A 57671-nucleotide genomic window follows, 5' to 3' on the forward strand; every position below is an offset into this window, starting at 1 on the left:
TACGCTGTGCTTCCATCGCCTTCTCAAAGCCTTCTTCATCGATAGTAAAGTCGCGTTCACGAGCTACATCGTTAGTAAGGTCAGCTGGGAAGCCGTATGTGTCGTAAAGTTTGAAGACTGTTTCACCGTCAAGCTCTTTGCCTTCAAGTGCGTCTAATGCGTCGTTAAGGATAACCATGCCACGCTCTAGCGTACGACCAAAGTTCTCTTCTTCGATGCGAAGTACTTTTTCAACAAGCTCTTGCTGTTTCTTAAGCTCTTCAGCCGCAGAGCCCATCACTTCAGCCAGTACACCCACAAGTTTGTGGAAGAACACGCCTTGTGCACCAATCTTGTTACCGTGACGAACTGCACGACGAATAATACGGCGTAGAACGTAGCCACGACCTTCGTTTGAAGGCATTACGCCATCAGCGATTAGGAATGAACAAGAACGGATGTGGTCAGCAATAACGCGCAGAGATTGGTTAGATAGGTCGTCGTGACCCACCACTTCTGCTGTCGCTTTGATTAGCTTTTGGAATACATCAATTTCGTAGTTAGAGTGAACGCCCTGCATGATTGCAGAGATACGCTCAATACCCATACCAGTATCTACAGCTGGCTTAGGTAGCGGTTCCATAGTGCCGTCAGCGTGACGGTTGAACTGCATGAATACGTTGTTCCAAATCTCGATGAAACGGTCACCATCTTCTTCAGGTGTACCAGGACGACCGCCCCAGATATGCTCACCGTGATCGTAGAAGATTTCAGTACATGGACCACAAGGACCTGTGTCACCCATTGTCCAGAAGTTATCAGATTCAAACTTCTTGCCGCCTTCTTTGTCGCCGATGCGAACAATCTTGTCAGCTGGGATGCCCACTTTCTTGTTCCAGATATCGAATGCTTCGTCATCTGTCTCGTAAACCGTTACTAACAGACGATCTTTTGGCAGACCGAGTGTTTCAGTCAGGAATTCCCAAGCAAACCCAATCGCTTCTTCTTTGAAGTAATCACCAAAGCTGAAGTTACCTAGCATTTCGAAGAATGTATGGTGACGAGCCGTGAAACCTACGTTTTCAAGGTCATTGTGTTTACCACCCGCACGTACACAACGCTGAGCCGTAGTTGCTCGAGTGTAGGCACGTTTTTCGGCGCCTAAGAAGCAATCTTTGAATTGGTTCATACCTGCGTTAGTAAATAGCAGGGTTGGATCGTTATGTGGAACTAACGATGAACTGTCTACGATTTGGTGTTCTTTGCTCTCAAAGAACTTAAGGAACGCGTTGCGAACCTCATCAGTGCTCATGTACATGCAGCTCTTCCTGAAAATAGTCGAGTTAGAATTTTGCCGTATTGTAGATCATGGTTAAGGCTTCGACTAGTTTTCTTGTAGAAAAGACACCCTTGGGCAGGATTTTAGTTGGAATTCGATAAAATGAAGAATATTCCACTAGCTCAGGCAGAGAACATACAAAGAAAATGGATGAGACAGGAAGAGAGTTGTTCTTAAAGACTAAGGTACACGGAGGGTAAATAACTGCAATTAACGCTTGGTACAAATGTGATTGAACTCTTCACTATTGCTGGATGAATACAAGTAAAGAAAATCACCGTCCAGCTCAATGTCATATTGGATAGTAAACCCTTTATACAAAGACTGATTACGATTAATCATGTCATCAGGGTGTTTATGTCTGAAGTTCACTTCATTGAAAACCATCTCTAGGTGGTTATCATTCAGCGTATATTTCCCCACAAATACAACTTCCGCAGTTTCAACTGCGCCCTGTTGATTCAGGGTTTGAATTCTATCGCTGACAAAAAAATCTTCATCAGAGCTAAATGAATACAGCATAAATTCATTCAATTCAGAGTATTGCGCATACGATGGTGTGACAAATCCCATTTGCTTGAAATTACATGCCCACTGACTCCCTCGCAAAGCGAGTGGAGGCGTGAGCAACACGATGGCGAGAATAATCGCCCCTATCGTTGAAACCGTAACAAAAATGGCTAACTTTACTTTTATCAAGGAAGAACACCGATATCTAATTCAACAATCTAGTTCAATAATCCAATTCACTCGTTGGGCATTGTTCTACAAATAACTGAATTATAAGCGTAGACCGAATTGAGCTTGGGTTCTTAAAAACGAAATCAACTTGTTATCGTTGTGCGTAAAATAATGAAACCTTGGTGCCCAAAATTCACCAAGGTTTCAAATCATCATTAAGCCTTTAAAGCTTCAATGATAGCGCTGTAGTTTGGCTCTTCAGTCACTTCAGCAACCAATTCACTGTGTACAACAACATTGTTTGTATCCAGCAAAATAATTGCGCGAGCTGACAAACCAGACAGAGCATGCTCTTCAAATTGAGTACCAAATGCTTTTAATAGCTCTGGGTTCTTGAATACTGATAGCTGCTCAACGCCTGTCACTGCTTCTTTCTCCTGGAAGCGAGCAAGTGCGAATGGCAGGTCTGTTGAAACTGTGTAGATATCTACAGAATCTGATTTCAGTTCCGACAACTCAGAGATCGCCTTAGTGCTGCTTGAGCATACTGGCGTATCAACACTTGGGAACAAGTAAATCAGTTTAAACTCAGCCGTTTTGTCTGAGATAGTTAACGGAGCTAGCGATACTGTTGTCATCGAAGGTGTTGTCAGTACTTCGCCCTTTAGTGGGAAATCACCCGCTAGTGCAATCTTGTCGCCTAAAAATGTAACTGTATTCATTATTTCTTCCTTTCAATGTAATTATAATATTGCCGACCTAGCTGACTGTGTTGCCTTTATCTAAAGACATTCAAATCAAACATGAACATCTTTAATTTATATTTCACTTAGAGATTGAACCTCAAGTGTCAGCGTAAGTGCCTGACAATCTTAAAATTCAAATCCAACGCTTAGACAATCTCAATTACTTTTCTAATTGAAGTTAGGATAGGAACGGCATCATCAAAACCAACAGAAAGTGAAAAATCGATCTCTTCATCGATATATTGTTGTGCAACCTTTACTAAGGTCACCTTATCGCCTTGCTCAAGGCTTTTATCAGTGTCGGTAAAAATCTTTATTAAAGACTTAACGACATCCAATTGAAAAGACTCAACGGAGGTCACTTCTTTATACTCTTCCAACAGGGTCTTCACTGATTCCGAGTTTTTCTGTTTAATTTCGGGCATCCTATTTACCTATAAAACAACGATTAGTAATCGAGCTATCATCAAAACTCGTGGCGGCATAACGTTAGCAACCACCTTTGGCTTTCGCTACAAACCATTGCCAAACAAAAATATAACCAGATAACTAAATGTAATTTTTATATAACCAATGACGTTTTACAGTTACAGACTGGCCTCCTATGCTTAAAGTACCGCCCGCAAAATCCAACATGAAAACGTCATACAAGCCCATGAATCACAAAAGCAATATCACTGACCAAATCGTTATCAATAATAAAATGAGGACGATCACACAGACGCTATCTGATACCACGATCAGCATGCGCCCATTGCCGTTTAAGGTGCTTGTATATCTGTTAGAGCACCAAGGTCAGTGCATATCTCGAGAGGAATTATTTGAAGAGTGTTGGCAGGGTGTATTAGTAACCGACCAGTCCCTGACCAACACCATTAGTTACATTAGAAAGGTCATCAAAAATTTAAACACTGATGAGTTAAAGCTCAAAACAATAAGCAAGAAAGGGTACTCACTTTCAGTCACCCAAAATAAGCAACCTCAAGCATCAAGTACCCCGCAAACTAAAAACCGAGATGTGTTAGAAGCAATGCCTGAGAACGATATTTTAGGTGATGCATTAGGAGTTGGGGGTAAAGTAGATGTAGAAGCAGAAGCAGAAGCAGAAGCAGAAGCAGAAGCAGAAGCAGAGAGAAACACCTATCACCTACAACAGCCAATTAACGAAGAACAAGTTAACCCAAGATTCCCTCATCAATTTGCGATAAGTTTATGCGCTCTATGGTTTGGCATCATTCTGGTCGCCTATTACTTTATCCACTACAACAATGAACAAGCGCCATTCCTCAATAAAGAGAACTACCAACCCTATCAATTCGGCAGTGCGACGCTTTATCTCAGTGACGATTCACAGAAGGTATCTTCAACAGAAATGAAGGCCTATATAAATGGATTGGAACTGGCACAATGCAATGTGAAAAGTATCTACATTCGAGTGAGTAATTCAGCATACAGAGACAACATTGCTTCGATGTATGCCTTTGTCTTTACCAACAATAGAAAAAGCCAAAACATATTTAAGCAGAAGCTAGATAACATCAATATCTATCACTCCATCATTACACCGTTACTGAACTCTTTTTACTGTAAGGGTAAGCCTCAAAAGTGATTAGGGTTTAGGGTTTAGGGTTTAGGGTTTAGGGTTTAGGGGATGGAGAAGTGAAATCGCACGATACAACTCAAGGCTAAATCAGCCCCAACAAAAAAGCCCCACATAAAATATGCGAGGCTTTCTACTCTTTCAAAACGAATGTTTCTTTAAAACACCCGTTCTATAAACGTTAGCTTATAGCTCTTCGTTTTCTTCTTCTTTCTCTGCGCCTTTCTCTTCAAGAACAGCAGGAGTCAGTAGCAATTCACGAAGCTTAGTGTCAAGTTCCAGAGCGATCTCTGGGTTTTCACGTAGGTGCTTACAAGAGTTCGATTTACCTTGGCCGATCTTATCGCCTTTGTAGCTGTACCAAGCGCCCGCTTTCTCTACTAGCTTATTCTTAACACCTAAATCGATAAGCTCACCTTCGCGGTTGAAGCCTTTTCCGTAAAGGATTTGAGTTTCAGCTTGTTTGAATGGTGCAGCAATCTTGTTCTTAACAACCTTGATACGAGTCTCGTTACCAACAACTTCATCACCATCTTTGATTGCACCAGTACGGCGAATATCAAGACGAACAGATGCGTAGAACTTAAGTGCATTACCACCTGTTGTTGTTTCTGGGTTACCGAACATTACACCAATTTTCATACGAATTTGGTTAATGAAGATAGCCATACAGTTAGACTGCTTAAGGTTACCTGTTAGCTTACGCATTGCTTGAGAAAGCATACGTGCTTGAAGACCCATGTGGCTATCGCCCATTTCGCCTTCGATCTCAGCTTTAGGTGTTAGTGCAGCAACCGAGTCAATAACAAGAACATCGATAGCACCTGAACGAGCCAGTGCATCACAGATTTCTAGAGCTTGTTCACCGGTATCTGGTTGAGACACAAGCAAAGCGTCGATATCAACACCAAGCTTTTGAGCGTAGATAGGGTCAAGTGCGTGTTCCGCATCAACGAATGCACACGTTTTGCCCACTTTTTGCGCCGCTGCAATAAGCTCAAGCGTTAGCGTTGTTTTACCTGATGATTCTGGACCGTAAACTTCCACGATACGCCCCATCGGTAGGCCACCAGCACCTAGTGCGATATCTAGAGATAGAGAGCCTGTAGAAATAGTTTCTACGTCCATTGTACGGTTATCACCAAGACGCATGATCGAACCTTTACCAAATTGCTTTTCAATCTGACCAAGGGCTGCGGCTAACGCTTTTTGTTTATTCTCGTCCATTTCTATCTCCACATAATCGGTTGTCTCAACAAGCGACTTAGAATCTATTTCTAACCCACAAAGGGGTGACTAATTGGCTTTTATTATACTGTTGATTCATACAGTGTCTATACCTGTATGAAAATAATTTGTACAAATGTTACTTGTCTTCCATTGATAGGTAATCATAAATAACTTGCAGGGCATGGTGCGTGGCTTGTTGGCGTACTTGTGATCTATCGCCTGTAAATACATGCGTTCCTACTTTGTTCCATCCATTTGTAGCCTTCCAAGCAAAACACACGGTCCCTACCGGCTTATCTTCCGTACCACCACCTGGGCCAGCAATGCCGCTGATCGATACAGAAATCGTGCCGTTTGAATGTTGCAGCGCCCCGTGAGCCATTTCTATAACCACCGGCTCACTCACGGCACCAAATTCAACTAAGGTTTCAAGCTGAACACCAATCATCTCTTGTTTTGCTTCATTACTGTAGGTCACGAAAGCACGGTCAAACCAAGCCGAGCTACCAGCAATATCGGTTACCGCGCTAGCAACGCCACCGCCAGTGCAAGATTCAGCCGTCACTAATACATGTTTATGTTTCGCAAGTAAGTGTCCGAGTTTTTCACTAAGAGCTTGAGTCGTCTGCATCTTTGGCTTCCCTTATCTAGATGTATATCATTTGGATTTGCATCTTTTCGCATGTGTCGCTTTTCGCACGAAACGCTTTCACGTATCCTAAGCCGCAATAGAAATAAACGAAAGAAGTTAACTGTGAAAGCCGATCAAAAACATACTCCTATGATGCAGCAGTACCTAAAACTAAAAGCAGAAAATCCAGAAATTTTGCTGTTCTATCGCATGGGAGATTTCTACGAGCTTTTCTACGATGATGCTAAAAAAGCCTCTCAACTCCTCGATATTTCGCTAACCAAGCGTGGCTCTTCAAACGGTGAGCCTATTCCTATGGCTGGTGTTCCATACCACGCCGTTGAAGGTTACCTTGCGAAGTTAGTGCAGTTGGGCGAGTCCGTAGCGATTTGTGAGCAGATTGGTAATCCAGCAACTTCAAAGGGCCCGGTTGATCGCGCTGTCGTAAGAATTGTGACTCCGGGAACCGTAACCGACGAAGCATTGCTTTCTGAGCGTGTTGATAACCTGATTGCCTCCATTTATCACCACAATGGTAAATTCGGCTACGCGACGCTTGATATTACTTCTGGCCGATTCCAGCTATGTGAGCCGGAAACCGAAGAAGCGATGGCGGCAGAGCTACAAAGAACGTCACCACGTGAGCTGCTATTCCCTGAAGATTTCGAACCCGTAAATTTGATGGCAAGTCGTAATGGCAATCGCCGTCGTCCAGTATGGGAATTTGAATTAGATACAGCGAAGCAACAACTCAATCAACAATTTGGTACTCGTGACCTAGTTGGCTTTGGCGTTGAAAGTGCAAAACTAGGTTTATGCGCTGCGGGCTGTTTGATTCAATATGTAAAAGACACTCAACGTACTGCTCTTCCACACATCCGTTCACTCACAATGGATAAGCAAGATCACTCAGTGATCCTTGATGCGGCTACTCGCCGTAATTTGGAGATCACCCAAAATCTTAGTGGCGGTACAGACAACACCCTAGCCGAAGTACTCGATCATACTGCGACGGCTATGGGTAGTCGTATGCTTAAGCGTTGGTTACATCAACCCATGCGTAATATTTCAGCTCTTGATCAACGCCTAGATGCGATTGGTGAGATGAAAGAGCTGGCTCTGTTTACTGAGTTACAACCAACGCTGAAACAGATTGGTGATATCGAGCGTATTCTTGCTCGATTGGCACTTCGTTCTGCTCGTCCACGTGATATGGCACGACTTCGCCAAGCAATGGAATACTTACCAGAGCTTGCAGAAACGCTGACGCAACTTAAGCACCCATACCTGACTCAGCTTGCTCAGTATGCATCTCCTGTCGATGAAGTATCAGAGCTGCTTGAGCGTGCGATAAAAGAGAACCCACCGGTGGTGATCCGCGATGGGGGCGTGATAGCTGAAGGCTACAACGCAGAACTTGATGAATGGCGCGACCTTGCTGCGGGTGCAACCGAGTTTCTGGATAAGCTTGAGCAAGAAGAGCGTGAACGTCACGGTATCGACACACTTAAAGTTGGCTACAACAACGTACACGGTTTCTTCATTCAAGTTAGCCGCGGACAAAGCCATCTTGTGCCACCACACTATGTTCGCCGCCAAACCCTGAAAAATGCAGAACGCTACATTATTCCTGAGCTGAAAGAGCACGAAGACAAAGTTCTCAGCTCTAAATCGAAAGCCCTAGCGATCGAGAAGAAGTTGTGGGATGAGTTGTTTGATTTGTTACTGCCTTATCTAGAGCGACTACAAAACATTGCTTCTTCAGTGTCTCAACTGGATGTTCTACAAAACTTAGCTGAGCGTGCAGACACCCTTGATTACTGTCGTCCAACCATGACAGAGTCTGCTGGTGTACAAATTCAGGCGGGTCGTCACCCCGTTGTTGAACAAGTAATGGACGAACCCTTTATTGCTAACCCTATCGACCTCAATGATCAACGTAAGATGCTGATCATCACAGGTCCAAACATGGGTGGTAAGTCGACCTACATGCGTCAGACCGCACTCATTGCGCTGATGGCTCATATTGGTTGTTATGTTCCAGCAGAAAGCGCGACGATTGGTTCTATCGACCGTATCTTTACTCGTATTGGCGCATCCGATGATTTGGCTTCGGGTCGTTCAACCTTCATGGTTGAGATGACAGAGACCGCGAACATTCTGCACAACGCGACACCAAATAGCCTTGTGTTAATGGATGAAATCGGTCGTGGTACCAGTACTTACGATGGCCTGTCTTTGGCTTGGGCAAGTGCGGAATGGCTAGCCAATCAAATCAATGCGATGACACTATTTGCAACGCACTACTTTGAGCTAACTGAGCTACCAAACCAAATACCAACCTTAGCGAACGTACACTTAGATGCGGTTGAACATGGCGACAGCATTGCCTTTATGCACGCAGTTCAAGAAGGTGCAGCAAGTAAATCTTACGGCCTTGCGGTTGCTGGATTGGCTGGCGTACCTAAAGCGGTGATCAAAAACGCACGTGCGAAACTGACTCAGCTAGAAGCATTGAGTATCGACTCTCCGACATCAAAGCCAAGTGGCGTTGATATCGCGAACCAACTTAGCCTGATACCTGAACCAAGTGAAGTAGAACAAGCACTTGCGAATGTTGATCCAGATGATCTGACACCTCGCCAAGCATTAGAAGAACTCTACCGTTTGAAGAAGTTGCTTTAGTCTCTTTCCAAGTAGGTTGTTATTGTCGTTTTGTACTGTCGCTTGAGCCGGCAGCATGAAATACAAAAGCCACAAACAAAAAAACGCTGACTTAAAAAGTCAGCGTTTTTATTTGTCTTCTATTCAAAGAAACATCATCAGTTCATTTAGTCGTTTTCTACGTTGAACAGGTTTTCCATATTCAAGCCTTGCTTGATTAGAATCTCACGTAAACGACGAAGACCTTCAACTTGGATTTGGCGAACACGTTCACGAGTTAGGCTAATTTCACGGCCTACTTCTTCTAGTGTTGATGGTTCATAGCCAAGTAATCCAAAGCGACGCGCAAGCACCTCTTTCTGCTTAGGATTCAGCTCATCAAGCCAGAAAATCAACGAGTTTTTAATATCGCTATCTTGAGTTGAAACCTCAGGATCTGAGTTATTGATGTCCGGAATAATATCCAGTAGCGCTTTCTCACCATCACCACCGATAGGCGTATCAACGGAGCTCACTCTTTCGTTTAGACGAAGCATCTTACTCACATCACCGACTGGCTTATCTAGCTTAGAAGCAATTTCTTCTGCCGTTGGTTCGTGGTCAAGTTTTTGTGATAACTCTCGTGCCGTACGCAGGTAGATATTCAGCTCTTTCACAACATGAATTGGCAAACGGATAGTACGAGTCTGATTCATTAGCGCACGTTCAATGGTTTGACGAATCCACCATGTCGCGTAAGTTGAGAAACGGAAGCCGCGCTCTGGATCAAACTTCTCTACGGCGCGAATCAAGCCTAGGTTGCCTTCTTCAATAAGATCGAGAAGTGCAAGACCACGGTTGCTATAACGACGAGAAATTTTTACCACCAAACGCAGGTTACTTTCGATCATGCGTTTACGTGCTGCTTCATCACCGCGCAGAGCTCGACGTGCATAAAGCACTTCTTCTTCAGCGGTTAATAGTGGTGAGAAACCGATTTCGCCTAAGTAGAGTTGAGTAGCATCTAAACTCTTAGATGTAACTTCAGTCTCTTCTTTCGTTTCGGCTTTCTTTTTGACTGTTCGTTTTGCTTTTCCAAGAGCTTCCGGTTCCGTGGTTGCTTGGTTAAGATCGAACTCTTCTTTGGTTACTGCATTGCTTATACTCATAACGCCTCCCCCTGGCGAAATTAGCATGACATTACAACTTCATATGTCGCTAAATGACTGTGTCACTCCATACAATACGTAATTTTGCATACTGTATTTAAGGTAAATATCGTTTTGGATTAACAGACTTACCTTGGTAACGAATCTCAAAGTGCAGCCTAACACTGCTGGCTCCAGAGCTTCCCATTGTTGCAATCTTCTGCCCTGGTTTCACACTTTGCCCTTCAGATACTAATAGTCGGTCGTTGTGCGCGTATGCACTTAAGTAATTATCATTGTGCTTCACAATCACTAGATTGCCGTAGCCTCGTAGTGCATTACCCGAATAAACAACCGTTCCCCCTGCAGTAGATACTATTGGCTGACCTCGCTGTCCTGCTATGTCTATGCCTTTATTTCCTTGTTCGCCTACAGAGAAATTCTTGATTACTCTCCCTTTAGTTGGCCATAACCATTTGGATACTTTATCACTTGTTGGTTTGGTGGACGGTGTAACATTCTGTTTACCTTTAGACCCAACATACTCCTTTGATTTGGATTGTTCAACCTTCTTTGGTGGATCTTTTTTCACCGGTTTGGCGGAAGTTTGCGCCGGCTTAGAATTAGAGTTTTTACTCTTTACTGGCGTGCTTTTAGGCTTAGTGCTCGCAGACGCTGTCGTGGCCGTGGCTGCAGGAGCAACCACAGCTACCGCAACGACAGTTGATTTACCATACGCTGGCGCGCTATAGCTAGGACGCCATAACTTAAGCTTCTGTCCGGGATGAATAGTGTAAGGTGCTGCGAGGTTGTTATAACTCACAAGGTCTTTGACGTCTTTATTGGTAACATAAGCAATGAAATAAAGGGTATCGCCTTTTTTGACTTCATAGTAACTGCCACGATAACTACCACGATCGATCGATGAGTAATTTTTATTTAGGCTAGAAACTGGCGCAGGCGAGTTAGCCGCACACCCAACAAGTGCACAGCTAAGTAACAAAGTACTTCCTTTAAAAACCTTCGAACGCATCGACTATCTATCCACCTACACCATTAGTCTTGTTATTAAGCTAGCTCACCAGGAACAAGAGGTACAAACCTTACCATTTCAATCACGCTGGATAAGAACTCATCACCATGACGAACAATTTTCAGCAACTGTTGCTCATCATCACCAACAGGAATCAACAAGCGACCACCATCTTTTAACTGCTGCAGGAGTGCTTGAGGGATCGACTCCGCTGCTGCTGTTACAATAATGGCATCAAAAGGCGCCTTTGCTGCCCAGCCTTGCCAACCATCACCATGCTTGGTTGATATGTTGTAGAAATCGAGCTGTTTGAGACGACGTTTAGCATCCCATTGCAATGATTTAATTCTTTCAACCGAATAAACATGATCAACCAGTTGAGCCAAGACCGCTGTTTGATAGCCAGAACCCGTGCCGATTTCTAAAACACGGCTATTTTGCTGTAATTCTAGCAACTCTGTCATCTTAGCGACAATGTACGGCTGAGAAATCGTCTGGCCCTGTCCGATAGGAAGCGCATTATTATCATAGGCTTGATGATACATCGCCTGTGATAAAAAGCTCTCTCTAGGCAGTTGATAAATAGCATCAAGAACCTTTTGATCCTGAATACCATTTTCAATCAGAAAAGTAACTAAGCGCTCTGCTTGAGGATTACTCACTTACTTCCCCCCTAACCATGTTGTCATCGCACCTAACGACTCATGCGCTGTCAGGTCAACTTGTAACGGTGTTACTGACACAAAGCCATGTTCGATAGCGTAAAAGTCGGTGCCTTCACCTGCATCTTGTTCTTTACCTGGAGGACCAAGCCAATAAATATCATGACCACGTGGATCTTTTTGCTTAATCATATCTTCAGCATGATGACGAGCACCTAGGCGAGTCACCTGAGTGCCAGACAACTGTTCTAAAGCTAAATCAGGGATATTGACGTTTAACAGGCGATTGGTTGGGATTGGGTTTGCTAAATGTTGTTCGACGATACGACGAGCAATGGCCGCCGCTGTCTTAAAATGTTTTTTACCCACCAGAGAAAACGCCACCGATTGAACGCCTAAAAAGTGCCCTTCCATGGCTGCTGCCACCGTGCCTGAATAAAGCACATCATCACCCAGATTAGCACCGTGATTAATACCCGTTAATACCAGATCGGGCATATCATTCTTTAGCAGTTCATTTAACGCAAAGTGTACACAGTCGGTCGGTGTTCCTTGTACCGAATATGTATCTTCGGTAATTTCTTGAACACGTAGAGGCTGTTCTAAAGTTAATGAATTTGAAGCACCCGAGCGATTACGGTCAGGTGCCACAATGATAATTTCAGCAAGATCACGTAATTCATTGGCTAGCTCATGAATACCTTGAGCATGCACACCATCATCGTTGCTGAGTAAAATCTTCATCTTGTATCCTTTCTTTTGTTCCAAAGCCAAGTCACTTAATTTCCGATATCAAGTGACTTCGCTCCAAGCAGAATCGTTATTGCTCGTAGCTTCTCTCTACGTGAACTTCTTCAACCAATTCACGAACAATAGCGGTTGCGAAACAACCAGCATCGAGAGAGAACTTAAGAATGACATTATCTTCGTTCACTTCCCAAGTTAAACCCATCGGCTTCAACGAAGCTTCACGGCGATCATGGCGCATACGGTTACCACAAATAAGCGCCATTAGATCCGGTTCAGCATCCAGGTGTTTCTGCTCTAGAGCTTGAGACGCATCAGTCGTCGGTAACGCATTATCTCCAGCCAAAGCAACGGTAATAAACGCAGAACCGTTCGCGATATCTTGATTTACCGTTTCGATATTGTCTGCCGTCACAGCTAATTGAGCGCCGTCTTTAACGACGATATCGCCAACCAATGCCGACGCAAACGCATCTTGCTCAATACGGTCAGAAAGGATTAAGTTGTAGATCCAAGAACGAGCAGCAGAGAGGTACAAGCTGCGCTTATTTTGATTACGCGTGCGAACGTTTTCACGACCCCAACGACGAGCTTCAGATAAGTTGTTACCTTCATTACCGAAGCGCTGAGCACCGAAGTAATTTGGCACGCCTACCTGAGCAACTTTTTCTAAACGCTTTACCACATCATCGCAGTCCGTTACTTCAGACAAAGTCAGCTCAAATTGGTTGCCAATTAAATCGCCTGGACGTAACTTTTTGTTGTGACGCGCTGTCGCCAAGATCTCAATGCTTGGGTATTGTGCGAGAAAAGCAGAAAAGTCAGGTTCACCTTTTGGTAAATGCACACTCAACCACTGTTCTGTCACAGCATGACGGTCTTTCAAACCAGCCCAGCTCACGTCTTTCGACTTAACACCACACGCTTTAGCCAGCTCGTTTGCTACGAAGCTCGTGTTCTCACCAGTTTTACGAATACGCACCATTAGGTGCTCGCCTTCACCAGTAAACTCAAAACCCAAGTCTTCATTAACGACAAAGTGTTCGGCTTTTGCTTTTAGTTTTGCTTTCGCAGTTGGTTTACCGTTTAGGTAAGCCAATGAAGATAAAATATCTGACATGCTGTTCTTTTCGTGTTGGTGCTTACGCACTTTTAGTAATTAGGACCACCGCTTCACATGCGATGCCCTCTTTGCGACCTGTAAAACCTAAACGCTCAGTAGTCGTGGCTTTTACATTCACATTGCTAATGCTTGTTTCTAAATCTTGAGCAATGACTTGGCACATAGAGTCTATATGAGGAGCCATCTTTGGAGCTTGCGCCATGATAGTAATATCAGCATTACCAATCACATAACCTTGCTCTTTTACTCGACGGTAAACATCTTTCAGTAATTCGCGGCTATCTGCGCCTTTCCATTCATCATCCGTATCAGGGAAATGACGACCAATATCACCCGCTGCAATTGAACCCAGTAAAGCATCGCATAATGCGTGCAGGGCAACATCACCGTCTGAGTGTGCGATAAGACCCTGTTCATAAGGGACGCTCACGCCACCAATAATTACCGGGCCTTCACCACCAAATTTGTGTACATCAAAGCCATGGCCAATACGAATCATCATTATTCCTTATTCTGACTTAAATAAAACTCAGCCAAAGCCAGATCTTCAGGCTGAGTAATCTTAAAATTATCTGAACGCCCAGCAATCAGTGCTGGTGATAAACCTTTCCACTCAAACGCAGACGCTTCATCGGTAATTGAAACACCTTGTTGCAAGGCTTCACTCAAGACTTTCCGTAAAGGCTTAGATCGGAACATCTGAGGGGTAAGCGCATGCCAGAGATCGACGCGATCGACCGTGTGTTCAATTTGTCCTTGAGCACCGCGTTTCATTGTATCGCGAACAGGCGCAGCTAAAATCGCGCCAACATCATGGGTCATAGCACCAGAGATCAGTTTGTCGATATCGCTCAATTGGATACAAGGCCTAGCGGCATCATGCACCATCACCCAATCACTGAGTTGCTGTTGAGCAATATAGTCCAGGGCAGAAAGCACCGAGTCGGCTCTTTCCGTCCCGCCGGACACTCTGATCACCTGTGGATTAAGGTTAAGCGGTAATTCAGGGTAATAAGGATCATCGTCGCTGACCGCTACCACAATTTTAGACACCTGAGGGTGAGACAACAGTTTCTCAACGGTGTGCTCTAAAATCGTTTTACCGTGAATTTGAAGATATTGCTTGGGACGGTCGGCCTTCATTCGGCTGCCGACGCCCGCAGCGGGGACCACTGCAATAACGCTTTGAAGTTGGTTCGACATTAATGAGATTCCTCACCAATAATACGATAAAACGTTTCGCCTTCTTTCACCATTCCAAGCTCATGACGTGCGCGCTCTTCTATCGCGTCTAAGCCTTGGCGTAGATCGTCGATTTCCGCAAACATCTCAGCATTACGAAGATGAAGCTTTTCATTTACTTGCTGCTGAACTTGGATTTCGTTGTTCACACCGTAGTAATCAGAAATACCATTTTTACCGAGCCACAGTGTGTGTTGTAGCCAGCCAAACACTATGAGCAGTACTAAAGCAAAAATTCGCATAACACCTTTCGCCGGTTGAAAAAGAAGGAACTAGAATAAGGCACATATATACCATAATGAGCTTATTGGTGCGAGATATGTGGTGTCAGGGAATCAATAAGTAGGGGAATTATTGGACAGAATAGTGAGTGGTAACAATGAAGTTCCCTACTCCTTTCTTCGTTAATCTAGGGAATGACGAATTTTAGGCAAAAAAATGCCCCGCATAAGCGAGGCATTTAAAAAGCTTAGATTAATAATTCGCTAGGAATTATTGACCTTTAACTTCTTTAAGACCGTTGAAAGGAGCTTTAGAACCTAGAGCTTCTTCGATACGGATAAGTTGGTTGTACTTAGCAACACGGTCAGAACGGCTCATAGAACCAGTTTTGATTTGACCTGCAGCTGTACCTACCGCTAGATCAGCGATAGTTGCATCTTCAGTTTCGCCAGAACGGTGAGAGATTACTGCAGTGTAGCCAGCGTCTTTAGCCATCTTGATAGCAGCTAGAGTCTCAGTTAGAGAACCGATTTGGTTGAACTTGATAAGGATAGAGTTAGCTACGCCTTTCTCGATACCTTCAGCAAGAATCTTAGTGTTTGTAACGAAAAGATCGTCACCAACGATTTGAAGCTTGTCGCCTAGAAGTTCAGTTTGGTGCTTGAAGCCATCCCAATCTGACTCGTCAAGACCGTCTTCGATAGAAACGATTGGGAAGTTGTTCGCTAGTTCAGCTAGGTAGTGGTTGAACTCTTCAGAAGTGAAAGTTTTACCTTCGCCCTTCATGTTGTAGATGCCAGCTTCTTTGTCGAAGAACTCAGATGCAGCACAGTCCATAGCAAGAGTAACGTCTTTACCTAGTTCGTAACCAGCAGCTGCAACAGCTTCTGCGATAACTTCTAGAGCTTCAGCGTTAGATTTAAGGTTAGGAGCGAAACCACCTTCATCACCAACTGCAGTGCTGTAGCCTTTAGACTTAAGAACTTTAGCTAGGTTGTGGAATACTTCAGCGCCGATACGCAGACCTTCTTTAAGAGTTTTAGCGCCAACTGGTTGGATCATGAACTCTTGGATGTCAACGTTGTTATCAGCGTGCTCGCCACCGTTGATGATGTTCATCATTGGTAGAGGCATAGAGAACTGACCAGCAGTACCGTTTAGCTCAGCAATGTGCTCGTATAGAGGCATGCCTTTCGCAGCAGCAGCAGCTTTTGCGTTAGCTAGAGAAACAGCAAGGATAGCGTTAGCGCCAAACTTAGACTTGTTCTCAGTACCGTCTAGATCAAGCATAACTTGGTCAACGTCAGCTTGTGCTTTAGCGTCTTTACCAACTAGAGCGTCAGCGATTGGGCCGTTTACAGCTTCAATTGCTTTAAGAACACCTTTACCTAGGAAACGTGATTTGTCGCCGTCACGTAGCTCAAGAGCTTCGCGAGAACCAGTAGATGCGCCAGATGGAGCAGCAGCCATACCTACGAAACCGCCTTCTAGGTGTACTTCAGCTTCTACAGTTGGGTTACCACGTGAATCGATGATTTCACGACCTAGAACTTTAACGATCTTAGACATTGAATGTTTCCTTCTCGTTGAATATATAAATGTCAAATTTAAAGGTAGCAGCACAACTTACGCAGCTACCTGGATTCCTTTTTACTTTTCTAATTCGCCGCGCTGGAATTCGCCAGCCGCTTTAACGAAACCTGCAAACAATGGGTGACCATCGCGAGGTGTTGAAGTGAACTCTGGGTGGAACTGAGCAGCAACAAACCATGGGTGGTTCGGGTTCTCAATAACTTCAACCAGTTTCTTGTCCGCAGACAGACCCGATACTTTTAGGCCCGCTTTTTCGATTTGTGGACGAAGATTGTTGTTCACTTCGTAACGGTGACGGTGACGTTCATGGATCGTCGCGCTACCGTATAATTCGTAAGCTTTCGTCCCTTTCGCTAGGTGACAAAGCTGTGAACCAAGACGCATTGTGCCGCCTAGGTCTGATTTCTCAGTACGCTCTTCAACTTTACCTTCGCCGTCAATCCACTCAGTGATTAGGCCAACAACAGGGTATTTAGTTTCTTTGCAGAATTCAGAAGAGTGTGCACCTTCCATCTTCGCAACGTTACGAGCGTACTCAATAAGAGCAACTTGCATACCTAGACAGATACCTAAGTAAGGTACTTTGTTTTCACGAGCGTATTGTGCAGCAAGGATCTTACCTTCAACACCACGGTCGCCAAAGCCACCAGGAACTAGGATTGCATCTAGGTCTTGTAGAATTTCTGTGCCTTTAGATTCAACATCTTGTGAATCTACATATTTAATTGTGACACTTAGGCGGTTTTTCAAGCCTGCGTGTTTCAGCGCTTCATTTACTGATTTGTATGCGTCAGGCAGTTCAATGTACTTACCAACCATACCAATCGTCACTTCACCCGTTGGGTTAGCTTCTTCGTAAATTACTTGTTCCCACTCAGACAGATCAGCTTCTGGTGCATTGATACCGAAACGCGTACATACAAGATCATCAATGCCTTGAGCACGGATTAATTGTGGGATCTTGTAGATTGAATCTACGTCTTTCATAGAGATAACTGCTTTTTCTTGTACATTACAGAAAAGAGCAATTTTCTTACGTTCGTTTGCTGGGATAACACGATCTGAACGACAAACTAGGATGTCAGGTTGAATACCGATAGACAGTAGCTCTTTTACAGAGTGTTGCGTTGGCTTAGTTTTCACTTCACCCGCAGCTGCTAGGTATGGCACTAGAGTAAGGTGCATGAACATTGCGCGTTCACGGCCTAGTTCTACTGCTAGCTGACGAATCGCTTCCATAAATGGTAGAGATTCAATATCACCTACAGTACCACCAACTTCAACAAGCGCGATATCGTGGCCTTTAGCACCAGAGATTACGCGTTCTTTGATAGAGTTAGTGATGTGAGGGATAACCTGGATTGTTGCACCTAGGTAGTCACCACGACGTTCATTACGTAGAACGTCAGCATAAACACGACCTGCTGTGAAGTTGTTACGCTTAGTCATCTTGGTGCGAATGAATCGCTCATAGTGACCAAGGTCAAGGTCTGTTTCAGCGCCATCTTCCGTAACGAACACTTCACCGTGTTGAGTCGGGCTCATAGTGCCTGGATCAACGTTGATGTAAGGGTCAAGCTTCATCATAGTCACTTTAAGACCACGAGCTTCTAAAATAGCCGCAAGAGATGCTGCTGCAATACCTTTACCTAGAGAGGATACAACCCCGCCAGTAACAAAAATGTAATTTGTCGTCATGTTTAACCTGAAATTGGTTGAATGAGGGAAATGGATTACTTCTGGACGGGATGAAAATATACCAGAAGCCCCTTATCGCCACAACGTGAAATCTATCACACTGCAATTTTTTATTTTTTGCTTCAAATCAATTCATGATAAAAGCTTTGATGATCTTTTCTCCGCCACTTTGACTTCATCCCACATGGAATCAAGCTGTTGTAGAGAAAAGTCGGTCAAAATTTTATCTTGCTGACGAACTTTTTGTTCCACACCTTTAAAGCGGCGTGAAAATTTCAGATTGGCTTTATTGAGAGCCGTTTCTGGATTTTTACCCAAATGTCGCACTAAATTGACGGTAGCAAACAACAAATCACCCAGTTCTTCTTCAACTAAATCTTCGTTTGGCGTTACTTGAAGTGCTTCTTCTAGCACCTCATCAACTTCCTCTAAAACCTTGTCGGCGACTGGCCCAATAGAGTCCCAATCAAAGCCAAATTTCGCGACTTGCTTTTGAATTTTTGTAGCACGCGAAAGTGCAGGTAGAGAGTTTGGTATTGAGTCTAGAATACTTTCTTGAGTTTTGCCTGCCTGTGCTTTCTCTTTGGCTTTTTCAGCTTCCCAGTTGGCATTAATTTCTTCATCACTGGCAAACTCTGTATCAGAAAATACATGTGGATGACGGCGCGTCAGTTTCTCATTGATACCGTCGACCACATCAGAGAATTCAAACAAGCCCTGCTCTTTCGCCAATTGGCTGTAGAAGATTACCTGAAACAACAGGTCACCCAACTCTTCTTGTAGGTTCGGCCAATCTTTGTTGTGAATCGCGTCCACCACCTCGTAGGTTTCTTCGATAGTATGCGGCACAATTGTTTCAAAATTTTGTTTCAAATCCCAAGGACAGCCACCTTCAGGATCGCGCAGCTTAGTCATAATCTGTTCAAGTTGTTCAATCGGGTGATTCATCGTTTTCTTCCTATTCACTGTCTTTGATTTTTAAATTTATAACGTCTTCTAAAACTAAAAAAGGTGAGCAGCCAAAACCACTCACCTTTCTATTTTTTCAGTCATCCTCAAGAGCGAAGAATGAGCGAGTTGGGGATCTCAAATCGCTTGGCGAGATTCCCTATCACGTTCGTCCCTCACTGTAGGGAATGACGAGTATCTTTGTTTTACTAAGTAATTGGCTCTTCTAACAAGGCAACAAACTTACGAGACTTCTGAGCATAGCTTGCCTATGTGATGAAGCGAGTATAGTGTGCAGTTAACACAGTTAGAAAGCCAAGTACGACGTAAAAACTAGCCGAGGCGTTTTACGCTCATCACATCTTTGATTTGCTCGACACGGCTCGTCACTCGACTCAGAATTTCAATGTTGGTCACTTCCAAATCGAAATCCATCACCGATAGCTGACGTTTATAGTCAATACGGCTCTTCATTGTCGTCACACTGACTTTTTCGTTCAAGAACAGGGATGTTATGTCTTTCAACAAGCCGGTACGTTCTAGCGCCTCTACACGCAGCGTTAAGATATACGAGCCTACAAAACCATCGCCCCAGACTGTATCGATAATACGTTCGGGAGCATGCAGGTTAAGTTCACTTAACTGTTCACAATCGCTGCGGTGTACTGAGATACCACGCCCTTGAGTAATGTAACCTTTGATCACATCGCCCGGGATCGGCTGACAACAACGAGCCAAGTGGGTCATTAAGTTATCGACACCTTCAACAACGACAGCATCCTTTTTCGGGCGGCTCTGATGCGCAGGCTTATTGTCAGACTCAAGCAGTTTCTCTAATGCTTTTTTGTCTTCTTCTTCCGCCGTTGGTTTGTTGACCAAAGCATTGATGTGATTAACGACTTGGTTAATACGTAAATCGCCGCTACCAATACCCGCATACAATTCATCTGGAGTATTAACGTTGAATCGTTTCAGCGCATATTGCTCAGCATCTTTTAGTGTTGCACCGACTCTGCCTAGTTCAACTTCTAAGATATCTCGTCCAGCTTCGAGGTTTTTCTCACGACTCTGAGCACGGAACCAAGCGTTAATTTTTGCACGAGCTCGACTTGAATGAACAAAGCCTGTGGTCGGGTTTAGCCAATCACGTGATGGATTCGGTTCTTTTTGAGTGATGATCTCAACCTGATCGCCCATCGCCAACTTATGAGTAAACGGAACGATTCGACCCGCTACTTTGGCACCGATACAACGGTGTCCAACCATCGAGTGGATGTGGTAAGCAAAGTCCAACGGTGTTGCACCCATTGGTAAATCGACCACATCTCCGCGAGGTGTAAAGGCATAGACACGATCATCAAAGACTTGGCTACGTACTTCATCCAGCATCTCGCCAGAATCCGACATCTCTTCTTGCCAGTCGATAAGCTTACGCAACCAAGTAATTTTCTCATCGTAGCCACTGCGTACGCCGCTAGATGCACCTTCTTTGTATTTCCAGTGCGCAGCAACGCCCAATTCAGAGTCTTCATGCATCTGCTTGGTACGAATCTGAATTTCAATGGTCTTGCCTTCAGGGCCAAGAACTACGGTATGAATCGACTGATAACCATTCGGCTTAGGGTTCGCAACATAGTCATCAAATTCACTAGGTAGGTGTTTATATTTGGTGTGAACCACACCTAAGCCGGCATAACAGTCTTGCAGTTGGTCGGCGATAATACGCACCGCACGCACGTCAAAAAGCTCATCAAACTCTAAGCCTTTTTTCTGCATTTTGCGCCAGATACTGTAGATGTGTTTTGGTCGACCGCTGACTTCAGCATTGATGCTTGAACGGTTCATTTCTGACGTGAGATCGTCAACAAAGTCGGTGATGTATTGTTCGCGCACAATACGCCGCTCAGACAGCTGTTTAGCAATCTGCTTGTATGTATCTGGTTGTTGGTAGCGGAAAGCGTAATCTTCAATTTCCCACTTTAGCTGACCAATACCTAAACGGTTTGCAAGAGGCGCATAGATGTTGGCACACTCTTTTGCTGCCGCACGGCGCACAGCATCAGGGGCCTTTTTCACTTCTATGAGGTTACAAATTCGCTCTGCTAGTTTAATGACTACGCAGCGGAAATCATCCACCATGGCCAATAGCATTCGTCGAACATTATCGACTTGACCCGAGGCTGCACTGCCTTCAAGGGTGACATTTAGCTGGCCCAAAGCCGCCATTTCTTCGACGCCATCAATCAGCTTTACGGTTTCCTTTCCGTAACTTTCTTCAAACGCTTCGCGCTCAAAAACACCGCTTGATACGACTGGGAAGAGTTGCGCCGCCACTAAAGTAGCGCGATCCATAGACAAGGTGACCAAGATTTCGATCATCTCGCGACCACGCCAAAGCAAAAGTTCACCTTGCTCGTGATCTTTTAATAGCTCTTCACAGTGACGATAAACTTTGGTCAGTTTATTCGAGGTTTTTGCGTCTTGATTCAGTGACGCAATCCAATTATCTAGCTCAAACTGTTCGCTTGGGTTTAAATGTGCGCTTCGTACCGCAACCATCATGCCTTCCTAGTTATTATGTTTTATACCCAATTCAATATGACTAACTGGTTCCACGTTAGTTCGACTCATATTGATATCAGTGCAGGCTGCCCCGCACCTTTGTAATACATTTTTAAGCCTTATTTAAGGGCTTCTAAGCCTTGATAAAGAGAGCCATCGATTCGAGATGACTGGTATGAGGGAACATGTCCAACATGCCTAGCTTAGCCAATTGGTAGCCTTGTTTTTCTAAGCTCTCTGAATCTCTAGCTAGAGTAGCAGGATTACACGAAACATAAACCACACGCTTCGCTCCTAACCCTGAAATTTGATCAACGATCCCACTCGCTCCAGCACGAGCTGGATCGAGTAAGATTTTATCAAATCTTTCTTTTGCCCAAGGTTGTGAAGACAACTCTTCTTCAAGGTTTGCTTGGTAGAATTCTGTATTGCTTAATTGATTCAAAGCTGCATTAGACGTTGCCTGCTGAACCATTTCATCGACACCTTCAACCCCCACCACAAACGCAGATTGTTGTGCGATAGGCAGACTGAAGTTGCCCAAGCCACAAAACAGGTCGAGCACTCGCTCATCGGCTTGAGGCTCTAACCATTCAATCGCTTGAGTTACCATCTGCTGATTGACCTTTTGATTCACTTGAATGAAGTGGTTTGGCTCAAAAGGTAAGGTTACGCCGGTTTCGCTATAGCTTGGCGTATCACCCACTAAACGAATCAACTTGTCAGTTTCTGGCATAGAATACAGCGTAGCGCCTTCTGACTGAGCCAACTCAATCAAAGATTGCTCATCTTTTTCAACCAAAGGCTTAAGGTGGCGTAGCACCATGACTGGACCAGTATCCCCGATCACTAATTCAACGTGTCCTAAAGAAGTAAGATTGCTGAAAGTATTCAGTAAACTTTTCAGCTTTGGCAGCAAGATATTGAGACGAGGGTCAAGCACCGCACAATCGGTAATATTTTCAATCCGCTTGCTTTGCTTTTTGCGGAAACCAAATTGAAGCTGCTGTGTCTTTTTATCGACAAATAAGCTGATGCGCGCACGGCGACGATAACCGGTTTCATCACCAATAATCGGTTCAACAACATCGGTTTTATCCGTTTGGTATTGGCTCATCAGATGGCTCAAAGACTGCGCTTTATGTTCTACCTGAGAAGAGTAGCCAAGGTGCTGGAGATGACAGCCACCGCACTGATTAAAATGTTTACAGAAAGGCTTCAAACGCAGTTCGCTTGGCTCCAATAATTTAATCAGTTTTGCTCGCGCAAATTTACTCTTACTCTCGACGAGCTGAATAACAACCTGCTCACCCGGCAATGCGCCATCAATGAAAACAGGCTTATTCTTCTGATAAGCAATCCCTGCCCCATTGTGATCCATTCGTTCAACCAAAACCGATTGGTGCTTGGTCTCGAATTGAGTTTTCTTTTTTGGTTGAAAAAAACGTGCCATTGCTTGTGCCTAATGTATCTTTTAATAAGTAATTTGTATCCAGGACTCACTATTATGCCTTGGAATCATTGTCGAACGTCACGGCTTTGATTAAGCTTACCGTTCACTTAACCGCCATTGTGCGCGTTATTTTCCCATATCCAGACCTCGATGTAATTAAAGAACATGACCAGATATGGCTTAAGAGCCCGTGTAATTACCTTAACTCTAGCTCCAACCCTAATTATTGGGCTGCTATTGAGTGCATTTTTCTCATTTAACCGCTATCAAGACCTTGAGGGTCAGGTGGTTAACACTGGTACTAGCATTATAGAACCGCTTGCGATTGCGAGCGCATCAGGCATGCAACTCGAAAGCCGAGAGTCTGTTCGCCAGCTCATCAGCTATGCGCATCGAAAAAACTCTAACCTTGTGCGCAGTATCGCGGTATTTGATGATCGCCATGAGTTGTTCGTAACCTCAAACTTCCACCCCGACTTTGAAAGCCTCACTTATCCCAAAGATAAGCCGATACCGCATTTGAGCTCTTCGAACCTGCTCGATAACACGCTGATTCTCAGGACGCCCATCATCGCTGAGGGGCAATACATCAACTCAGCCAACGGGCAATCGCAAGCGAACCAAGCAATCGGCTATATCGCGATTGAGCTCGACTTATCTTCATTACGATTACAGCAGTATCAAGAGGTGTTTTCTGCTTTCTTGGTGTTGATTCTGGGACTTGGTTTATCGGGCGTGTTTGCGTTCCGCTTAATGCACGATGTAACTCAACCGATCACGCACATGAAAAACATGGTTGACCGGATTCGACGTGGTCACCTCGATGTGCGTATCGAAGGCAAGATGCATGGTGAGCTAGATTCACTGAAAAACGGTATCAACGCGATGGCAGTATCGCTATCAGAGTATCACGTTGAGATGCAACACAGCATCGACCAAGCCACGTCAGATCTACGTGAAACCCTAGAGCAATTAGAGATTCAGAACGTTGAGTTAGACATTGCGAAAAAACGCGCTCAAGAAGCAGCACGTGTTAAGTCTGAGTTCTTGGCTAACATGTCTCACGAATTAAGAACGCCGCTCAACGGTGTGATTGGCTTTACTCGTCAGATGCTTAAGACCCACCTGTCGACCAGCCAAACCGATTACTTGCAGACCATTGAGCGCTCTGCCAATAACCTACTCAGCATCATCAACGACATTCTTGATTTCTCGAAGTTGGAAGCTGGTAAATTAGCACTCGAAAACATTCCATTTGAATTCCAAGCCAGCCTTGAAGAGGTTGTGAACCTTCAAGCAACCAACGCTCATGAGAAAGGCCTAGAGCTGACCCTTAAGATCGATCCGAAAGTACCACCAGGCGTTGTTGGTGATCCGCTGCGTATTCAGCAGATTCTAACCAACCTTGTTGGTAACTCAATCAAGTTTACCGAGCGTGGCAATATCGATATCAGTGTTGAACTTCGTTCTCAGACCGAAGACAACATTGAACTTCAATTCATGGTTCGAGACACCGGTATAGGTATCTCGGAGCGTCAACAGGCTCAGCTATTCCAAGCCTTCAGCCAAGCAGATGCGAGTATCTCTCGCCGTTATGGTGGTACAGGCCTTGGTCTCGTTATCACACAGAAATTGGTAAGCCAAATGGGCGGTGAGATCAGCCTCACTAGTCGCCTGCACCAAGGTTCAACCTTCTGGTTTACCTTAAGGCTATCAACGACTGATATGCCAATGACCGAGCTTATCGAAACTCAATGCCTACAAGACAAACAGTTACTGTTGATCGAGCCGAACATGCAAGCGGCATCGATTACTCAGCAGATCCTAACCCAAGAGGGCTTAGTAGTAACGTACCGTTCGGTTATGCCTGACGAATCTACCTCGTATGACTACGTTCTACTTAACTTAGCCGCGAACCAAGAGTACCAACTTGATACCGTCAGTGGTTGGGCGATTGGGGCGAAGAAGATTGCTCAGAACGTGATTATTGGTACGCCAAGTACCGAACTTGCATTGGGTGAGCAATTGATGAAAGAGGTTGATGTTCAATGCATTACCAAGCCTCTCTCACGTAAGAAACTGCTACAAACTCTGATCTCTAATCAAGCACCAACCTTGATTGCACCAGCGATTGAAACACACTCAGAAGAGAAGCTACCGTTAACGGTACTGGCGGTCGACGATAACCCAGCCAACCTGAAGTTGATTACTGCGTTATTGAAAGAGCGAGTAGAAACCGTGATCAGCTGTACTAATGGTCAACAAGCGATCGACAAAGCGACTAGCACACCATTTGATATCATCTTCATGGATATCCAAATGCCACAAATGGATGGAGTGACCGCTTGTAAGCACATTAAAAAACTCGCTAACAACGCCAACACACCGATTATCGCAGTGACCGCACACGCCATGATGGGTGAGCGAGATCGACTGCTAGCTGCGGGCATGGATGATTACCTAACCAAGCCTATCGAAGAGCATGTCTTACAGCAGGTTCTGCTTCATTGGAGCCCAGCTTCAGAGGTTGAACATATCAATAAAATAGACCCTGAACATCCTGCCGTTGCGGTTGAGATAGATAATAGCCAGCCACAAGAAACAGAAGCGAACGTGCACAAAAACATCATCATTGATTGGCAGGCCGCAATGAAGCAAGCCGCTAACAAAGAGGATCTTGCACGCGACATGCTGCGAATGTTAGTGGACTTTATTCCTGAGGTTTACGAAGCCGCAGAGAAAGCAATAGAAGACAACGACTTCCCTGTTGAAGAACTAATACATATCATCCACAAGATGCACGGCAGCAGCTCATACAGCGGCGTGCCAAGACTAAAATCGGTATGTGCAACGATAGACAAAGAGTTGCGCTCAGGCACTTCCATTGAGGCTATAGAGCCGGAGCTATTTGAATTGCAGGATGAATTAGATAAGGTTCAGGCAACAGCGATTCATTACTTGCAGCCGATTAACAGTTAAAAGTTAGCGGTTGGCTGAAAGCAGTAAGCAGTTAGCAGTTAGCAGTAAATTGAACGCATTCAGATAATAAAAAAGCAGAGCCATGAGCTCTGCTTTTTTTAACTTGAATATTTGGTCAGTGTTAATCAATTCGTTCGTAGCCTAAACACGCTCGCTGTCTAAGCAGACGACTAAACACATGGTTCAGTCCAAAGCTTACGACTCAAGTAATACCGTCGCCACCGCGTAGTGGCGTTCATCGGAAATCGTCAGATGAATCGACTTTGTTCCATTCGCCAGTGCAATTTCCTGAGCTTTTTTATGCAAACTCAAAACGGGCTTGCCATGCTCATCGTTCGATATTTCAAAGTCATGAAAGGTCACACCAAGCGCTATGCCCGTGCCGAGCGCTTTCGATGCCGCTTCTTTAGCCGCAAAACGCTTCGCAAGGTAACGCCCTTTTTGCTTAAGCTGCTGGAATACTTCAAATTCAGAATCGGTCAAAATACGTTGAGCGAAAGCCTCACCACTTCGTGATAGTGCTTTTTCTACACGTTCGATTTCTGCGATATCTGTACCTAATCCAACAACAGCCATGTTTACCTTACTATTAAACTTCGATTTATTGATTCTATTGGTTTTTGATTAACCACTTAACTACTTAACTACTTAACTACTTACTAATTACTAGTTACTAGTTACTAGTTAGAAAGTTAAGCGTTGTTACGTGCTGTTTCCATGATTGCTTTCATGTCTGCAACGGCTTTGTTCAAACCATCAAACACTGCGCGTCCCATGATCGAGTGACCGATGTTCAGCTCGTAGATCTCAGGGAGTGCCGCAATGGGCGCTACGTTGTGGTAAGTCAGACCATGACCAGCATTCACTGTAATACCTAGATCATCTGCGTAGCTTGCGCCTGCTGCAATCTTTTTAAGTTCATCTTGCTGATCTTCTTCTGTTTTCGCATCAGCGTAATGACCAGTATGAAGCTCAATAAACGGCGCACCACATGCTTTTGCTGCATCGATTTGCTCACGATCTGCATCGATAAATAGAGAGACCTTAATACCTGCAGCCGACAGTTTTTCGGTCGCCGCTTTGATTTTCTCTAGTTGACCAACAACATCCAAGCCACCTTCAGTCGTTAGCTCTTCGCGTTTTTCTGGAACTAAGCAAACGAACTCAGGATTGGTATCGAGTGCGATTTGAACCATCTCGTCCGTCACGGCCATCTCAAGATTCATGCGAGTTTGGATTGTCTCAGCAAGAATGCGTACATCACGGTCAACGATATGACGGCGATCTTCGCGTAGGTGAATGGTGATGCCGTCAGCACCTGCACGTTCAGCAATTTCAGCTGCGTGTACTGGGTCTGGATATTTAGTACCACGTGCATTACGTAGTGTTGCAATATGGTCGATATTAACGCCTAAAAGGATTGAGCTCATTTTCCAATACTCCGTGCTCTAGAGAGGGCTATTGTTGGCATAAATAGCTCTCTACTTTTTAATGGTTTGCCGCCAAGATACGGCTTTAAGGCTATGCGTGTAAAGCGTTTTGCCGCTTTTAACTGCTCTTTAGTGATAAACCTACGTTCACTGATTGCGATAAGTTCATCGCCCATAAAAGTGAGGTTATCTCGACGCACCGATGCGATAAAACCTTTCTGCTCTCGATAACGATAAGTCATGCTCGGATCAATCGGTTCACCGGTGCCGGCACAGTGTAAAAAGTCGACGCCATACCCCATAGCGGAAAGTAGAGCCAATTCAAAACGACGTAGCGCTGGCTCAGGATTCTCATTATGAGCGAGTTCTGTTAAGGCATGAAGATAGTCATGAAAAAATGCGGGCATGGCCACTTCGGCCATCAACACTCGCCCAACTAATTCATTAACGTACATGGCTGAATACAGATTAATACCGGCAAGAGGAAGCCCCAAGCTGATCGGTTCAGCTTGGCGTAACGTTTTCATTGAACCATTGCCAGACCACTTAAGCAGCAGAGGCGTAAAAGGTTGCAATGCACCTTTCAAATTAGAACGCTTACTCCGCGCACCTTTAGACATCAACGTCACCCGACCGTACTCTTCACTGAAGACGTCCAGAATCAGGCTCGACTCACTGTATGGTCGACGGTGCAACACAAAGCATCGCTGTAACCCTTCGCTCAATAACTTACCCTTCTTACAGATACAAAAAGAGAGAGTTCGCACTCTCTCTTGTATTTATATTCAATTCAACTTTCTTAATATCAGAAAGTGACGTTCAATATATTATAGATCGTCGATGTAGCCTAACGAGCGAAGTGCACGCTCATCGTCAGCCCAACCAGACTTAACTTTAACCCAAGTCTCTAGGTAAACCTTACGACCGAATAGTTCTTCCATATCGATACGAGCTTCACGACCAATCGTTTTGATCTTCTCGCCCGCTTTACCAATCACCATCTTCTTCTGACCAGTACGTTCAACAAGAATCAAAGCATTGATGTGGAAACCATCGTTATCTGGGTTGTAATCAAAACGCTCGATTTCAACCGTTACTGAGTAAGGTAGTTCTTCGCCTGTGAATCGCATCAGTTTTTCACGGATGATTTCAGAGGCCATAAAGCGCTGTGAGCGATCCGTTACGTACTCTTCAGGGAAGTGGTGCGTCGCTTTTGGTAAAGAGTTACGAACGTGCTTACGCAGTACATCGATATTCTTACCTTGCTTCGCCGAGATTGGCACAACATCAAGGAAGTCCATCTTCTTAGACACTTCCATCATGTGTTGCATCACGTCGGTACGGTCTTGAACGTTGTCTACCTTGTTAATACAAAGGACTACTGGGAAATCTGTTTTTCTCAGCTTGTTCAGTACCATTTCATCGTCGTCAGTCCAGTGAGTACCGTCAACAAGGAAAAATACTAGGTTCACATCGCTCAGTGAGCTGTTCGCCGCACGGTTCATCAAACGGTTGATTGCACGCTTTTCTTCGATGTGAAGTCCAGGAGTATCAACATAGATCGCTTGGTAATCACCTTCAGTTTCTACGCCCATAATACGGTGACGTGTTGTCTGAGGTTTACGTGATGTGATCGAGATTTTCTGACCCAAAATATGGTTCAAAAGCGTCGATTTACCTACGTTTGGTCGACCCACGATAGCGATGAAGCCACAGTGTTGGTTTTCCGGTAGGCCCGTTTTTTTTGCTATCAGATGAAAAGAATGCATCGATATCGAAATCTTGATTGTTATCAGACATTACTTAGTTGCTCTAATGCTGTTTCAGCAGCCGCTTGTTCTGCCTTGCGGCGGCTAGTGCCTTTACCGATAACAGGTTTATCCACACCTGCCACTTCACACTCAACCGTAAACTCTTGGTTGTGTGCTTCACCTTTAATATTAGTCACTGTGTAGACAGGTAGGGGATTTCTTCGACCTTGTAAAAACTCTTGTAGACGAGTTTTCGGATCTTTTTGAGATACACCAGGCTGAATAGACTCTAGGCGAGATTGGTACCAGCTTAAAATAATGCGGCGAACAACCTCGGTATCACTATCTAAATAGACAGCACCGATGATCGCTTCAACAGCATCCGCTAGAATAGAATCACGACGGAAACCGCCACTCTTCAACTCACCTGGACCTAATTTTAAGTAATCTCCTAGTTCGAATTCACGACCTAGTTCTGCCAATGTATGACCACGTACTAATGTTGCGCGCATGCGGCTCATATCACCTTCGTTTACCTTAGGGAAACGGTGGTAAAGATCATCAGCGATAACAAAACTTAAAATTGAATCGCCCAGAAACTCAAGACGTTCGTTGTGTTTACCTGCGGCGCTGCGGTGAGTCAGCGCCAGATGGATAAGATCGGCATCATTAAACTGATAGCCAATCTTTCTCTCTAGTTTATCAATTGGAGAATTCATGCTCTCTCGATGTGTTATGTGATCGATTAGTGAATCCCACCGATGCGATTAAAACGCACACCAGTAGGAATCCATGTTGGAAGTACACTGTCTGAACCGCGTTCGAATTCGAAGCTGATCCAAATAGCAACGGCCTTACCAACAAGGTTTGCTTCAGGGACAAAGCCCCAGTAACGGCTATCAGCACTGTTGTCACGGTTATCACCCATCACAAAGTATTGGCCTTCTGGAACGATCCACTCGTTAACACCATTGCGGGGTTGATATGCTTGCACACGATCACGACGTAATGGGTTAACTAAAATTTGGTGCTCCACGTCACCCAGCTGTTCATTCAGCTGAATCAGAGGCACACCGTCTTGAATAAATTGGCTTTCTTCAACGTGACTTAGTTTCACTGGTTCACAGCTACTTGTACCCTTCGCTTGAATGCAGACCTCTTTGCGGCTGCTGTAGCGAATTGTGTCGCCAGGCATACCAACAACACGTTTGATGTAGTCGATATTCGGCTGAGGAGGGTACTTAAATACGATTGAGTCACCGCGTTCTGGCTTGCCTGTTTCTACCAACTGAGTGCGCCATACTGGGTCTTTTAGACCGTACGCGTACTTCTCTACCAAGATGAAATCACCAACCAAAAGGGTTGGCATCATCGAACCAGATGGGATTTGAAACGGTTCATAGATGAATGAACGCAAGATCAAAACAAATGCAATTACCGGGAAAATGGACACACTGTTCTCAACCCACCAAGGCTGAGCCGTAACTTTTGCGCTGGTTTCAGCGTCTAGGCCATTTGATTGTGCTTCAACGTTAGCCAGTTTTTGTTGGCGCTTCTTCGCCCACACAAACTTTTCCAACGCCCATACAATGCCGGTCACTAGAGTTACGATCACTAAGATAAGCGAAAATGTATTAGCCATTGATATCCCTTAAATTTCATTTCTTTAAAAATAACGAAAGTGAAAGAATAGCGAGCTACTCTTCCACTTTCAATTATTCGTTTAATGCTGGATAAAGTTAGTCTTTACCAACATGAAGAATCGCTAAGAATGCTTCTTGAGGCAGTTCAACGTTACCGATCTGCTTCATACGCTTCTTACCTTCTTTTTGTTTCTTAAGAAGTTTCTTCTTACGACTGATATCACCACCGTAACATTTTGCGATTACGTTCTTACGCAGTTGTTTCACTGTAGAACGAGCAATGATGTGGTTACCAATCGCGGCTTGAATCGCGATATCAAACATTTGACGAGGGATGAATTCTTTCATCTTCTCAACCAATAGACGACCACGAGACTGTGCAATGTCTTTGTGCGTAATGATAGCCAGTGCGTCAACCGTTTCGCCATTAAGCAATACGTCTACACGAACCATGTTCGACACTTCAAAACGTTGGAAGTTGTAATCCAGTGACGCATAGCCACGAGATGTTGATTTCAAACGGTCGAAGAAGTCTAGAACCACTTCTGCCATTGGCAGGTCGTAAGTCACAGCAACTTGCTTACCGTGGTAAACCATATCAACTTGAACACCACGTTTTTCTACACATAAGGTAATTACGTTACCTAGGTAGTCAGACGGTACAAGGATATTACAACGAGCGATAGGCTCACGAATTTCTTCTAAATCATTAGTCGCAGGCAGTTTAGCCGGGCTATCAACGTAAAGAATGCTGCCATCCGTTTTTACAACTTCGTACACTACGGTTGGTGCCGTTGTGATTAGGTCTAGGTCGTATTCACGCTCTAAACGCTCTTGGATGATCTCCATGTGAAGCATTCCTAAGAAGCCACAACGGAAACCAAAACCAAGTGCTGCTGAACTTTCTGGTTCGAAGAACAGTGATGCATCGTTCAGGCTTAGTTTGCCTAGTGCGTCACGGAAGTTTTCGTAGTCATCAGACGATACTGGGAATAGACCTGCATATACCTGAGGCTTCACTTTTTGGAAACCAGGTAGACGTTCTGTGCTGCCGCCTTTTGCAAGCGTCAACGTATCACCAACAGGTGCGCCAAGGATGTCTTTAATACCACAAACAACCCAACCCACTTCGCCAGTATTTAGCTCAGTTGTGTCGATTTGCTTAGGAGTGAAGATACCTAGACGGTCAACACCCCAAACTTGGTCTGTCGACATTACTTTAATCTTGTCGTTCTTCTTCAGCTTACCGTTCTTGATACGAACCAAAGAAACAACGCCTAAGTAGTTATCGAACCAAGAGTCGATGATCAGCGCTTGTAGTGGCGCTTCTGGATCACCTTCTGGTGGTGGGATAGCCGTTACGATGTTTTCAAGAACGTCGTCAACACCGATACCGGTTTTTGCAGAACAACGAGTCGCTTCCATCGCATCGATACCAACGATCTCTTCGATTTCTTCAGCAACACGCTCAGGTTCAGCTGCAGGTAAGTCAATCTTGTTCAAGATTGGCACTACTTCCAGTTCCATTTCGATCGCGGTGTAACAGTTTGCTAGAGTTTGTGCTTCAACACCTTGACCAGCATCCACAACCAATAGCGCGCCTTCACAAGCGGCTAAAGAACGAGATACTTCGTAAGAGAAATCTACGTGTCCTGGAGTGTCGATAAAGTTAAGTTGGTAAGTTTCACCATCTTTCGCTTTGTAATCTAAAGTCACACTCTGCGCTTTAATTGTAATACCACGCTCGCGTTCTATATCCATAGAATCGAGGACTTGAGCTGCCATCTCACGTTCACTTAACCCTCCACAAACTTGGATTAAGCGGTCAGAAAGGGTCGACTTACCGTGGTCGATGTGGGCGATAATCGAAAAATTACGAATGTGCTTCATAGGCTTGGTGTGACTAAACTCTTTGAATAGGGATAATAAGAAAGCCGCGACGCGTCCAATCTACAGTCAGCATTGGTGGCGGCATTTCAATCAAGTTGGCAGATTCTACCCAATTTAAGGGCAAGAAGCATCATAAATTAGACGAGAGGCTCGCCTAGGATTCGAATCAAGACGACTTCTTGCTTGGATTTGTCTTCCATAGGTTTGGCTAACCGCTTAGCTAAGGCAATACCACCAGCAGTAAACAGCACAGCACTTAAGATAACAATGCCCTCGCCCCCTTGGAGTAAGGGTTGTAACAAGAGTTGTCCAAAACCAGCACCAATCATCAACATGAAAAGTGGAATGAGGTAAACAATCGCCGCCGACTGAAGTAGGCTTTTTTCTGGAAAGCCAATTTCTACGATTTGTCCTGCTTTAACTAAACTTTTGGTTTTAAGCTGCCAAAACAAAGATTTATTGCCGACAGCTTTAGTAACAATACCGGTTCCACAGCTCTTTTGAGAAGAACAGCTACTGCAACTGGTTTGTTGTTCGCAGCTCAGATGAACAAAAAATTGCTTACCTTTTTGTTCGACTGAGCTGACGGTAGCAAGCGCGGTCATCATTGCGCTGGAACCGAATTAGCAAACTTGATTGATTGAGCAATACGCTTAGCGGTGGCTGGCGGAATGTCACCCACTACAGAGATCTCGCGGTCTCCATTCACTAAACTGTGTAACGTTCGACGTCCTTGACGCACCAACTGACCTTTCAATGAATGTTCATCTTTATCGGCAACGTACACCGAGAAACTGAATAATCCATCACTGAACAGTTGGCTCTCAACCATTTTATTGGTTGCCGCCATTGGATAACGACTGAGTTCTTTTGACTTAAAGCCTTCCGGAATCCAAGACACTTCCCAGTTAGTTTCACTCACTAAACCTTCAGGCAATGACAGTACTTTCGGCAGTTGAGCGCTATTCAAGCCCCCCATCGCCTCTGCAATTTTGTCATTTACCACGTAAGAAATAGTGCGGTACTGTTCTAAGACCTCACCGTCACGATCAAGAAGATCGGCACGTAAAGGAAGATTGGTTTTTTCGTCAACCCATACGACATAAGAATAGCGAAGCCCATCTTTCGGAACCACTCGCAATACTTGTGTAGTACTTCCAGCTTCACGAGCTCGACCAACTTTAACGAAATCGTAGTAGTCGTTAAGCGCGTCAATATCTCGGTTAATCATAGGAATGACAGGTGCAACCATGCTGCCAGACTGGATAGTGAATGGTTCTGTACCCGGTTCTATATAGCTAACTTCGTCGCCACGTCGAATGACTTCGCGAACAGGGCCGCTTAAGTAAACAAGGTGTGCTAGTTGTTGGTCGTCGTTAACTGCATGACGATAAAGCAGAGGTTCAATACTGCTCTTCTTTATCAAGATATAGGAGAGTTCGTAATTTAGATGCTGACTGGCCTCGTTCATTTGATGCAATAACGCCTTTGCAGTAATTTCCTCTGCAAAGGCCGTTGGAGACATCAAGCTGAACAGTGTCAGTGCACTGACCAGGATTTTCTTCATTCAATGTCCGATTCTAGATGTGCATCTTGCATTGGCGATGCATCACTGTTTAATCTTAGCTGTAACTCATAATCTTCTAACAATGCATGAACGCGTTTGCGCTGCTCTTGCAAGTTAGCTTCAGATGCTGGTTTCTCAACAGAGTCACGCGTCAAGCTTACTGGTTCAGCAGAACCCGCAAACGGAATCGTCTGGAGTACAGGCAGCTGTTCTGGTGCTGCTGGGTCACTGCCACCATATTGTTGAACACCTAACACAACAGCTAGAGAAACACAGGCTGCAACGGCAACTTGTCCAAACTGTTGTAACCAAGCAGGAAGCTGGCGCTTAGCTTGTTGAGGTTTCGGTTGTTCTTCAATTGGAGCAACAACAGGTTCTACATTCACTTGGTGCAAGTTCGACATTGAACCGTGTGCTGGCTCGCTTTCAAGCGCAGCGGCAACACTGTTAGCAATGTTCCAACCTTGACTTTCTGGCGCATCCCCACGCATTACATCACCAATTAAATGGTAATTCTGCCAGGTATCCATGCTTTCTTGATCAGACTCCAACTCTGCAATCAGAGCTTTGTCGATCATTTCTCCATCCATGAGTGTCGAAAGCTTTTCTTTATCAGCCATTATTTTCACCATAATTATTACAAGTTCTAGCGTTGTAAAAGAGGTTTAATTTTCTTTTCCACTGCTTCACGAGCTCGGAAAATACGCGAACGTACGGTTCCTACAGGGCAATCCATTACTTCTGCAATCTCTTCGTAGCTCAAACCTTCGAGCTCACGCAGCGTCATTGCAGTTTTTAAGTCTTCTGGTAACGCTTCAATCGCACCAAAAACGACCTGTTTCAATTCTTTGGACAGCGTTAAGTTCTCAGGGTTCGATATTTCTTTTAACGCGCTGCCTGTTTCGTAATATTCTGCATCTTCTGCATCAACATCTGTTGCTGGCGGCCTGCGGCTCTGAGCAACAATATGATTTTTAGCGGTGTTCACGGCAATTCGGTACAACCATGTATAGAAGGCACTTTCGCCACGAAAATTAGGTATCGCGCGGTAAGCTTTAATAAAAGCTTCTTGTGCTACATCAGGTACATCACCAGAATTATTCACGTATCGAGAGATAAGGTTACACACTTTATTTTGGTACTTAACCACTAGTAAGTTAAATGCCTGCTTATCTCCACTCTGCACTCGCTCAATCAACACTTGATCGGTTAGCTGCTCGTTCATTCGAGCGGGTACTCCTATTGTTATAACCCTTACCTTCGCAGATATGGGTACTAATTATGCGAAATGTAGTATTGACACCACCGTCTACAAGAGCACTATTGTGACTAAGCCAAATACTGAAAGTTCCAACTTTCTTAAAATTATTTGCCATTATTGTTTCACAATGTGATGTAATAAAAATAGCTATCCCTATTAATTTGGGGAAACTTGAGCAAAAGCAATGGTATTGAGCAATTAAATATTTCTAGATAGCTGTCTATATCTTGATTTTGCATAGCGTTTTAGGATGGCACTGCGGGGATTATAACAGTCTTACCCCAACTCCTAAAACAAGACAGAGTCAATTGAGAGTGGACAACTCTACTATAGCCCGGGATTTAATAAGTTTTATGAACGCAAACCGTGAACATCAGTGTGATGTATTAGTGGTAGGAAGTGGTGCGGCAGGCTTGTCATTAGCCTTACGTGTAGCAGAACATGCAAAAGTAATTGTATTAAGCAAAGGACCACGTAGCGAAGGATCGACGTATTACGCACAAGGTGGTATTGCCGCGGTATTCGATGAATCAGACAGTATTGAGTCTCACGTAGAAGATACTCAAATTGCTGGTGCTGGGCTATGTGAAGAAGATACAGTTCAATTCATTGCTGAAAATGCAAAAGAGTGTGTGCAGTGGCTAATTGATGGCGGCGTTCCATTTGATAAAGATGAGAACAGCACTGAAGGCCAACCTAAATATCACCTCACTCGTGAAGGCGGACACAGCCACCGCCGAATTTTGCACGCTGCCGATGCAACTGGCATGGCGATGCAAACCTCACTACAAGACAACGTCAATAATCACCCCAACATCGAGATCTTTGAGCGTCACAATGCACTTGATTTGATCACAGAAGATAAAGTCGGTGGTTCGAAAGACAAAGTTATCGGTGCCTACATCTGGAACCGTAACCAAGAACACGTAGAAACCGTGCGTGCTAAATTTGTGGTACTCGCAACTGGCGGCGCTTCCAAGGTTTACCAATACACTTCAAACCCTGACGTCTCTTCAGGTGATGGTATTGCTATCGCTTGGCGTGCTGGTTGTCGTGTCGCAAACCTCGAATTCAACCAATTCCACCCAACATGTCTATTCCACCCAGAAGCGCGTAACTTCCTTCTGACAGAAGCATTGCGTGGCGAAGGCGCTTATTTACGTCGCCCTGATGGTTCAAGATTCATGAAGGACTTCGACGAGCGTGGTGAACTGGCCCCTCGTGATGTGGTTGCTCGTGCGATTGATTTTGAAATGAAGCGCTTAGGCGCAGACTGCATGTATGTCGACATCAGCCACAAGCCTGAAGAATTCATTACCGCGCATTTCCCAATGATCCACACGCGTTTGATGGATTTGGGTATCGACATGACCAAAGAGCCGATCCCTATCGTACCGGCTGCCCACTACACTTGTGGTGGTGTGATGGTGAATAAGCAAGGTCAAACCGACTTAACTAACTTATATGCGATTGGCGAAGTGAGCTACACCGGCCTACACGGTGCGAACCGTATGGCTTCAAACTCATTGCTTGAGTGTGTGGTATACGCATGGGCTGCAGCGAAAGATATCGTTGAGAACATCGACCAATCTCAACTGTGTGCTGAACTGCCTGCATGGGATGAAAGCCAAGTCACCAACAGTGATGAAGAGGTAATCATTCAACATAACTGGCACGAGCTAAGACTGTTCATGTGGGATTACATGGGTATTGTTCGAACGGATAAACGTCTAGAACGTGCAATGCGCCGTATTCAGATGCTGCAGCAAGAAACTCATGAGTACTACAGTTACTTTAAGGTTTCGAACAACCTGCTTGAACTGCGTAACTTATTGCAAGTAGCAGAACTGATGGTGCGTTGTGCGATGCAACGTAAAGAGAGCCGAGGCCTGCACTATACGTTGGATTACCCAGAGCTTGCAGAAGACAGCGGTCCAACCATTCTCACACCAGAGAGAAACCAATCATAACCATTGGTTAAAAGTTATTAGCGGCTTAATAGGTTAACCAAAAGCAATCAAATGAAAGGGAGCCAAGTGCTCTCTTTTCTTTTGTCTAACGCTTTCTTTTATTTGATGCTCTAGCTTATCTCGCGGGCTCGTTGTAGGTTTGCCAGAAAATGTCGATACTCACGTTCATCACAACTATCTCGCCATAACAGTACTGAATGTCCACATTCAAAACTCAGTTTAACGAAAAATTGCGCCCAAACCTTATCGACGGTCTTGAGAACATAATGTTGGTCATTCAATCTAACTTCCCCATCGAGTTTGTAATCGAAACAACCATGAGCAGCATTAACCACAACCGTATCGGTTTTGAATAAAGCGATCATGAGATACAAACAGTAGAGACTGGCAACAAGAGGGATGGAGGAGAATACGATGAAAAACAAAAGGCACCCAAAAATAGTGCCTTTTGCAAATAATGCGGAATATGAAGGGTTAAGCTGAAGCCTAACGAACCTTGCTGAGGTTATGCGCGACAATTTTATCAACCATTGATGCATGACCTAGGTTTTCACTGCGCCCGTGTCCCATCACCCAAGTAAACAGATCTGGGTCATCACACTCTAATAGAGAAACAAACTCGCGCTGTTCCTGCTCTTGCAACGAATCAAAACACTCTTCAAAAAATGGCATGATGACTACATCAAGTTCTAACATGCCGCGACGGCAACCCCATTTAATTCGTGCTTTCTGCTCTGCAGTGTACATTGGCTATCCTCACCTATAATTTTTCTTTCTCGGAGTGTAACAAGTCATACGCTCTGCAACTACTATGTGAGTCACAGTCCCTATCTAAGCTCACAAAAAAACCTAGGCTGACAAAGAAACAGAACCGGATTAACATAGAGCCAAATAAAATTCTTAGGAAAGATAAAATGGATTGGAAAAACACATTTCAGCCGCTCGCTCATACGCAAAATGAATCGCTTCCAGAACTGATGATGACACACGTGTCAGATTGGAGCGCAATTACCATGATAGGCGATGACAAAAAGTCGTACCTACAAGGTCAAGTTACTTGCGATGTCGTCACTCTTCCTAATGATGAATCTACATTAGGTGCGCATTGTGATGCGAAAGGAAAGGTATGGAGTATCTTTCGCTTGTTCCACCACAACGGTGGCTACGCACTCATGCAACCTAAGTCTGCGATTGACGTCGAATTAGTTGAAATCAAGAAATACGCCGTATTCTCTAAGGTTGATATCGAGCAAACGTCTGACGTTGTTATCGGTGTGATGGGCGCGTCCGCTGATCAATACATTGACTCGATTTCAGAAAGCCAAGGTAAAGTGCGCGTTATCTCTGGTGGTACAGCGGTTCAAGTCTCCGACAACCGTTGGGCTCTACTTGTGACAGAAGAAGCAGCCGAAGCTTTGGTATCAAACAGCACAGCAGAAAAAGTATCGGAAGCACTTTGGCAGTATCATGAAATTCTTGATGCTCAACCGAACTTATCGAAAGCAGAGCAAAACGAGCACATTCCTCAAGCACTTAACCTGCAAGCGATTGGCGGTATCAGCTTTTCAAAAGGCTGCTACACAGGTCAAGAAACGGTTGCTCGTGCTAAGTATCGTGGCATGAACAAGCGTGAAATGCGCATTGTTTCAGGAACGACTTCAGATGTACTGTCTCTTGAAAATACGATTGAACTAGAACGCAGCGTGGGTGAAAACTGGCGTGGCGCAGGCCGACTATTAAACGTGTATCAATTTGCTGATAACCACGCGATGGGTTTGATGGTGTTGCCAAACAACCTTGATGACGATGTTCAGCTTCGATTGACTGCGCAGCCTGATCAAGTGTGGAACATTCTGCCACTGCCTTACAGCCTTGACGAAGAGTAACCACGTGGAAACTCTGATTACACAATGGTTGGATCAACAGCAGGTGGATTATCGCCTGCTGATGCAAAGCAAACCAACCACCAGCATCGAAGAGACAGCGCAAGAACGAGGCATCGATGCCTCTCAAATGGTCAAGTGCATCCTGCTCAAGGATATGGGAAACCAGTATGCGTTAGCCTGTATTGCTGGTGATCGCTCTGTCGACCCTAAGAAAGTACGCTCGGTACTGAATTGCCGTAGAATGACCTGCGTATCACTGAAAGATGTTGAAGCCATCACTGGCTTTAAGGCTGGATGTGTCGGGCCGCTTGCTCTGAAGAGACACATGCCGATCATTTTTGATCCTTCTCTTCAGAATAACGCCTTCGTGACGATCAGCTCTGGTGATCGAATGGCTGGCGTCGCATTGGATCTCGATGATCTTATGGCTTTGTGTGCCCCTATCGTCGCAGAGATCTGTCGATGATCCACTCTAAGGCGTAATTGATCGCAAACCTCACTTAAAGTTTTCATTAAATACATATTTTGTGTGAAGTTCGTCATAAGAAAAACACATTAATAGTAAATATTTAATCAAAATAAAAGCATAGGTAGTCACAAGATTAAATCTGCGTTATTGTTAATTTACTGACTAGCCTTTAGGTAAATCAGTACAAGTGAATCCACTGAGTAACATCAGTATCCACTTTTGTGTAATGCATCTGTGACTATTCGCCCGTTTTAGACGGGCTTTTTTTATGTCTAAAATTTACAATTTGATTACACAAATAAAAAAATCCCGCCTATTCTTATACTTGTAACATCTCTACTGCTTAATACCGAACAGGAAAGTTCATGGCAGTTTCCCTACTCACTATTATTTTGAGGAGAAGCTCACGTAAAAATAGATATTTACTACAGGAAGTGCTTAGAACAGCACAAATATCTAATAAACGTCAACTCTGCTGCATATTAATCCACGCTTATCACAATTATTATCATGGATTTTTTCTATAATATGCAGGCTAGGTAAATATAAGGATAATTAAGAATGAGACTGTTTAAGCGCTATACACCGGGTATGATTGCTAAACATGTAAGTCGACTTTTCAAAGGACGAATCTACATTTACGGCGTCGGCAAATTTGAGTTTGATAATGGCAAGCTCGTACTACCGGAGCGAGCAGAGAGACGTCATTTTCAAACCGTGAAAGAGATCAACAGTGAAATCATGAAGCTGCGTTGTGCATACGTCTGATCTGATTATCTAACAGAATTCGAAATAAAAAGGGTTAGCATATTAATGCCAACCCTTTTTTAGTACTTATGATTCTGAAAACCTGTTCTGCCACGAGTCATTCGTTATTAATGTTCAACAGCTTAACCATTAAATCACTATCGGTGAGTCACGGGACGTTTTGCTAAATCAGGAAGGTTCCCTGATAGGCCGAGTGCTCTTTTCATGATTTCATCTTTCGCACCAGGCAGTTGACCCGCAAGCTTCATACCGATACCACGAATCAGCTTCTTGGCTGGATTGTCACCTTCAAACAGATCTTTAAAGCCCTGCATAGACGCAATCATCTTCGCCGCCTCTGCTTTTCTCCAGCGCTCATAGCCACGAAGGTTACGCTTAGTACCAATGTCCTCGCCAGCAGCCCACAGCGTTAACAGCTCTTGCGCTAAGCTTGCAGCATCTAATAGCCCTAAGTTGACACCCTGCCCCGCTAACGGGTGAATCGTATGAGCAGCATCACCAACCAAAGCTACACGCTCTACCGCGAAATCTCGTGCGTATCGCATTCGCAGTGGGAAGGCAAAACGCTCACCAACCACTTCGCACAATCCAAGCTTGGCATCAAATTCAGCCGTGAGCTGTTTATTGAAATCAGCATCCGACATGGATACAAGCTTCTCGGCACGATTTGGTTCCGTAGACCAAACGATAGAGCTCATATTCGTTGGTTGCATTGGCAGGAACGCCAGCGGCCCTTGTGGTGTGAATATTTGACGAGCAACACTGTGGTGAGGCTCTGTTGTTTTGATGTTCGCGACGATCGCACTGTGGCCGTAATCCCAATGTGTTAGTGGGATATCTTGCTGTTTGCGAACCCAAGAGTTTGCACCGTCAGCTCCAACAACTAACTTAGCGGTCAGCGCTTGGCCATTGTCTAGCGTTAACCATGCTTCGCTCTCACCAATCGCCATCATTTTGCACGTCGCTGGCATGTATAGGCTGACATTATCTTGCTTCTTAACCTGATCAAGCAGCGCTAATTGAATTACGCGGTTCTCTACAATATGGCCTAGGTTAGGCTGTGCTAAGCGTGTCGAGTCAAACTCGATGCGAGCAAAGCTGTCTTGTTCCCACACTTCCATCGCTTGGTAGGGCGCAGCACGTCTTTGTTCGATACCTTGCCATGCCCCTAGATTACGCAGAATGACTTCACTCGAACGGCTCAGCGCCGACACTCTCACATCGGGTAATTCACTAAGCCCTTCACTGGGAGCTTTGCCTTCAATCACCGCAACTCTTAAGTCACTGTCTTTCAATGCGGCCGCGAGCGCTAGGCCAACCATGCCACCGCCAACAATAGCGATATCAACACTTTGCATCATTATTTTTTACCTTATCTATCTACTAGGCCAAGCGTATGACGCAAAAGTGGACCTTTAAGAGATGGGAGGTTATCGATTACGGCTAACCCAAGATTACGCCCAATACGAGCGGTCATAAAATCATTTGAGAACAGATGAACGAGGCTTGAAGTCAACGTAATCGTAGTGTCTCTGTCTTGTTCTCTACGCTTTCTAAAGTTAACAAGACCAGTGTAACGCCCAACATCATCCAGTTGGTTACATAACTCTTCAGCCAAAGAAGCGACATCACGAATGCCGAGGTTAAAACCTTGGCCCGCAATGGGGTGAAGCGTTTGAGCAGCATTGCCTACGATCGCAAAACGATGAGAAATATTCTGCTGGCGATGACGAAGAATTAATGGGTAACTCGCACGCTTGCCCACTTTTTCCAATCGCCCCAATCGCCAACCAAAATCTTTCTGCAGCTGCTCAAGAAATTCGTTGTCGCTTAAAGCGACGACTTGCTGTGCTTGCTCTGGTGGCAGACACCAAACCAGAGACAAACGATTGTCACTCATCGGTAACAGAGCAACTGGCCCATGATAAGTAAAACGCTCAAAGGCTCGACCTTGATGAGGCTCACTAGCAACGATATTGGCAATCACAGCAACTTGTTCAAAGTCATGTTCACTCAATGGGATATTCAGTTGCTGACAACAGGTTGAGATAGCACCGTCAGCTGCAACCAATAACTTAGTGGTTACTGTTTGCCCACTTGTAAGCTCAATCGTCGTTAACGATTCATCACGTTCAACGGTTCTAACAGACTCAGGGCAAAGCATCGTAATTGCTGCTTCTGATTCTAATTTCTGCTGATAGATCCGACCAACATCCGCCAACTCCACCACGTAGCCAAGCGCATCAACAGCAAGGTCTTCACTGTAGATATCCGTCATTCCAGCATGACCTCGATCTGATACATGAATATCTTTGATCGGGGTTGCAACGGGAGCGATAGATTGCCACAACTGCAAAAAGTCAAGGATCTGAACTGTACCATAGGACAAAGCGATAGAACGAGAATCGAATCCAGGGTGAGCTTGATGATCAACCTGATAAGGCTCCACTACCGCAATAGACAGAGAGCCTTGACTTAAGTGGTTCAGAGCAAGGGCCAAGGTTGCCCCCGCCATTGCACCACCAGCAATTACAACATCATACTGAGCCATCATAACCTCAAGCGAGCAAACGAATTAGTGAATGGTTGGAGCGGCATCTTCAGATGGACGAGCACCAAACTCTGCATGAATCGTTAATGCACACGCTTTGACATGCTCGATAACGTGTTCTAGAAGCTGTGCTTGCTCTTCTAAGTCGTCTTCTTCATCAATACCCAGCTTCGCCATCTCTTCCAGATCAGCCAAGGCTTCTTTGGTGCCATCAGACGCTTTGTTTAACGGAGCGCCCACTAAACCCAAACCAGAAATAAAGTGGTTAATCCAATCAGACACACCATCAGCAAGGTCAAATAGGCTCGCACTTGCGTCTTCATCAGGCAACAACATAGATAATTCCATGCCAGAACCAGTAATTTCGCTGGTCGTCACCTTTAATGTAGCTTCTGCTAACGTTAAGACACGATCAGGCCAACCCATGCCTTCATTGGTGTAATCAAAGATCAGTGGTTGCCAGCTTTTATCTGTAAGGTTTAAACCTCCACTTAACATACCCGTTAACAGACCATGCATTTCAGCAGGTGTTACGGCTAGGCTTGCCGATTGAAGTTCAGTCGCAACCGTTAGGTAGTCAGGTAAAGTAGTTTCGCTCATCAGTAGCTCGCTCAGTTATTCTTTATATCGATAGTATAATCGTACCACTTCACCCCAATTCTGGTAAGCATCGATCCCCAGCAATTGAAGGATGACTGACTACCAAATGTTCAATTTGCTGAATTACTGTGTGCTCAAGCTCTCATTTACAAACAGTCACTCTGAAAAGCTTGAATCTTAATAGCGGTTTACCTATAGTTTCTCCCTCAGAGGAGATTGCTTCCTCAGCGGTGTTTGCTCTTTTTCTTTTTCAAAAAGGAGAAAGTGCAACAGCCTTAAAAATAGCGCGTTAAAGAGTTCATCCATCATGAGTAATCAAGCGGTAGACGTTGAAATATTAGGAAAACTGACTCGAGTTAATTGTCCTCCTGGGCAAGAGGAGTCATTAATTGCAGCGGCGGCCGATCTTGATAATCGATTGAAAGAGATGGCTGAACGTACTAAGGTAACCAATGAAGTGAAGCTGCTAACGATCGCAGCTCTGAATATTTGTTATGAGCTACAAACCAAGAAGTTTGAAGCAAACGACGAACAAAACGCACTGACCGAGCGAATGGAACAGCTCACGACATCACTTTCTGATGTCCTCAGTAAAGTTAAGCACGGACAGCAATAGCGTACACAAAATTTACCCTGGAGTGTTTGTCAGAGGATTCACGTCCCCGAGCCGATAAGCAATCCCTAAGGGTTAGTACTTGAGTGCTATTGAGCATGCTCGGTCCGCCGAGAAGCCTACGGTAATCATTGCTGATCCGCCTTGAACTCGCTGGTTCAAGGGCCATCTATTCTCAACGGCACTTTGGGGTATCCCTTCTTATGAAGACGCTCACACGCAGCGAATTTCGCAAACAGATCCGCACCAAACGTAATGCATTATCTGGCGAACAACAAACTCAATCCGGTTTAGATTTAGTCCAGCAGTGTGCTCAACTTGATGAAATTCAGTCTGCTCAGCATATCGCACTCTATATATCCATCGATGGCGAACTCGATACCCAGCCGTTAATTGAATGGTTATGGGCGCAAGGTAAGCAAACTTATTTACCGGTATTGCACCCCTTCTCAGCCGGACACCTGTTATTTCTTCATTATTCTCCAGACACACCGACCGTCCTTAATAAATACGGTATCGTTGAACCTCAGCTGAATCAATTGCTCGTCAAACCATGCCAACAACTCGATCTTATTCTCACACCCTTGGTGGGCTTTGACTCTCAGGGACATCGCTTAGGAATGGGCGGTGGATATTACGATCGCACTTTGGCTCAATGGTTTGAGACCGGCAATGGCGCAACCCCGATTGGTCTCGCTCACGATTGTCAACATGTCAATCGCTTACCTATTGAAGGTTGGGACATTCCGTTACCTAAAATCGTGACTCCGAGTAAAACTTGGCAATGGGAAAACAACCATTAAAGCGCTATAATCGCGCCGCAAACGTTAACCTCGATATACAAACGTTAACTTTAATACGCGAACGATTAATTCACAGCGCAAGACCTTATTCAGGAGAATGGCATGACTCAAGATGAAATGAAAAAAGCAGCTGGCTGGGCAGCACTTCAATATGTTGAAGAAGGCAGCATTGTAGGTGTCGGTACTGGCTCTACAGTAAATCACTTCATCGACGCACTTGGCACAATGAAAGACAAAATCAAAGGTGCGGTTTCAAGCTCTGTAGCCTCTACTGAAAAACTAGAAGCGCTAGAAATCAAAGTTTTTGAGTGCAATGACGTATTCAAGTTAGACATCTATGTGGATGGCGCGGATGAAATTAACAGTTCACGCGATATGATCAAAGGCGGTGGTGCTGCTTTGACCCGTGAAAAAATCGTTGCCGCTATCTCAGACAAGTTTATTTGTATCGTTGATGGTACGAAAGCAGTTGATGTGTTGGGTAAATTCCCACTGCCTGTTGAAGTTATCCCAATGGCACGTTCATACGTTGCTCGTGAATTAGTAAAACTTGGTGGTGACCCAGTTTACCGCGAAGGCTGCACAACCGATAACGGCAACGTGATCCTAGATGTGTACGGCATGGCGATCGAAAATCCAAAACAGCTAGAAGATATCATCAATGGTATCGCTGGTGTGGTAACGGTTGGTCTGTTCGCTCACCGTGGTGCTGATGTAGTTATCACTGGCACGCCTGAAGGTGCAAAAATCGAAGAATAAATAATAGAAGATTGAGTTTTTCTGTTACTTCATTACATACGGTGCCCGAGGGCGCCGTTTTTTTTGCTTTATACCTGTAAAATTATGTCTTATTCCGTAATTTTCTTACCCAAAACATTTTTTTTTGTTACTTTATTGTTCAGAAGACGCACAGGGAAAACGTTTGTCTCCTGACAAAGTGGTGAATTTGTTCCCCTTTCAGCCATTTTGTAGCACGTGCGCCGCATTTGCCCAACCTTTCCATTTTAAGGACGAGAACAATGGCCAAAGTTTCACTGGAAAAAGAAAAAATAAAAATTCTACTTCTAGAAGGTCTTCACCCTTCTTCTGTAGAAGTACTGCAAGCCGCTGGTTACACAAATATTGAGTACCACAAAGGCTCGCTACCTGAAGATGAACTTCTTGAAGCAGTAAAAGATGCTCACTTCATTGGTATCCGTTCTCGCACAAACATCTCCCAAGAAGTTATTGATGCGGCTGAAAAGCTGGTTGCAGTCGGTTGTTTCTGTATTGGTACTAACCAAGTAAACCTTCAAGCGGCAGCAAAACGTGGTATCCCTGTGTTCAACGCTCCGTTCTCAAACACTCGAAGTGTTGCTGAGCTGGTTCTTGGTCAGGTTCTACTACTACTTCGTGGTATCCCTGAAAAGAATGCTCTTGCTCACCGTGGTATCTGGAAAAAGAGTGCAGACAACTCTTACGAAGCTCGTGGTAAGCGTTTAGGTATTATTGGCTACGGTCACATTGGTACTCAGCTGGGTATTATTGCTGAAAACCTTGGTATGCGTGTTTACTTCTACGATATCGAAAACAAGCTGTCTTTGGGTAACGCAACTCAAGTCCATACAATGACTGATCTTCTGAACAAGTGTGATGTCATTTCTCTGCATGTTCCAGAAACTAATGAAACCAAGAACATGATGGGCAAAGAAGAGTTCGACCGCATGAAACCAGGTTCTATCTTCATCAACGCCGCTCGTGGCACTGTTGTTGATATCCCAGCATTATGTGGCGCTCTAGATTCTGGTCACCTTGCGGGTGCAGCTATCGATGTTTTCCCAACAGAACCAAAAACTAATGCTGACCCATTTGAGTCACCATTGATGCAGTTCGATAACGTGATTCTTACCCCTCACGTTGGTGGTTCAACACAGGAAGCACAAGAGAACATCGGCGTAGAAGTTGCTGGTAAGCTTGCTAAGTACTCTGATAATGGCTCTACACTATCAAGTGTTAACTTCCCTGAGGTTTCACTGCCATTGCATACAGGCACTTCTCGTTTGCTACACATCCACGAGAACCGTCCAGGTATTCTTACTCAGATCAACACCATCTTCGCTGAAGAAGGCATCAACATCGCAGGTCAGTATCTACAAACTGCCGCAGATATGGGTTATGTGGTTATCGATGTGGAAGCTGATCGTTCACAAGAAGCTCTGCTTAAATTGAAAGAGATCGAAGGCACAATCCGTGCTCGTCTTCTTCACTAATCATCGAATTAGACCATAAGTAAAAACAGAAAAGGCTCTCGCAATGAGAGCCTTTTTAGTATTTGGCCTATGGTAGGTAAAAAGATCATGATGATCCAAAACCTTCTTAAGGTGCGTTCACTACTCTTCTAATTGGTAGATCACGTTGACACGATCACGAATGGTGATCGTTGAATCTTCATAAGAGTTCGATTCTGTTCTTGCATCCATCGCCATTGAACGCATGAGCACAGGCTGTGAAGACTGTGCGTTATAATCCACACGCCACACATCACCTAGATCACGCTCAAAACCACTCGCCAATGATTTGGCTTTCGATCTCGCATCCTTGATTGCTTCTAAACGAGCCTGCTCTTGATACTTAGCTTGATCACGAACCTGCAGTTGAATGTTATCGATCTGATTAATACCCTGACCAATAGCAATATCCATGTAGTCATTTAGATTAGCTAAATCATTAACTTGAACCGTCACATTACGTGAAGCACGGTAGCCAACCAGTTCAGGCTTACCATCTTTCGGGTAATGGTATTGAGGCGATAAGTACAGGTTAGAGCTGTGTACGCTAGCCTCATCAACCCCTGCTTTTTGCAGCTTGTTGAGAAAGCCTGTCACGACTTTATCGACAGTATTTTTAGCTTGTTCAGCGGTCATTGTTGATTCTACAACTCTAACAGAGAATGTTGCCATATCCGGTGTCGCGATCACTTCACCATAGCCCGTCGTTGAAATATGCGGAAAAGAGGGAGAATTTGCCAATGATGGAAAACTCACAGCACTCAACGCTGCAGTAAGAGTAAGAGACGTTGCTAAGATTTTTGGTACAAACTTCATTAGGAAAACCCACGCTGAACAAATGTTCTTTTATCATAGAGCAATTTGTCGCATAGCCAATCCTGATACCCAACTTCTAACAGAACTTTGACGATGAAAAAACCAACAGTTTACTGAGGTAAGTGATTGTGAGCATAACTTAATATGGCTTGAGAGATTTCCTTCAACACCCCACTCTCAAGCTGCCAATGGTGCCAATAGATACGATAAGACAGCAAGAAGCCGGGCGTGACATCAATCAGTGTCCCTGATTTCAACTCTTCAACAATCTGCAGTCGAGGGATCAAACAATAGGCGACACCAGAGAGAGCGAGTCGCACAAAAGCTTCTGAACTTCCCACCGTATGATTGATAACGCTGTCTCTCGGAACATTAAAATGATCATGCAAAAACTTCTTATGCAGATCATCGTATTGGTCATACGAAACCGCAGGAGCTTTGGTTAATGTCGAATAGTTCACCCCATCAGAGAAGTAGCGTTGATGAAAGCTAGGACTCGCCACACACACGTAGTCCATACGACCGAGATAGTCAGCGCTGCACCCAGGAATAGGCTGTGATTCAAGACTGATCGCCCCTGCTACTTCCCCACTCTTAATTTTTTCGATCGTTCTCGATTCACCATGAATCGCAAGGTTCAACTCAACTTGACGTGAGTTCATCACATCAGATAACGCAGGCAACAGCCATGTCGCCAAACTATCAGCATTGGTCGCTATTGATAGGGAAAGAGGTTGAGTACCCTCTTCATTCATCAACTCAGGGACAAGCTCATGCTCTAACAAACGAACACGACGATACAAACCCAACAGCTTTTTTCCTGCCGGTGTTGGTCTTGGCGGACTTTCTCTCACAAGCGCGGGTTGGGCTAACCATTTTTCCAGTTGTTTGATGCGTTGAGACACCGCCGATTGGGAGATGTACAACTGCTCAGCCGCCCTTTCAAAACTGCGTTGTTTCACTACTGCATCGAGTGCTTCTATCCATTTGTAATCCAATCCACGCATCAACTTGTTTCCTTTTTAACCTAACTACCACCGACATTAGCAACTCTAATAATAGATTAAAATCATTAATTATACTTATTTTAAAGGTCGGAGTATCTTCGCCATATAGCACGTAAATATCGTTAATTAAGTGGAGGTTAAAATGAATTTTTGGGTTTTATTACAAGGTTTTGGTCTAGGGGCAAGCATGATTATCCCTATTGGCGCTCAGAATGCGTACGTCTTAAATCAAGGGATAAAACGCAATCACCACCTAACCACGGCGACGATTTGTAGCTTACTCGATACCTTGTTCATCTCATTGGGTATTTTTGGTGGCGGAGCTATCCTGTCGCAAAATGAATTATTGCTCACCTCAGTGACATTGGGGGGTATCGCCTTTCTTACAGTTTATGGCTTGCTATCACTGCGCAGTGCGTTCAGAACACGTGCCAGTGATGAATCAAAAGGTGAGATATTAGCTCGCGGTAAGCGCACCGTTATTTTAGGTGCATTAGCAGTCACTGTATTAAACCCCCATCTCTATTTGGATACCGTGGTGATTCTAGGATCCATTGGCGGACAGTTTGAAGGCAACGACAGAATCGCTTTTGCTATGGGGACGATCTTGGCTTCGTTCGTGTGGTTTTACTCTTTGTCATTGGGCGCTGCAAAGCTAGGCCCAACGCTATCTAAGCCGAAGGTTAAGAAAGGTATCGATATCGGAGTCGCGACCATGATGTTTGCCATTGCACTTGTGCTCGCTAATGGGCTGATTGAACAATACTGATAAATCTATTTAGCTCCATGAAACCAACAAAAAAGGCGGATAACCTAAGTTATCCGCCTTTCCTTATAAAAGCTTATAGCTATAAAAACTAATTGGAGATTAAGCTTCTACTTTATTCATGTGTACATCCATTTGCGGGAATGGAATTTCGATACCTTCGTTATCCAAGCCTTCTTTGATTGCTTGCATAAGGTCAAAATACACATCCCAGTACTCTGCAGTGTTAACCCATGGGCGAACGACAAAGTTTACTGAAGAATCCGCTAGTGTATGAACACCAACTTGAACACCCGGTGTTTTAAGTACACGTTCATCAGATTCACAAATCTTAGTCAGTAGCGCTTTTGTCTTTTGAAGATCGGCGTTGTAAGAAACACCAATCATTAGATCAATACGACGCGTGTCATGACGAGAGTAGTTAGTAATTGGGCTACCAATAACGCTACCGTTCGGTACTACAACCATCTTGTTGTCTGGCGTTGTTAGAACTGTTTGGAAGATTTGAATTGAATCAACCGAACCTGCTACACCACCAATCTCCACGTAGTCACCAGACTTGAATGGACGGAATGCAACGATAAGTACACCAGCTGCAAAGTTAGATAGTGAGCCTTGTAGAGCCAGACCAATAGCTAAACCAGCCGCACCAATTACAGCAACCACAGACGCTGTTTGAACACCTAAGCGACCAAGAGCTGCAATTAGAACAATAACAAACAACAAGTAACGAACTAAGCCATGGATAAACTCGACAACCGCTCGGTCCATTTTCTTCTTCTGAAGAACCTTAGACACGCTATTCGCAACTACTTTAACAATTAAGTTACCAATAAATAGAATAACGAGCGCAGAAATAATGTTTACACCGTACTGAATAAACAAATCTGAGTTATCCGTTAACCACTGTTCTGCATTTGAAAGACCATCCACAAGCGGGGTCTCAATCGTTGTAGAACTCTCAGCCATAATGTGCATCCTCTATATAATATGCTATGAGCTAAACTGCCTTAAGCCAAACTTACCCAACAACAAGATAAACCGTATAACTCACGTTAAGTCGTTGTGTTAAAAGTAAATTAAAGCCAAGTCCTTTTTTATAAACTGAACCAAGTTCAATTTTTCGGCACGATATCCTATCTTTGACAGATTGCAAAGTCATATTTATGTAAGCTTTTGAATTAATAAAACTTACCAATAAACACAAATACCGATAACTAAAAGACTACGAAATTTATTCACCGCACGCTAGGTTTTTCACATATTTAGTACAAGTTTTTATCAGACATAAAAAAAACCCGCTCAATGAGCGGGCTTTTAAAACTTAAAGAGTACTTAATTCAAAGAATTACAGTACGTCTACAGCGTTAAGGTCAGCGAATGCTTTCTCAAGACGAGTGACCATTGAAGACTGAGCAGCACGTAGCCATACGCGTGGATCGTAGTACTTCTTGTTTGGCGCAGCTTCGCCAGTTGGGTTACCGATTTGACCTTGTAGGAAATCGAAGTTTTCAGCAGAGTACTTACGGATACCGTCCCAAGTTGCCCACTGTGTATCAGTATCGATGTTCATTTTGATAACACCGTAGCCGATAGACTCTTGGATTTCAGCTTCAGAAGAACCAGAACCACCGTGGAATACGAAGTTTAGAGCGTTAGGTGCGATACCGAACTTCTCTGCACAGTATGCTTGAGAGTCACGTAGGATAGTTGGAGTAAGTACAACGTTACCAGCTTGGTAAACACCGTGTACGTTACCGAAAGATGCAGCGATAGTGAAACGTGGGCTAACAGCCATTAGTTTCTCGTATGCGTAAGCTACGTCTTCTGGAGAAGTGTAAAGCTCAGATGCGTCCATATCAGAGTTATCAACGCCGTCTTCTTCACCACCAGTACAACCAAGTTCGATCTCGATTGTCATGTCCATTTTAGCCATGCGAGCTAGGTAAGTAGCACATGTTTCAATGTTCTCTTCTAGAGACTCTTCAGAAAGGTCTAGCATGTGAGAAGAGAATAGAGGCTTACCAGTTTGTGCGAAGAACTCTTCACCAGCGTCTAGTAGACCGTCAATCCATGGTAGAAGTTTCTTAGCAGCGTGGTCAGTGTGAAGGATAACTGGAACACCGTAAGATTCAGCTACAGCATGTACGTATTTTGCACCAGCTACAGCACCAAGAACTTGTGCGCCTTGACCTTCAAGTTTAACGCCTTTACCTGCGAAGAATGCAGCGCCGCCGTTAGAGAACTGAACAACAACTGGAGACTTAACTTTAGCAGCTGCTTCTAGTACTGCGTTTACAGAGTCAGTACCAACAACGTTTACTGCAGGAAGAGCAAATTTGTTTGCTTTTGCTACTTCAAATACTTTCTGTACGTCATCGCCAGAAATCACACCAGGTTTTACAAAATCGAAGATCTTAGACATGGAAATAGTCCTATTTATTCTATCGTTTTAAGATTAAAAAACTTAAGTTTAAAAATTTGCAATCGTTTGCTCACAACTTATGCCATTCTAGCAAAAAAGTGTGATACGCAGCAAACGTTAAAAGGCGAGATTCACATCTCGCCTTTCTAAATCAATTACGCTTTAGCACGCTCTTCAAGCATTGCTACTGCAGGAAGTACTTTACCTTCAACAAACTCAAGGAAAGCGCCGCCGCCAGTAGAGATGTAAGAAACATCTGCTTTGATACCGAACTTGTCGATAGCCGCTAGCGTGTCACCACCGCCTGCTACAGAGAAACCTTCAGAGTCAGCGATTGCTTTAGAAATACCAGCAGTACCCGCTTCGAAGTTTTTGAATTCGAATACGCCTACAGGGCCGTTCCAAAGAATCGTTTTTGCGTTGCCGATGATTTCAGCTAGAGCTGCAGTTGAATCTGGGCCAAGGTCGAAGATCATGTCGTCGTCTTGAACTTCAGAAACGTGCTTAATTTCAGCTTCTGCGTTTTCGTCGAATGCTTTAGCACATGCAACGTCAGTCGCTACTGGGATAGCACACTCTTTCATTAGCTTCTGAGCTGTTTCAACTAGGTCAGCTTCGTATAGAGACTTACCTACGTTGTGGCCTTCAGCAGCGATGAACGTGTTCGCGATACCACCACCAACAACAAGTTGGTCAGCGATTTTAGAAAGAGATTCTAGAACTGTTAGTTTGGTAGAAACTTTAGAACCACCAACAATAGCCACTAGTGGGCGAGCTGGGTTGTCCATTGCTTTACCAAGAGCTTCAAGCTCAGCAGCTAGAAGAGGACCAGCACATGCTACAGGAGCGTAAGTACCAACGCCGTGTGTAGAAGCTTGAGCACGGTGAGCTGTACCGAATGCGTCCATCACGAAGATGTCACATAGTGCAGCGTATTGCTTAGAAAGTGCTTCTTCGTTCTTCTTCTCGCCTTTGTTAAAACGAACGTTTTCAAGAACAGTTAGTTCGCCAGCGTTTAGCTCTAGGCCATTTACGTAATCTTTCGCTAGCTTAACTTCGCAGTCTAGTGCGTCGTTTAGGTAGTTAACTACAGGAGCTAGAGAGAACTCTTCGTTGTATTCGCCTTCAGTAGGACGACCAAGGTGAGAAGTAACCATAACTTTTGCGCCAGCTTCTAGGCAAAGTTTGATAGTTGGTAGAGATGCTAGGATACGTGCATCTGAAGTTACTTTACCGTCTTTTACTGGTACGTTTAGGTCAGCACGGATAAATACGCGTTTACCTGCAAGTTCCAGGTCAGTCATCTTGATCACAGACATGATTTGTCCTCTCAAATTTAAATAAAAATAAAGTTTTGGAAACTCAGCAACCCTGCTAAGCCTATAAATTATTCAACTGGTAATTCTTTAACTACTAGTAATATGTGGACACTTAGCATTTAATTCAAGCTAAAAAATAAATAATCCGCACATTTGCTTCTAGGTCTTACTTCTTGCCTTCAGAAGCTTCCATTGCAAGAACCGTATCCAGCATTCGGTTTGCAAAGCCCCATTCGTTGTCACACCACACCAGCATTTTCACTAAGTGGCCGTTGCTCACTCGAGTTTGTGAACCATCAACAATTGCGCTATGGGGATCGTGATTAAAATCGATGGAAACGAGCGGCGCTTCAGTATAGTCAACTATATTGTGTAATGTACACTGGGATGCATTAACAATGGTTTGATTTACGTCATTAACTTTCACATTTGCATTAATTGTGACACTTAAATCCATCGCAGTGACGTTTACCGTTGGTACACGCACAGATATCGCTTCAAATTTGTTAGAAAATTTCGGGAAGATTCTTTCAATACCTTTATGCAATTTGGTATCGACAGGAATGATTGATTGGCTTGCTGCTCGAGTTCGACGAAGGTCGCTGTGGTATGCATCGATAACTTGCTGGTCATTCATAGAAGAGTGAATGGTCGTAATCGTGCCGGACTCAATGCCAAAGGCGTCATCAAGCACCTTGATGATAGGGACAATACAGTTAGTCGTGCATGAACCATTGGAAACGATTCGATGGTCAGCGGTAATAGTGTCGTGATTCACACCGTAAATAATGGTGTTATCCAGATCGTTAGCACCAGGATGTGAAAACAGCACCTTTTTCGCCCCAGCAGCAATGTGCGCTAGGCCGTCATCACGGCAACCGTAAACGCCAGTACAATCGAGAACAATATCAACCTCAAGGTCACGCCAAGGCAACAACTCAATATCAGCAAGGTGTAAGATACGAATCGTATCGAACTCTCCTTTGTCTTCAGCACCAACGCCATGATGAACATAGATGTGCTCTTGATCATTAGAGATTTTCTTGCCGAAGCGGCCGTGACTGGTGTCGTATTGCAATAGGTGAGCCATAGCGTCTGGCTGAGCAAGCTCATTGACAGCTACTACTTTGATTTGTTGGCTTTTGCCACTTTCATAGACAGCGCGTAATACATTACGCCCTATTCGTCCAAATCCGTTTATCGCGACTTTTAGCATAGTTCCGTACATCTAACCAAAATTTCGTGCAACAGATGATAACTGAATCCTACCTAAAAGGCATTACTTGAATAACTCAGTTTACTCATGACAGATTGATCTGCTGCTTGTAAGGATTAGTCTAGGAGAAAACAAATCCCAGATACAAAAAACCGAGCTCTACGCTCGGTTTTTTCTTTCATTTTACTGTTAACACTAGGCTAGCAATCAATGATTAAGCTAAAAGCTCTTTCGCTGTATTTACTACGTTTTCAGTAGTGAAACCGAACATCTTGAACAGCTCGCCTGCTGGTGCAGATTCGCCGAACGTTGTCATACCAATGATCTTGCCACCGAAGCCAACGTACTTGTACCAGAAGTCAGCAATGCCAGCTTCAACAGCGATACGAGCTGTAACGTCAGATGGAAGTACAGACTCACGGTACTGCGCGTCTTGCTTGTCGAATGCGTCAGTTGCAGGCATAGAAACTACGCGTACTTTCTTGCCTTCAGCTGTTAGTTCAGCAGCAGCGCTAACCGCTAGTTCAACTTCAGAACCAGTCGCGATAAGGATAAGCTCTGGTTTGCCTTCGCAATCTTTCAGGATGTAACCACCCTTAGCGATGTTTGCCACTTGCTCAGCGTCACGATCTTGTTGTGCAAGGTTTTGACGAGAGAAGATAAGTGCAGAAGGACCATCTTTACGTTCGATTGCCAGTTTCCAAGCAACAGCAGACTCAACTTGGTCACATGGACGCCATGTGCTCATGTTTGGAGTTAGACGTAGAGATGCGATCTGTTCAACCGGTTGGTGAGTAGGACCATCTTCGCCTAGGCCGATCGAATCGTGCGTGTAAACTTGGATGTTCTGAATTTTCATCAGAGCAGCCATACGCATTGCGTTACGTGCGTATTCCATAAACATTAGGAACGTCGCGCCGTATGGTACGAAACCACCGTGCAGAGCGATACCGTTCATAATAGCCGTCATACCGAATTCACGTACACCGTAGTGGATGTAGTTACCAGAAAAGTCATTTGTTTCAAGCGACTTAGAGCCAGACCACATAGTCAGGTTAGAAGGCGCAAGGTCAGCAGAGCCGCCCATGAATTCAGGTAGCATAGCACCGAACGCTTCTAGAGCATTTTGAGACGCTTTACGTGAAGCGATGTTAGCTGGGTTAGCTTGAAGGTCAGCAATGATTGCGTTTGCTTTCTCTTCCCACTCAGCTGGTAGTTCGCCGTTTGTACGACGTTTGAATTCTGCTGCTAGCTCAGGGTGAGCCGCTGCGTATGCGTCAAACTTAGCATTCCACGCTGCTTCTTTCGCTGCGCCTGCTTCTTTCGCATTCCACTCAGCTGCGATATCAGCTGGAATTTCGAAAGGACCGTGTTCCCAACCAAGTGCCGCTTTAGTTGCTGTAATTTCATCAGCGCCTAGTGGAGCACCGTGACAGTCGTGCGTACCCGCTTTGTTTGGAGAACCAAAACCGATGATAGTTTTAGTACAGATAAGTGTTGGACGAGGATCCGCTTTAGCTGCTTCAATAGCAGCATTGATAGCGTCAGCGTCGTGACCATCAACTGCTGGGATTACGTGCCAGCCGTAAGCTTCAAAACGCTTAGGTGTATCGTCAGAGAACCAACCTTCAACTTCGCCATCGATAGAGATGCCGTTGTCATCCCAGAAAGCAACCAGCTTACCAAGACCTAGCGTACCCGCTAGAGAACATGCTTCGTGAGAAATACCTTCCATCAGACAACCATCACCCATGAACGCATAAGTGAAGTGATCGACGATGTCGTGGCCTTCTTTGTTGAACTGTGCAGCCAATGATTTTTCAGCCATCGCCATACCAACAGCATTGGTGATGCCTTGGCCTAGAGGACCCGTCGTTGTTTCGATACCAGGAGCGTAACCGTACTCTGGGTGACCTGGAGTCTTAGAGTGCAGTTGACGGAAGTTTTTCAGGTCTTCAATTGAAAGCTCGTAACCTGCAAGATGAAGCAGAGAGTAAATCAACATTGAACCATGGCCGTTAGACAGAATAAAACGGTCTCGGTCAGCCCACTCTGGGTTTGCTGGGTTGTGGTTCAAGTGACCACGCCAAAGAACTTCAGCGATGTCAGCCATACCCATAGGTGCGCCAGGGTGGCCTGAATTTGCTTGTTGAACGCCATCCATGCTAAGTGCGCGAATTGCATTGGCTAGATCTTTACGAGAAGGCATGTCTGCTCCTGAGTACATAAGCGATTTAAAAAAGAGATTGATGCTAAAGTTTTCATTTTTATTAGCGCGGGTATTCTCTCAAACGACTTTAGCGACTGCAAACGTTTTACTGGCATTTTAACGGTCACTTTTCGCAATTTTCGAACATTTACATCACTTAGCAATGCGTTATCTCGACCGATACG

The 57671-nt window shown here is 44.5% G+C and carries 53 protein-coding genes, 1 other RNA gene and 1 pseudogene (1 of these 55 running past the window's edge); 13 read left to right on the plus strand and 42 right to left on the minus strand.

Annotated features, from left to right (window positions below):
• The 4 genes from alaS to QWZ07_RS19685 all read right to left on the minus strand — a co-directional run.
• Positions 1 to 1297: the 5' portion of an alanine--tRNA ligase gene (gene alaS, locus QWZ07_RS19670; RefSeq protein WP_017108704.1), read on the minus strand. The gene continues 1286 nt to the left of window position 1, outside the view; the window shows 1297 of its 2583 coding nt (coding positions 1–1297); its start codon is at positions 1295 to 1297; its stop codon lies beyond the left edge, outside the window.
• 231 nt (positions 1298 to 1528) lie between these two features.
• Positions 1529 to 2017, minus strand: coding sequence for a hypothetical protein (locus tag QWZ07_RS19675; RefSeq protein WP_102279351.1), 489 nt, complete (start codon positions 2015 to 2017; stop codon positions 1529 to 1531).
• 197 nt (positions 2018 to 2214) lie between these two features.
• Entirely contained in the window at positions 2215 to 2721 is a 507-nt protein-coding gene (gene tpx / locus QWZ07_RS19680) for a thiol peroxidase (RefSeq protein WP_192852306.1), read from the minus strand.
• A gap of 170 nt (positions 2722 to 2891) precedes the next feature.
• Positions 2892 to 3170 carry a hypothetical protein gene (locus QWZ07_RS19685; RefSeq protein ID WP_017108701.1) on the minus strand — a complete coding sequence of 93 codons (279 nt, stop codon included), beginning with the start codon at positions 3168 to 3170 and terminating at the stop codon, positions 2892 to 2894.
• A 230-nt stretch (positions 3171 to 3400) separates the two neighbouring features.
• On the opposite strand from QWZ07_RS19685, the gene QWZ07_RS19690 reads away from it, so the two are divergent.
• Positions 3401 to 4354 (plus strand): winged helix-turn-helix domain-containing protein, encoded by a 954-nt coding sequence (locus QWZ07_RS19690; RefSeq protein WP_225998355.1) that lies wholly within the window; start codon positions 3401 to 3403, stop codon positions 4352 to 4354.
• A 177-nt stretch (positions 4355 to 4531) separates the two neighbouring features.
• Here the strand turns inward: QWZ07_RS19690 and recA are convergent, their stop codons facing one another.
• Positions 4532 to 5572, minus strand: a complete 1041-nt coding sequence (gene recA / locus QWZ07_RS19695) for a recombinase RecA (RefSeq protein WP_029223240.1) — start codon at positions 5570 to 5572, stop codon at positions 4532 to 4534.
• Between the two features lie 139 nt (positions 5573 to 5711).
• Entirely contained in the window at positions 5712 to 6206 is a 495-nt protein-coding gene (gene pncC / locus QWZ07_RS19700) for a nicotinamide-nucleotide amidase (protein WP_029223239.1), read from the minus strand.
• 123 nt (positions 6207 to 6329) lie between these two features.
• Between pncC and mutS the strand changes: the two genes are divergently transcribed.
• Positions 6330 to 8891 carry a DNA mismatch repair protein MutS gene (mutS, locus tag QWZ07_RS19705; protein ID WP_102383514.1) on the plus strand — a complete coding sequence of 854 codons (2562 nt, stop codon included), beginning with the start codon at positions 6330 to 6332 and terminating at the stop codon, positions 8889 to 8891.
• Positions 8892 to 9037: 146 nt separating this feature from the next.
• Here the strand turns inward: mutS and rpoS are convergent, their stop codons facing one another.
• The 13 genes from rpoS to rlmD all read right to left on the minus strand — a co-directional run bounded on the left by rpoS (position 9038) and on the right by rlmD (position 23280).
• Positions 9038 to 10018 carry an RNA polymerase sigma factor RpoS gene (gene rpoS / locus QWZ07_RS19710; RefSeq protein WP_029223238.1) on the minus strand — a complete coding sequence of 327 codons (981 nt, stop codon included), beginning with the start codon at positions 10016 to 10018 and terminating at the stop codon, positions 9038 to 9040.
• A gap of 97 nt (positions 10019 to 10115) precedes the next feature.
• Entirely contained in the window at positions 10116 to 11030 is a 915-nt protein-coding gene (nlpD, locus tag QWZ07_RS19715; protein WP_192852308.1) for a murein hydrolase activator NlpD, read from the minus strand.
• Between the two features lie 35 nt (positions 11031 to 11065).
• Entirely contained in the window at positions 11066 to 11692 is a 627-nt protein-coding gene (locus QWZ07_RS19720) for a protein-L-isoaspartate(D-aspartate) O-methyltransferase (RefSeq protein ID WP_065110786.1), read from the minus strand.
• On the minus strand, positions 11693 to 12436 hold the full coding sequence (gene surE / locus QWZ07_RS19725) for a 5'/3'-nucleotidase SurE (protein WP_192852309.1): 744 nt from the start codon (positions 12434 to 12436) through the stop codon (positions 11693 to 11695).
• 76 nt (positions 12437 to 12512) lie between these two features.
• Positions 12513 to 13559 (minus strand): tRNA pseudouridine(13) synthase TruD, encoded by a 1047-nt coding sequence (gene truD / locus QWZ07_RS19730; protein ID WP_192852310.1) that lies wholly within the window; start codon positions 13557 to 13559, stop codon positions 12513 to 12515.
• A gap of 22 nt (positions 13560 to 13581) precedes the next feature.
• Positions 13582 to 14061, minus strand: coding sequence for a 2-C-methyl-D-erythritol 2,4-cyclodiphosphate synthase (gene ispF / locus QWZ07_RS19735; RefSeq protein WP_102340797.1), 480 nt, complete (start codon positions 14059 to 14061; stop codon positions 13582 to 13584).
• 2 nt (positions 14062 to 14063) lie between these two features.
• Positions 14064 to 14765 carry a 2-C-methyl-D-erythritol 4-phosphate cytidylyltransferase gene (gene ispD / locus QWZ07_RS19740; RefSeq protein ID WP_017090808.1) on the minus strand — a complete coding sequence of 234 codons (702 nt, stop codon included), beginning with the start codon at positions 14763 to 14765 and terminating at the stop codon, positions 14064 to 14066.
• Entirely contained in the window at positions 14765 to 15046 is a 282-nt protein-coding gene (gene ftsB / locus QWZ07_RS19745; RefSeq protein ID WP_004735394.1) for a cell division protein FtsB, read from the minus strand. The genes ispD and ftsB overlap by 1 nt, the downstream gene beginning before the upstream one ends.
• Before the next feature lie 250 nt (positions 15047 to 15296).
• Entirely contained in the window at positions 15297 to 16595 is a 1299-nt protein-coding gene (gene eno / locus QWZ07_RS19750) for a phosphopyruvate hydratase (RefSeq protein ID WP_004735393.1), read from the minus strand.
• A gap of 81 nt (positions 16596 to 16676) precedes the next feature.
• Entirely contained in the window at positions 16677 to 18317 is a 1641-nt protein-coding gene (gene pyrG / locus QWZ07_RS19755; protein ID WP_017108150.1) for a CTP synthase, read from the minus strand.
• A 132-nt stretch (positions 18318 to 18449) separates the two neighbouring features.
• Complete coding sequence (gene mazG, locus QWZ07_RS19760) at positions 18450 to 19265, minus strand: nucleoside triphosphate pyrophosphohydrolase (RefSeq protein ID WP_029222469.1); 816 nt, start codon at positions 19263 to 19265, stop codon at positions 18450 to 18452.
• Positions 19266 to 19598: 333 nt separating this feature from the next.
• Positions 19599 to 21824 carry a GTP diphosphokinase gene (relA, locus tag QWZ07_RS19765; RefSeq protein ID WP_029223233.1) on the minus strand — a complete coding sequence of 742 codons (2226 nt, stop codon included), beginning with the start codon at positions 21822 to 21824 and terminating at the stop codon, positions 19599 to 19601.
• Between the two features lie 136 nt (positions 21825 to 21960).
• A complete protein-coding gene (gene rlmD, locus QWZ07_RS19770; protein ID WP_192852311.1) occupies positions 21961 to 23280 on the minus strand; it encodes a 23S rRNA (uracil(1939)-C(5))-methyltransferase RlmD in 1320 nt (439 codons plus the stop codon).
• A gap of 165 nt (positions 23281 to 23445) precedes the next feature.
• Here rlmD and barA point away from each other — a divergent pair, with 165 nt between their 5' ends.
• Complete coding sequence (barA, locus tag QWZ07_RS19775) at positions 23446 to 26259, plus strand: two-component sensor histidine kinase BarA (protein ID WP_192852312.1); 2814 nt, start codon at positions 23446 to 23448, stop codon at positions 26257 to 26259.
• 195 nt (positions 26260 to 26454) lie between these two features.
• On the opposite strand, the gene acpS is transcribed toward barA, so the two are convergent.
• From acpS to rpoE, 11 genes and pseudogenes are all read right to left on the minus strand, one after another.
• Positions 26455 to 26835 (minus strand): holo-ACP synthase, encoded by a 381-nt coding sequence (gene acpS, locus QWZ07_RS19780; protein ID WP_017108688.1) that lies wholly within the window; start codon positions 26833 to 26835, stop codon positions 26455 to 26457.
• Positions 26836 to 26951: 116 nt separating this feature from the next.
• Positions 26952 to 27689, minus strand: coding sequence for a pyridoxine 5'-phosphate synthase (gene pdxJ / locus QWZ07_RS19785; protein ID WP_017108145.1), 738 nt, complete (start codon positions 27687 to 27689; stop codon positions 26952 to 26954).
• Complete coding sequence (recO, locus tag QWZ07_RS19790; protein WP_017108686.1) at positions 27686 to 28414, minus strand: DNA repair protein RecO; 729 nt, start codon at positions 28412 to 28414, stop codon at positions 27686 to 27688. Before recO ends, pdxJ begins: the two co-directional genes overlap by 4 nt.
• A 102-nt stretch (positions 28415 to 28516) precedes the next feature.
• Positions 28517 to 29489 (minus strand): annotated as a pseudogene (era, locus tag QWZ07_RS19795) (GTPase Era).
• The gene (gene rnc / locus QWZ07_RS19800) at positions 29482 to 30159 is read right to left on the minus strand and encodes a ribonuclease III (RefSeq protein ID WP_004735383.1); all 678 of its coding nucleotides are present in this window, start codon (positions 30157 to 30159) and stop codon (positions 29482 to 29484) included. Before rnc ends, era begins: the two are co-directional and overlap by 8 nt.
• A 26-nt stretch (positions 30160 to 30185) precedes the next feature.
• Positions 30186 to 31082, minus strand: a complete 897-nt coding sequence (lepB, locus tag QWZ07_RS19805; protein WP_065110781.1) for a signal peptidase I — start codon at positions 31080 to 31082, stop codon at positions 30186 to 30188.
• Between the two features lie 97 nt (positions 31083 to 31179).
• Positions 31180 to 32973: a translation elongation factor 4 gene (lepA, locus tag QWZ07_RS19810; protein ID WP_017108143.1), complete on the minus strand. Its 1794-nt coding sequence runs from the start codon at positions 32971 to 32973 to the stop codon at positions 31180 to 31182.
• A gap of 137 nt (positions 32974 to 33110) precedes the next feature.
• Positions 33111 to 33581: a SoxR reducing system RseC family protein gene (locus tag QWZ07_RS19815; protein ID WP_192852313.1), complete on the minus strand. Its 471-nt coding sequence runs from the start codon at positions 33579 to 33581 to the stop codon at positions 33111 to 33113.
• On the minus strand, positions 33578 to 34540 hold the full coding sequence (gene rseB, locus QWZ07_RS19820; RefSeq protein WP_017108141.1) for a sigma-E factor regulatory protein RseB: 963 nt from the start codon (positions 34538 to 34540) through the stop codon (positions 33578 to 33580). The genes QWZ07_RS19815 and rseB overlap by 4 nt, the downstream gene beginning before the upstream one ends.
• The gene (locus tag QWZ07_RS19825; protein ID WP_029223232.1) at positions 34537 to 35160 is read right to left on the minus strand and encodes a sigma-E factor negative regulatory protein; all 624 of its coding nucleotides are present in this window, start codon (positions 35158 to 35160) and stop codon (positions 34537 to 34539) included. Before QWZ07_RS19825 ends, rseB begins: the two co-directional genes overlap by 4 nt.
• Positions 35161 to 35186: 26 nt before the next feature.
• Entirely contained in the window at positions 35187 to 35765 is a 579-nt protein-coding gene (gene rpoE / locus QWZ07_RS19830; RefSeq protein WP_008223963.1) for an RNA polymerase sigma factor RpoE, read from the minus strand.
• 389 nt (positions 35766 to 36154) lie between these two features.
• On the opposite strand from rpoE, the gene nadB reads away from it, so the two are divergent.
• Positions 36155 to 37771 (plus strand): L-aspartate oxidase, encoded by a 1617-nt coding sequence (gene nadB / locus QWZ07_RS19835; protein ID WP_017108682.1) that lies wholly within the window; start codon positions 36155 to 36157, stop codon positions 37769 to 37771.
• A gap of 110 nt (positions 37772 to 37881) precedes the next feature.
• Here the strand turns inward: nadB and QWZ07_RS26420 are convergent, their stop codons facing one another.
• Positions 37882 to 38310 carry a protein YgfX gene (locus tag QWZ07_RS26420; protein WP_318842396.1) on the minus strand — a complete coding sequence of 143 codons (429 nt, stop codon included), beginning with the start codon at positions 38308 to 38310 and terminating at the stop codon, positions 37882 to 37884.
• On the minus strand, positions 38258 to 38518 hold the full coding sequence (locus QWZ07_RS19845) for an FAD assembly factor SdhE (RefSeq protein ID WP_004735374.1): 261 nt from the start codon (positions 38516 to 38518) through the stop codon (positions 38258 to 38260). The genes QWZ07_RS26420 and QWZ07_RS19845 overlap by 53 nt, the downstream gene beginning before the upstream one ends.
• A gap of 167 nt (positions 38519 to 38685) precedes the next feature.
• Here QWZ07_RS19845 and ygfZ point away from each other — a divergent pair, with 167 nt between their 5' ends.
• The 3 genes from ygfZ to QWZ07_RS19860 all read left to right on the plus strand — a co-directional run bounded on the left by ygfZ (position 38686) and on the right by QWZ07_RS19860 (position 40894).
• On the plus strand, positions 38686 to 39657 hold the full coding sequence (gene ygfZ, locus QWZ07_RS19850) for a tRNA-modifying protein YgfZ (protein ID WP_192852315.1): 972 nt from the start codon (positions 38686 to 38688) through the stop codon (positions 39655 to 39657).
• Positions 39658 to 39661: 4 nt separating this feature from the next.
• Positions 39662 to 40123 carry an aminoacyl-tRNA deacylase gene (locus tag QWZ07_RS19855; protein ID WP_017108135.1) on the plus strand — a complete coding sequence of 154 codons (462 nt, stop codon included), beginning with the start codon at positions 39662 to 39664 and terminating at the stop codon, positions 40121 to 40123.
• Positions 40124 to 40687: 564 nt separating this feature from the next.
• Positions 40688 to 40894, plus strand: coding sequence for a DUF1107 domain-containing protein (locus tag QWZ07_RS19860; protein ID WP_192852316.1), 207 nt, complete (start codon positions 40688 to 40690; stop codon positions 40892 to 40894).
• 137 nt (positions 40895 to 41031) lie between these two features.
• Here the strand turns inward: QWZ07_RS19860 and QWZ07_RS19865 are convergent, their stop codons facing one another.
• From QWZ07_RS19865 to QWZ07_RS19875, 3 genes are read right to left on the minus strand one after another with little or no spacing between them, the layout of a single operon-like run.
• A complete protein-coding gene (locus tag QWZ07_RS19865) occupies positions 41032 to 42255 on the minus strand; it encodes an FAD-dependent 2-octaprenylphenol hydroxylase (RefSeq protein WP_192852317.1) in 1224 nt (407 codons plus the stop codon).
• 11 nt (positions 42256 to 42266) lie between these two features.
• The gene (gene ubiH / locus QWZ07_RS19870) at positions 42267 to 43445 is read right to left on the minus strand and encodes a 2-octaprenyl-6-methoxyphenyl hydroxylase (RefSeq protein WP_192852336.1); all 1179 of its coding nucleotides are present in this window, start codon (positions 43443 to 43445) and stop codon (positions 42267 to 42269) included.
• A 24-nt stretch (positions 43446 to 43469) separates the two neighbouring features.
• Complete coding sequence (locus QWZ07_RS19875) at positions 43470 to 44045, minus strand: YecA/YgfB family protein (RefSeq protein ID WP_017108131.1); 576 nt, start codon at positions 44043 to 44045, stop codon at positions 43470 to 43472.
• A gap of 307 nt (positions 44046 to 44352) precedes the next feature.
• Here QWZ07_RS19875 and zapA point away from each other — a divergent pair, with 307 nt between their 5' ends.
• The 5 genes from zapA to serA all read left to right on the plus strand — a co-directional run bounded on the left by zapA (position 44353) and on the right by serA (position 47710).
• On the plus strand, positions 44353 to 44661 hold the full coding sequence (gene zapA, locus QWZ07_RS19880) for a cell division protein ZapA (RefSeq protein ID WP_004735366.1): 309 nt from the start codon (positions 44353 to 44355) through the stop codon (positions 44659 to 44661).
• A gap of 11 nt (positions 44662 to 44672) precedes the next feature.
• A non-coding RNA gene (gene ssrS / locus QWZ07_RS19885) (6S RNA) lies at positions 44673 to 44855 on the plus strand.
• A 6-nt stretch (positions 44856 to 44861) separates the two neighbouring features.
• The gene (locus QWZ07_RS19890; protein ID WP_192852318.1) at positions 44862 to 45461 is read left to right on the plus strand and encodes a 5-formyltetrahydrofolate cyclo-ligase; all 600 of its coding nucleotides are present in this window, start codon (positions 44862 to 44864) and stop codon (positions 45459 to 45461) included.
• A 102-nt stretch (positions 45462 to 45563) separates the two neighbouring features.
• Entirely contained in the window at positions 45564 to 46220 is a 657-nt protein-coding gene (gene rpiA, locus QWZ07_RS19895) for a ribose-5-phosphate isomerase RpiA (protein WP_102327117.1), read from the plus strand.
• Between the two features lie 260 nt (positions 46221 to 46480).
• Positions 46481 to 47710, plus strand: a complete 1230-nt coding sequence (serA, locus tag QWZ07_RS19900; protein WP_017108127.1) for a phosphoglycerate dehydrogenase — start codon at positions 46481 to 46483, stop codon at positions 47708 to 47710.
• A 120-nt stretch (positions 47711 to 47830) separates the two neighbouring features.
• On the opposite strand, the gene QWZ07_RS19905 is transcribed toward serA, so the two are convergent.
• Entirely contained in the window at positions 47831 to 48544 is a 714-nt protein-coding gene (locus tag QWZ07_RS19905) for an oxidative stress defense protein (RefSeq protein ID WP_065110775.1), read from the minus strand.
• A 110-nt stretch (positions 48545 to 48654) separates the two neighbouring features.
• Complete coding sequence (locus QWZ07_RS19910) at positions 48655 to 49551, minus strand: LysR family transcriptional regulator ArgP (RefSeq protein WP_192852319.1); 897 nt, start codon at positions 49549 to 49551, stop codon at positions 48655 to 48657.
• Between the two features lie 142 nt (positions 49552 to 49693).
• Between QWZ07_RS19910 and QWZ07_RS19915 the strand changes: the two genes are divergently transcribed.
• Positions 49694 to 50320 carry a LysE/ArgO family amino acid transporter gene (locus tag QWZ07_RS19915; RefSeq protein ID WP_192852320.1) on the plus strand — a complete coding sequence of 209 codons (627 nt, stop codon included), beginning with the start codon at positions 49694 to 49696 and terminating at the stop codon, positions 50318 to 50320.
• Between the two features lie 99 nt (positions 50321 to 50419).
• Here QWZ07_RS19915 and mscS read toward each other — a convergent pair whose 3' ends face one another.
• The 5 genes from mscS to tkt form a co-directional block, all read right to left on the minus strand.
• Positions 50420 to 51286, minus strand: a complete 867-nt coding sequence (gene mscS / locus QWZ07_RS19920; RefSeq protein WP_192852321.1) for a small-conductance mechanosensitive channel MscS — start codon at positions 51284 to 51286, stop codon at positions 50420 to 50422.
• Positions 51287 to 51665: 379 nt separating this feature from the next.
• Positions 51666 to 52742, minus strand: coding sequence for a class II fructose-bisphosphate aldolase (gene fbaA, locus QWZ07_RS19925; protein WP_102513480.1), 1077 nt, complete (start codon positions 52740 to 52742; stop codon positions 51666 to 51668).
• A 155-nt stretch (positions 52743 to 52897) separates the two neighbouring features.
• Positions 52898 to 54061: a phosphoglycerate kinase gene (locus QWZ07_RS19930; protein ID WP_065102942.1), complete on the minus strand. Its 1164-nt coding sequence runs from the start codon at positions 54059 to 54061 to the stop codon at positions 52898 to 52900.
• 166 nt (positions 54062 to 54227) lie between these two features.
• Positions 54228 to 55277: an erythrose-4-phosphate dehydrogenase gene (gene epd / locus QWZ07_RS19935; RefSeq protein ID WP_065110771.1), complete on the minus strand. Its 1050-nt coding sequence runs from the start codon at positions 55275 to 55277 to the stop codon at positions 54228 to 54230.
• Positions 55278 to 55491: 214 nt separating this feature from the next.
• A complete protein-coding gene (tkt, locus tag QWZ07_RS19940) occupies positions 55492 to 57486 on the minus strand; it encodes a transketolase (protein WP_192852322.1) in 1995 nt (664 codons plus the stop codon).
• Positions 57487 to 57671 lie beyond the last annotated feature (185 nt).

Source organism: Vibrio lentus, assembly GCF_030409755.1.
Lineage (GTDB): Bacteria > Pseudomonadota > Gammaproteobacteria > Enterobacterales > Vibrionaceae > Vibrio > Vibrio lentus.

Coding starts and splice junctions, on each gene's coding strand:
- tpx (WP_192852306.1), bottom strand. CDS start 2,721: ATGAATACAGTTACATTTTTAGGCGACAAGATTGCACTAGCGGGTGAT.
- QWZ07_RS19685 (WP_017108701.1), bottom strand. CDS start 3,170: ATGCCCGAAATTAAACAGAAAAACTCGGAATCAGTGAAGACCCTGTTG.
- QWZ07_RS19690 (WP_225998355.1), top strand. CDS start 3,401: ATGAATCACAAAAGCAATATCACTGACCAAATCGTTATCAATAATAAA.
- recA (WP_029223240.1), bottom strand. CDS start 5,572: ATGGACGAGAATAAACAAAAAGCGTTAGCCGCAGCCCTTGGTCAGATT.
- pncC (WP_029223239.1), bottom strand. CDS start 6,206: ATGCAGACGACTCAAGCTCTTAGTGAAAAACTCGGACACTTACTTGCG.
- rpoS (WP_029223238.1), bottom strand. CDS start 10,018: ATGAGTATAAGCAATGCAGTAACCAAAGAAGAGTTCGATCTTAACCAA.
- nlpD (WP_192852308.1), bottom strand. CDS start 11,030: ATGCGTTCGAAGGTTTTTAAAGGAAGTACTTTGTTACTTAGCTGTGCA.
- surE (WP_192852309.1), bottom strand. CDS start 12,436: ATGAAGATTTTACTCAGCAACGATGATGGTGTGCATGCTCAAGGTATT.
- truD (WP_192852310.1), bottom strand. CDS start 13,559: ATGTCAGATATTTTATCTTCATTGGCTTACCTAAACGGTAAACCAACT.
- ispF (WP_102340797.1), bottom strand. CDS start 14,061: ATGATTCGTATTGGCCATGGCTTTGATGTACACAAATTTGGTGGTGAA.
- ispD (WP_017090808.1), bottom strand. CDS start 14,765: ATGTCGAACCAACTTCAAAGCGTTATTGCAGTGGTCCCCGCTGCGGGC.
- ftsB (WP_004735394.1), bottom strand. CDS start 15,046: ATGCGAATTTTTGCTTTAGTACTGCTCATAGTGTTTGGCTGGCTACAA.
- eno (WP_004735393.1), bottom strand. CDS start 16,595: ATGTCTAAGATCGTTAAAGTTCTAGGTCGTGAAATCATCGATTCACGT.
- pyrG (WP_017108150.1), bottom strand. CDS start 18,317: ATGACGACAAATTACATTTTTGTTACTGGCGGGGTTGTATCCTCTCTA.
- mazG (WP_029222469.1), bottom strand. CDS start 19,265: ATGAATCACCCGATTGAACAACTTGAACAGATTATGACTAAGCTGCGC.
- relA (WP_029223233.1), bottom strand. CDS start 21,824: ATGGTTGCGGTACGAAGCGCACATTTAAACCCAAGCGAACAGTTTGAG.
- rlmD (WP_192852311.1), bottom strand. CDS start 23,280: ATGGCACGTTTTTTTCAACCAAAAAAGAAAACTCAATTCGAGACCAAG.
- barA (WP_192852312.1), top strand. CDS start 23,446: ATGACCAGATATGGCTTAAGAGCCCGTGTAATTACCTTAACTCTAGCT.
- acpS (WP_017108688.1), bottom strand. CDS start 26,835: ATGGCTGTTGTTGGATTAGGTACAGATATCGCAGAAATCGAACGTGTA.
- pdxJ (WP_017108145.1), bottom strand. CDS start 27,689: ATGAGCTCAATCCTTTTAGGCGTTAATATCGACCATATTGCAACACTA.
- rnc (WP_004735383.1), bottom strand. CDS start 30,159: ATGAATTCTCCAATTGATAAACTAGAGAGAAAGATTGGCTATCAGTTT.
- lepB (WP_065110781.1), bottom strand. CDS start 31,082: ATGGCTAATACATTTTCGCTTATCTTAGTGATCGTAACTCTAGTGACC.
- lepA (WP_017108143.1), bottom strand. CDS start 32,973: ATGAAGCACATTCGTAATTTTTCGATTATCGCCCACATCGACCACGGT.
- QWZ07_RS19815 (WP_192852313.1), bottom strand. CDS start 33,581: ATGATGACCGCGCTTGCTACCGTCAGCTCAGTCGAACAAAAAGGTAAG.
- rseB (WP_017108141.1), bottom strand. CDS start 34,540: ATGAAGAAAATCCTGGTCAGTGCACTGACACTGTTCAGCTTGATGTCT.
- QWZ07_RS19825 (WP_029223232.1), bottom strand. CDS start 35,160: ATGGCTGATAAAGAAAAGCTTTCGACACTCATGGATGGAGAAATGATC.
- rpoE (WP_008223963.1), bottom strand. CDS start 35,765: ATGAACGAGCAGCTAACCGATCAAGTGTTGATTGAGCGAGTGCAGAGT.
- nadB (WP_017108682.1), top strand. CDS start 36,155: ATGAACGCAAACCGTGAACATCAGTGTGATGTATTAGTGGTAGGAAGT.
- QWZ07_RS26420 (WP_318842396.1), bottom strand. CDS start 38,310: ATGCATCAATGGTTGATAAAATTGTCGCGCATAACCTCAGCAAGGTTC.
- QWZ07_RS19845 (WP_004735374.1), bottom strand. CDS start 38,518: ATGTACACTGCAGAGCAGAAAGCACGAATTAAATGGGGTTGCCGTCGC.
- ygfZ (WP_192852315.1), top strand. CDS start 38,686: ATGGATTGGAAAAACACATTTCAGCCGCTCGCTCATACGCAAAATGAA.
- QWZ07_RS19860 (WP_192852316.1), top strand. CDS start 40,688: ATGAGACTGTTTAAGCGCTATACACCGGGTATGATTGCTAAACATGTA.
- QWZ07_RS19865 (WP_192852317.1), bottom strand. CDS start 42,255: ATGATGCAAAGTGTTGATATCGCTATTGTTGGCGGTGGCATGGTTGGC.
- ubiH (WP_192852336.1), bottom strand. CDS start 43,445: ATGGCTCAGTATGATGTTGTAATTGCTGGTGGTGCAATGGCGGGGGCA.
- QWZ07_RS19875 (WP_017108131.1), bottom strand. CDS start 44,045: ATGAGCGAAACTACTTTACCTGACTACCTAACGGTTGCGACTGAACTT.
- zapA (WP_004735366.1), top strand. CDS start 44,353: ATGAGTAATCAAGCGGTAGACGTTGAAATATTAGGAAAACTGACTCGA.
- QWZ07_RS19890 (WP_192852318.1), top strand. CDS start 44,862: ATGAAGACGCTCACACGCAGCGAATTTCGCAAACAGATCCGCACCAAA.
- rpiA (WP_102327117.1), top strand. CDS start 45,564: ATGACTCAAGATGAAATGAAAAAAGCAGCTGGCTGGGCAGCACTTCAA.
- serA (WP_017108127.1), top strand. CDS start 46,481: ATGGCCAAAGTTTCACTGGAAAAAGAAAAAATAAAAATTCTACTTCTA.
- QWZ07_RS19905 (WP_065110775.1), bottom strand. CDS start 48,544: ATGAAGTTTGTACCAAAAATCTTAGCAACGTCTCTTACTCTTACTGCA.
- QWZ07_RS19910 (WP_192852319.1), bottom strand. CDS start 49,551: ATGCGTGGATTGGATTACAAATGGATAGAAGCACTCGATGCAGTAGTG.
- QWZ07_RS19915 (WP_192852320.1), top strand. CDS start 49,694: ATGAATTTTTGGGTTTTATTACAAGGTTTTGGTCTAGGGGCAAGCATG.
- mscS (WP_192852321.1), bottom strand. CDS start 51,286: ATGGCTGAGAGTTCTACAACGATTGAGACCCCGCTTGTGGATGGTCTT.
- fbaA (WP_102513480.1), bottom strand. CDS start 52,742: ATGTCTAAGATCTTCGATTTTGTAAAACCTGGTGTGATTTCTGGCGAT.
- QWZ07_RS19930 (WP_065102942.1), bottom strand. CDS start 54,061: ATGTCTGTGATCAAGATGACTGACCTGGAACTTGCAGGTAAACGCGTA.
- epd (WP_065110771.1), bottom strand. CDS start 55,277: ATGCTAAAAGTCGCGATAAACGGATTTGGACGAATAGGGCGTAATGTA.
- tkt (WP_192852322.1), bottom strand. CDS start 57,486: ATGCCTTCTCGTAAAGATCTAGCCAATGCAATTCGCGCACTTAGCATG.